The organism is Corynebacterium sp. HMSC065H09 (assembly GCF_001812845.1).
Taxonomy (GTDB): domain Bacteria; phylum Actinomycetota; class Actinomycetes; order Mycobacteriales; family Mycobacteriaceae; genus Corynebacterium; species Corynebacterium jeikeium_D.
This window is the reverse complement of the sequence record NZ_KV810581.1, coordinates 1-57671: the sequence shown is the minus strand read 5'-3', so window position 1 is coordinate 57671 and position 57671 is coordinate 1. Positions and strand designations below refer to the sequence as shown.

At 58.8% G+C, this 57671-nt stretch carries 46 protein-coding genes and 1 pseudogene (1 of these 47 running past the window's edge); 24 read left to right on the top strand and 23 right to left on the bottom strand.

The features are described 5' to 3' along the window. Nucleotides 1-27 carry the end of an SDR family NAD(P)-dependent oxidoreductase gene (locus tag HMPREF2878_RS03270; RefSeq protein ID WP_187401448.1) on the top strand. Its footprint begins 738 nt before the window's first position, so the window shows 27 of its 765 coding nt (coding positions 739-765); its start codon lies beyond the left edge, outside the window; its stop codon occupies nt 25-27. Between the two features lie 90 nt (nt 28-117). After that, nucleotides 118-561 carry a DUF2871 domain-containing protein gene (locus HMPREF2878_RS03265; protein WP_016421692.1) on the top strand — a complete coding sequence of 148 codons (444 nt, stop codon included), beginning with the start codon at nt 118-120 and terminating at the stop codon, nt 559-561. 112 nt (nt 562-673) lie between these two features. Here the strand turns inward: HMPREF2878_RS03265 and HMPREF2878_RS03260 are convergent, their stop codons facing one another. The 3 genes from HMPREF2878_RS03260 to HMPREF2878_RS03250 are packed head-to-tail and all read right to left on the bottom strand — an operon-like array spanning nt 674 to nt 5163. Continuing rightward, complete coding sequence (locus HMPREF2878_RS03260; protein WP_070652840.1) at nt 674-3298, bottom strand: ABC transporter permease; 2625 nt, start codon at nt 3296-3298, stop codon at nt 674-676. 21 nt (nt 3299-3319) lie between these two features. After that, nucleotides 3320-4114: an ABC transporter ATP-binding protein gene (locus HMPREF2878_RS03255; protein WP_172954627.1), complete on the bottom strand. Its 795-nt coding sequence runs from the start codon at nt 4112-4114 to the stop codon at nt 3320-3322. Between the two features lie 17 nt (nt 4115-4131). Further along, nucleotides 4132-5163: a pseudouridine synthase gene (locus tag HMPREF2878_RS03250; RefSeq protein ID WP_070652839.1), complete on the bottom strand. Its 1032-nt coding sequence runs from the start codon at nt 5161-5163 to the stop codon at nt 4132-4134. A 297-nt stretch (nt 5164-5460) separates the two neighbouring features. Here HMPREF2878_RS03250 and HMPREF2878_RS03245 point away from each other — a divergent pair, with 297 nt between their 5' ends. The 3 genes from HMPREF2878_RS03245 to HMPREF2878_RS03235 all read left to right on the top strand — a co-directional run bounded on the left by HMPREF2878_RS03245 (nt 5461) and on the right by HMPREF2878_RS03235 (nt 7994). Then, a complete protein-coding gene (locus HMPREF2878_RS03245) occupies nt 5461-6360 on the top strand; it encodes a universal stress protein (protein WP_005510554.1) in 900 nt (299 codons plus the stop codon). Nucleotides 6361-6704: 344 nt separating this feature from the next. After that, entirely contained in the window at nt 6705-6998 is a 294-nt protein-coding gene (locus HMPREF2878_RS03240) for a GlsB/YeaQ/YmgE family stress response membrane protein (RefSeq protein ID WP_070602291.1), read from the top strand. 375 nt (nt 6999-7373) lie between these two features. Next, a complete protein-coding gene (locus HMPREF2878_RS03235; RefSeq protein WP_048731284.1) occupies nt 7374-7994 on the top strand; it encodes a TetR/AcrR family transcriptional regulator in 621 nt (206 codons plus the stop codon). Nucleotides 7995-8047: 53 nt separating this feature from the next. Here HMPREF2878_RS03235 and yidC read toward each other — a convergent pair whose 3' ends face one another. The 4 genes from yidC to HMPREF2878_RS03215 form a co-directional block, all read right to left on the bottom strand. After that, nucleotides 8048-9406, bottom strand: coding sequence for a membrane protein insertase YidC (yidC, locus tag HMPREF2878_RS03230; protein WP_049171708.1), 1359 nt, complete (start codon nt 9404-9406; stop codon nt 8048-8050). 196 nt (nt 9407-9602) lie between these two features. Beyond that, a complete protein-coding gene (locus HMPREF2878_RS03225; RefSeq protein ID WP_069359719.1) occupies nt 9603-9956 on the bottom strand; it encodes a histone-like nucleoid-structuring protein Lsr2 in 354 nt (117 codons plus the stop codon). 348 nt (nt 9957-10304) lie between these two features. Continuing rightward, complete coding sequence (locus tag HMPREF2878_RS03220) at nt 10305-12062, bottom strand: alkaline phosphatase D family protein (protein WP_224433333.1); 1758 nt, start codon at nt 12060-12062, stop codon at nt 10305-10307. A gap of 160 nt (nt 12063-12222) precedes the next feature. After that, nucleotides 12223-13002, bottom strand: a complete 780-nt coding sequence (locus tag HMPREF2878_RS03215; protein WP_049190917.1) for a DUF6474 family protein — start codon at nt 13000-13002, stop codon at nt 12223-12225. Nucleotides 13003-13175: 173 nt separating this feature from the next. Here HMPREF2878_RS03215 and HMPREF2878_RS03210 point away from each other — a divergent pair, with 173 nt between their 5' ends. Continuing rightward, the gene (locus HMPREF2878_RS03210; RefSeq protein ID WP_070652838.1) at nt 13176-14996 is read left to right on the top strand and encodes a ribonuclease H-like domain-containing protein; all 1821 of its coding nucleotides are present in this window, start codon (nt 13176-13178) and stop codon (nt 14994-14996) included. Nucleotides 14997-15000: 4 nt separating this feature from the next. Here the strand turns inward: HMPREF2878_RS03210 and HMPREF2878_RS03205 are convergent, their stop codons facing one another. The 3 genes from HMPREF2878_RS03205 to HMPREF2878_RS03195 form a co-directional block, all read right to left on the bottom strand. Next, nucleotides 15001-15846: a crotonase/enoyl-CoA hydratase family protein gene (locus HMPREF2878_RS03205; RefSeq protein ID WP_069359720.1), complete on the bottom strand. Its 846-nt coding sequence runs from the start codon at nt 15844-15846 to the stop codon at nt 15001-15003. Nucleotides 15847-16016: 170 nt separating this feature from the next. After that, complete coding sequence (locus HMPREF2878_RS03200; protein ID WP_005510435.1) at nt 16017-16613, bottom strand: superoxide dismutase; 597 nt, start codon at nt 16611-16613, stop codon at nt 16017-16019. A 136-nt stretch (nt 16614-16749) separates the two neighbouring features. After that, nucleotides 16750-18756 (bottom strand): alpha/beta-hydrolase family protein, encoded by a 2007-nt coding sequence (locus tag HMPREF2878_RS03195; RefSeq protein WP_240593264.1) that lies wholly within the window; start codon nt 18754-18756, stop codon nt 16750-16752. A gap of 81 nt (nt 18757-18837) precedes the next feature. On the opposite strand from HMPREF2878_RS03195, the gene HMPREF2878_RS03190 reads away from it, so the two are divergent. From HMPREF2878_RS03190 to HMPREF2878_RS03175, 4 genes are all read left to right on the top strand, one after another. Beyond that, a complete protein-coding gene (locus HMPREF2878_RS03190) occupies nt 18838-19785 on the top strand; it encodes an L-lactate dehydrogenase (protein ID WP_048731269.1) in 948 nt (315 codons plus the stop codon). Between the two features lie 138 nt (nt 19786-19923). Further along, nucleotides 19924-21885 carry a pyruvate kinase gene (locus tag HMPREF2878_RS03185; protein WP_083310810.1) on the top strand — a complete coding sequence of 654 codons (1962 nt, stop codon included), beginning with the start codon at nt 19924-19926 and terminating at the stop codon, nt 21883-21885. Between the two features lie 127 nt (nt 21886-22012). After that, nucleotides 22013-22891 carry a hypothetical protein gene (locus tag HMPREF2878_RS03180; RefSeq protein WP_070546488.1) on the top strand — a complete coding sequence of 293 codons (879 nt, stop codon included), beginning with the start codon at nt 22013-22015 and terminating at the stop codon, nt 22889-22891. Between the two features lie 48 nt (nt 22892-22939). Then, the gene (locus tag HMPREF2878_RS03175; protein WP_048731261.1) at nt 22940-23857 is read left to right on the top strand and encodes a DUF5926 family protein; all 918 of its coding nucleotides are present in this window, start codon (nt 22940-22942) and stop codon (nt 23855-23857) included. A gap of 104 nt (nt 23858-23961) precedes the next feature. On the opposite strand, the gene HMPREF2878_RS03170 is transcribed toward HMPREF2878_RS03175, so the two are convergent. Continuing rightward, nucleotides 23962-25365 carry an LCP family protein gene (locus HMPREF2878_RS03170; protein ID WP_306295205.1) on the bottom strand — a complete coding sequence of 468 codons (1404 nt, stop codon included), beginning with the start codon at nt 25363-25365 and terminating at the stop codon, nt 23962-23964. A gap of 131 nt (nt 25366-25496) precedes the next feature. On the opposite strand from HMPREF2878_RS03170, the gene HMPREF2878_RS03165 reads away from it, so the two are divergent. Next, nucleotides 25497-26306, top strand: a complete 810-nt coding sequence (locus tag HMPREF2878_RS03165) for a fructosamine kinase family protein (RefSeq protein WP_070549934.1) — start codon at nt 25497-25499, stop codon at nt 26304-26306. Here HMPREF2878_RS03165 and HMPREF2878_RS03160 read toward each other — a convergent pair. Then, complete coding sequence (locus HMPREF2878_RS03160) at nt 26303-27691, bottom strand: amidase (RefSeq protein ID WP_070652837.1); 1389 nt, start codon at nt 27689-27691, stop codon at nt 26303-26305. The genes HMPREF2878_RS03165 and HMPREF2878_RS03160 overlap by 4 nt on opposite strands. A 33-nt stretch (nt 27692-27724) precedes the next feature. On the opposite strand from HMPREF2878_RS03160, the gene pheA reads away from it, so the two are divergent. Next, entirely contained in the window at nt 27725-28660 is a 936-nt protein-coding gene (gene pheA / locus HMPREF2878_RS03155) for a prephenate dehydratase (protein ID WP_070652836.1), read from the top strand. Between the two features lie 3 nt (nt 28661-28663). After that, on the top strand, nt 28664-29455 hold the full coding sequence (locus HMPREF2878_RS03150) for a histidine phosphatase family protein (RefSeq protein ID WP_070652835.1): 792 nt from the start codon (nt 28664-28666) through the stop codon (nt 29453-29455). A 35-nt stretch (nt 29456-29490) separates the two neighbouring features. Here the strand turns inward: HMPREF2878_RS03150 and HMPREF2878_RS03145 are convergent, their stop codons facing one another. The 3 genes from HMPREF2878_RS03145 to HMPREF2878_RS03135 form a co-directional block, all read right to left on the bottom strand. After that, nucleotides 29491-30036, bottom strand: coding sequence for a DUF1707 SHOCT-like domain-containing protein (locus tag HMPREF2878_RS03145; protein ID WP_069359729.1), 546 nt, complete (start codon nt 30034-30036; stop codon nt 29491-29493). A 75-nt stretch (nt 30037-30111) separates the two neighbouring features. After that, nucleotides 30112-30456 (bottom strand): metallopeptidase family protein, encoded by a 345-nt coding sequence (locus HMPREF2878_RS03140; protein ID WP_038626990.1) that lies wholly within the window; start codon nt 30454-30456, stop codon nt 30112-30114. 47 nt (nt 30457-30503) lie between these two features. Then, nucleotides 30504-31757 carry a septum formation family protein gene (locus HMPREF2878_RS03135; protein WP_240593260.1) on the bottom strand — a complete coding sequence of 418 codons (1254 nt, stop codon included), beginning with the start codon at nt 31755-31757 and terminating at the stop codon, nt 30504-30506. Nucleotides 31758-31951: 194 nt separating this feature from the next. Between HMPREF2878_RS03135 and HMPREF2878_RS03130 the strand changes: the two genes are divergently transcribed. Both HMPREF2878_RS03130 and serS read left to right on the top strand, forming a co-directional pair. Then, nucleotides 31952-32602 (top strand): LysE family translocator, encoded by a 651-nt coding sequence (locus HMPREF2878_RS03130; RefSeq protein WP_016421665.1) that lies wholly within the window; start codon nt 31952-31954, stop codon nt 32600-32602. A gap of 47 nt (nt 32603-32649) precedes the next feature. After that, nucleotides 32650-33921 carry a serine--tRNA ligase gene (serS, locus tag HMPREF2878_RS03125; RefSeq protein ID WP_048731242.1) on the top strand — a complete coding sequence of 424 codons (1272 nt, stop codon included), beginning with the start codon at nt 32650-32652 and terminating at the stop codon, nt 33919-33921. Between the two features lie 334 nt (nt 33922-34255). Here the strand turns inward: serS and HMPREF2878_RS03120 are convergent, their stop codons facing one another. From HMPREF2878_RS03120 to HMPREF2878_RS03095, 6 genes and pseudogenes are all read right to left on the bottom strand, one after another. Beyond that, nucleotides 34256-35098, bottom strand: a complete 843-nt coding sequence (locus HMPREF2878_RS03120) for a DUF5808 domain-containing protein (protein ID WP_070549939.1) — start codon at nt 35096-35098, stop codon at nt 34256-34258. After that, entirely contained in the window at nt 35095-35430 is a 336-nt protein-coding gene (locus tag HMPREF2878_RS03115) for a PadR family transcriptional regulator (RefSeq protein ID WP_049190945.1), read from the bottom strand. The genes HMPREF2878_RS03120 and HMPREF2878_RS03115 overlap by 4 nt, the downstream gene beginning before the upstream one ends. 256 nt (nt 35431-35686) lie before the next feature. Next, a complete protein-coding gene (locus HMPREF2878_RS03110; RefSeq protein WP_049171838.1) occupies nt 35687-36859 on the bottom strand; it encodes an alpha/beta hydrolase in 1173 nt (390 codons plus the stop codon). A gap of 142 nt (nt 36860-37001) precedes the next feature. After that, nucleotides 37002-38558, bottom strand: coding sequence for a glycerol kinase GlpK (glpK, locus tag HMPREF2878_RS03105; RefSeq protein WP_049171835.1), 1557 nt, complete (start codon nt 38556-38558; stop codon nt 37002-37004). A gap of 84 nt (nt 38559-38642) precedes the next feature. Further along, a pseudogene (locus HMPREF2878_RS03100) lies at nt 38643-39391 on the bottom strand (MIP/aquaporin family protein). A 248-nt stretch (nt 39392-39639) separates the two neighbouring features. After that, the gene (locus HMPREF2878_RS03095) at nt 39640-41376 is read right to left on the bottom strand and encodes a glycerol-3-phosphate dehydrogenase/oxidase (protein WP_070652834.1); all 1737 of its coding nucleotides are present in this window, start codon (nt 41374-41376) and stop codon (nt 39640-39642) included. A gap of 439 nt (nt 41377-41815) precedes the next feature. On the opposite strand from HMPREF2878_RS03095, the gene HMPREF2878_RS03090 reads away from it, so the two are divergent. After that, on the top strand, nt 41816-43465 hold the full coding sequence (locus HMPREF2878_RS03090) for a lysophospholipid acyltransferase family protein (protein ID WP_070652833.1): 1650 nt from the start codon (nt 41816-41818) through the stop codon (nt 43463-43465). Between the two features lie 6 nt (nt 43466-43471). Beyond that, nucleotides 43472-44305: a Cof-type HAD-IIB family hydrolase gene (locus HMPREF2878_RS03085; protein ID WP_070652832.1), complete on the top strand. Its 834-nt coding sequence runs from the start codon at nt 43472-43474 to the stop codon at nt 44303-44305. A 52-nt stretch (nt 44306-44357) separates the two neighbouring features. Here HMPREF2878_RS03085 and HMPREF2878_RS03080 read toward each other — a convergent pair whose 3' ends face one another. Continuing rightward, entirely contained in the window at nt 44358-46781 is a 2424-nt protein-coding gene (locus HMPREF2878_RS03080; protein ID WP_070652831.1) for an N-acetylmuramoyl-L-alanine amidase, read from the bottom strand. Nucleotides 46782-46865: 84 nt separating this feature from the next. Beyond that, nucleotides 46866-48371 carry an N-acetylmuramoyl-L-alanine amidase gene (locus tag HMPREF2878_RS03075; RefSeq protein ID WP_049190956.1) on the bottom strand — a complete coding sequence of 502 codons (1506 nt, stop codon included), beginning with the start codon at nt 48369-48371 and terminating at the stop codon, nt 46866-46868. A gap of 329 nt (nt 48372-48700) precedes the next feature. Between HMPREF2878_RS03075 and glf the strand changes: the two genes are divergently transcribed. The 7 genes from glf (at nt 48701) to HMPREF2878_RS03040 (ending at nt 57483) form a co-directional block, all read left to right on the top strand. Next, nucleotides 48701-49897, top strand: coding sequence for a UDP-galactopyranose mutase (gene glf, locus HMPREF2878_RS03070; RefSeq protein ID WP_049171857.1), 1197 nt, complete (start codon nt 48701-48703; stop codon nt 49895-49897). Between the two features lie 36 nt (nt 49898-49933). After that, a complete protein-coding gene (locus tag HMPREF2878_RS03065) occupies nt 49934-50887 on the top strand; it encodes an EamA family transporter (RefSeq protein ID WP_246818283.1) in 954 nt (317 codons plus the stop codon). A 182-nt stretch (nt 50888-51069) separates the two neighbouring features. Then, entirely contained in the window at nt 51070-52083 is a 1014-nt protein-coding gene (locus HMPREF2878_RS03060) for an alpha/beta hydrolase (RefSeq protein ID WP_049171829.1), read from the top strand. A gap of 200 nt (nt 52084-52283) precedes the next feature. Then, on the top strand, nt 52284-54344 hold the full coding sequence (locus tag HMPREF2878_RS03055; RefSeq protein ID WP_070652830.1) for a glycosyltransferase: 2061 nt from the start codon (nt 52284-52286) through the stop codon (nt 54342-54344). Then, a complete protein-coding gene (locus HMPREF2878_RS03050; protein ID WP_070652829.1) occupies nt 54328-54918 on the top strand; it encodes a phosphatase PAP2 family protein in 591 nt (196 codons plus the stop codon). The genes HMPREF2878_RS03055 and HMPREF2878_RS03050 overlap by 17 nt, the downstream gene beginning before the upstream one ends. Before the next feature lie 29 nt (nt 54919-54947). Then, nucleotides 54948-55967 carry a decaprenyl-phosphate phosphoribosyltransferase gene (locus tag HMPREF2878_RS03045; protein ID WP_049193199.1) on the top strand — a complete coding sequence of 340 codons (1020 nt, stop codon included), beginning with the start codon at nt 54948-54950 and terminating at the stop codon, nt 55965-55967. Between the two features lie 472 nt (nt 55968-56439). Beyond that, the gene (locus tag HMPREF2878_RS03040; protein ID WP_070652828.1) at nt 56440-57483 is read left to right on the top strand and encodes an alpha/beta hydrolase; all 1044 of its coding nucleotides are present in this window, start codon (nt 56440-56442) and stop codon (nt 57481-57483) included. Nucleotides 57484-57671: the final 188 nt, after the last annotated feature.

Sequence of the window (57671 nt, the reverse complement as noted above, 5' to 3'; positions counted from 1 at the left end):
GTGGCTCGATTCGCGCGGTTAGTTTGAGGCCGTCTAGATTCGCGGAATCAAACTTTCGTTTAACCCCCTGGGTTTGGTCCGTTTAGAAGCCAGCGTTATCTGAGTAGGCTACGAAGTATGCGTAAGTTATTCACAGCTGCTTCGGTGTATCTCGGTCTTGGTCTGTTTTCTGGCGTTTTCTATCGTGAATTTACCCGTGCGATGGATTTCGGGGATAAAACGCAGCTCAATACGCTGCACACGCATTTCCTTGTTCTTGGCACAATCTTTTTCTTGGTTGCGCTGGCATTGGATGGTCAATTCAATATTTCAGCTGTCAAGGGCTTTGATCGCTGGTTCATCGTTCAGAATGTCGGCATTGTTTGGACGATTGGCATGATGGTGGCTAACGGTATCGTGCACGTTGTTTCAGGCCCGGAGGCCTGGGGTGCGATGTACTCGGGAATTGCAGGACTCGGCCACATTATCCTGACGGTCGGCTTTGTGTGGTTCTTTATGCTTCTCAATAAGGCGCTGAAGAATCGTGAACGCGAGGTTCGCAAGGCCAACGCGGCCGTGTGAATTTCCAGTGGAAATGCGTGAGCTGGATTGCTGATTCGGCGTAGGCGATAAGGCGAAATAGAAACCCCGTGCAGAAACAATATCTGCACGGGGCGCTTTCATATAACGGCGACTATTCGTCTGCGATAGCGGCCAGGGGCGGTGTCTTCGCGGCTTTCTGACCAGGGCCGAGAGCAGCAATAATGCCCACAAGCGCAGACCCAAGCAGCATGAGAACGATCTGCAGCCACGGTACCGCGATAGTATTCAGGCCCTCATCCTTCAGCACGGTCAGAAGTGACCAGCCGAGGAACAAGCCGAGGACAATACCTACAACCGCGCCGAAAATGGAGATTTCCACAGATTCCAGGCGAATCATCCGGCGAATCCCCGAGCGTTGCAGGCCGACGGCCCGAAGCATGCCAATCTCCTGGCGGCGCTCGACAACTGAGAGTGCGACAGTATTGATAATTCCCAGAATCGAAATGATGACCGCCAGGGCCAGCAGAGCGTAGACGATTCCCAGCATGATATCGATAGAGGCATTAGCCAGACCCGCAAACTCCTTAGCAGTCATCACCTGTACTACGAGGTAGTCCGCAACTGCGTCGCTAAGCTTTTGCTTCATTTCATCCATGGAGCCGCTGTCTGCCGCGATGGAATCAGAAATATCGACGTAGGTCTGGAAAGGCAACAGGTGGCTGCTTTTGACATATTTATGGGCGGCTTCGTCGGAGACCATAATCGACTGGCCGGGATCACTTGTGTCAGCAAAAATGCCGGTGACGGGGAGCCGTGTTATGCCGCCTTTGGAAACAACTGCGAGTTCAGTGCCAACGTTCCAACTATTCTTTTTCGCTGTTGATTCGCTGATGACAATTCCCGCATCCGGCTTGGCCAGATCCAGGGAGCCCTGGATGGCGCGAGTGCCGTACCATTTGCCGACGTTGGAGTTGAAAACCGACGCATTACTAGATTCCGGTCCGACTTCAGTTTGTTCGCCGTCGGAAGCTATCATCGTGGCGGCTTCCTCAGGTGGGATTACCAGTAGCGCGCCAATCGACAAGGTTGCGGTGTCGTCGACACCATCGATATCCTTCACTGCGTCCTCGACCCCAAGCGGCAGGGCCGAATGCGCGGTCAGAGGTGGCGAGAGTACGAAGTCAGCCGTCAGATTGGTCTCTGACCACTCATTGACCGCCTCCTTCATGGATACGCCGAACATGCCGATCACAGTCACCAGCGCAAGCCCGAGCGTCAGTGCAAACGATGTGGTTCCCGTTCTGCGCGGATTGCGGTGGGAGTTCGTTGCCGCAAGCTTGCCGACGGTTCCAAAAGGCGCACCTACGACGCGCCCCAGTCCTCCGATCAGAGGCATGGACAGCGCGGGTCCGACAAGCCAGACGGAGGCTACGGCCATCACTGCACCGACACCAACGAAGATGGCACGAATCTTGGTTTCTGCGTCGTTCCACTGCAATGCCCAGGCAATGATGGCGATAGCGGCGGACGCCAGCACAGCACCGGCCCACGTCCGAGCACTGAGGCTATTGCTCGTTGTTTGATCCCCAGAGCGCATGGCTTCTACGGGAGGAACGGCACCAGCGCGGGCGGCCGGTGCCCAGGCGGCGATCATGGTGATGGCCACACCGACTACGAGGGGCACGATGACTGCCACCGGTTCGAATGTTAGGCCGTCGCCGGGCATGGAGATACTCATGGCATCGAGAAGCATGAATAGCCCCTGGCTCAGCCCAAATCCCGTGATGACACCTAGTGCGGAACCGATGAGGCCAACAATGAATGCCTCCAAGAGGACTGACCCAGTGAGCTGTCGTCGTGAAGCACCGAGGGCGCGTAGGAGAGCGAACTCCTTCATGCGCTGAGTGACCAGCATGGTGAAAGTATTGGAGATGATGAAGATGCCCACCAGCAGACCGATGAGCCCGAAAGCGATGAGGAAGTAGTTGACAAAGCTTAAGGCAGAGGAGACACGTTCGGAGGCCTCCTCGGCGAGCTTAGAGCCTGCCTCTACCTTGAGCTCGGGGAATGCTTCTGCGACATCACGGGTAAGCGTGGCAGCGTCAGTGGTGGAATCGGCGGCGAGGGTGAACATGTCCATATGGCTGTCCGCGCCGTAGAGCTTGCGCCACTGATTCTGGGTGAAAAAGACCGCGAGGTAGCCGGTTTCGTCGATGGAGGTATCAGCGATGCCGACAACCTTCACCGTCGCCCGATCGAGGCGGGTGGCTACTTTGATTTCAGTGCCGACGTGGAGGTTGCCGAGTTCGGCGGTGGTGGAGTTGACGACCACCTCACCTGGTGTTTCCGGCGCGTGCCCCTCGGTAACCGTGACCTTGTTGCCCACCGCTTCGGCCGCTGGATAGTAGGGAAGACCCATCGATGGCGAACCATTGGTTTGAATCGGCTTGCCGTCGGCTCCCGTGGCCGTAATGCTGTTGTTGGGATCGCCAATGTTGAGGGCTCGGACCCCGGGGAAGCTTTCGATTTTCTGCGCGGTTTCTTCGGTGAGAGCACCGGGATTGTCAGCTGGGGCCGTCACCACCACGTCGACACCGTCATAAGCGGTACTCATTGCGCCCTTAAAGGCCTTGTCCAGCGATGATGTGAACACAAATGCGCCGGTGATGAAGGCTGTGCCCAGCACGACCGAAATAATTGTGAGCACGAGGCGCAACTTGTGCGAGGTGATATTACGCCAGGCGACGCGGCTTAGCGTGGAAGACGATGATGCCATGGGGAGAGATGACCTGCCTTCCTAAAGATTCTCAATATCTGCCATGCGCGCCAAAATATCGGCGGGCGTGGGGTTGCGAAGCTCGTCAACCACACGGCCATCCGCGAGGAACACAACACGGTCTGCGTAGGATGCGGCGGTGGCATCATGCGTCACAATGACAACGGTCTGGCCGATGTCATCAACCGCATCGCGGAGAATCGTCAACACCTCACGGGATGAGTTCGAGTCCAAGTTGCCCGTCGGCTCATCGCCAAAGATGATCTCCGGCCGGCTGACAATGGCACGCGCACAGGCGACACGCTGCTGCTGGCCACCGGACAGTTCCGAGGGACGGTGCGTAAGCCGTTCCTTAAGCCCGAGGCGCGTAGTGATTTCCTCGAACCACTGCTTATCCACCTTCCGACCAGCGATATTGATAGGCAGGGTAATGTTCTCCGCCGCCGTCAACGTCGGCACCAAGTTGAAGGACTGGAACACAAAGCCCAGGCGGTCACGCCGCAGCGCCGTAATCTCCTTGTCCGACAGCTTCGACAGTTCCGTCGTGCCGATGTACGCGCTTCCCGACGTCGCGGAGTCCAAGCCGGCCATGCAGTGCATCAATGTCGACTTACCCGACCCGGACGGCCCCATAATCGCGGTGAACTCACCAGCGGCAAAAGAGATATCGACATGGTCCAGTGCAGTAACAGCGGCATTGCCGACACCGTACTTCTTGGTGAGCCCCTCAGCGTAGGCCGCCGCTGGTGGGGCGGAATGCTTCAAAGAAGACTCAGCGGATGATTTGGTGGGGCGTTTTGCATGCTTGGCAGACATGGGGGAGGGGCTCTCTTCTAATTAGATTTGATCAACGGCGAATTAATATCCGGCAGCGAAAGCGGATTGAAAACGCTGCGGCGGGAATGGAACGTTCGTTGTTCACCAGTCACGGGGTCAGCGAAACTCATTTCAACACAGACCAGGTGCAGGGGCTCCGAGGCATTCTCGGCCTCCAGCGGCAGAATCTCCGGGTAGTACTGGTCACCCAGGATGGGAAAGCCCAGTTCACTCAAGTGCAGCCGCAGCTGATGAGTGCGTCCGGTGATGGGCTTCAATTGCCACAGCGCAACGCGACCACTGTCGGTAGCGAGGCCGTCGGCGTCCGAAGGCACGTCGACAAGCGAAATGCGCTCGATGATGGTGTGGGCGTTTGGCTCGCCCTCGAGAGTATAAGCCTGCATCTGGCCAGCAATTTTGTGCTGTCGTGTGCGCAATTCCAGTGGGGTCTCGGGCAGGGCTTCGCTGGCCGCGCCAGCGATGGGTGTAGGCGACGTCAGTGCGTGGTAGCGCTTAGTGACTTCCCCCGATGCGAAAAGCCCCTGGTAGGCGCCGCGAACCTCGCGCCGGGCGGTAAAGATGAGCAACCCCGACGTCAGCCTGTCGAGGCGATGCGCGGGAACCAACTCCGGATTACCCAGCTCCCGCCGCAGGCGAACCACAGCAGTTTCCGTAATGTGTCGGCCGCGCGGCATCGTTGCCAAAAACGACGGCTTGTCGACGACCACAAGGTTGTCATCTTGAAAGACAATCGGCATCGGCCCCGCGATTGTGCGCTCCGGTGCCGGGGTGCGGTAAAACCACATTTCCGCGCCGGGCTTCACCATGTCATCTGGACTGTAGGGCACTGAGTTGGCGCGAACGACGAGCCCATCTGCAAAACGCTTGGCCACAGCCGCTTCATCATCGTCTGGGTGGCGGTAGGTTTGACCTGCGATAGCGCCTGCGAGCAGATCCCACGCACGGGTGGGGGCATCGCCACGACGCCCGGGAGCGGCGATGCGGGAGGGGTTGAGCCCATCGCGAATGGGCAGTGGCATGCGACGCATACGGCTGACTTTAACAGGTGCCCCGGATTCACCCGGCGGGCAAGCGGAGCTGCTGGCGCAGGGCTGTGTTGGTACCGCCCCTAATGGCGTAGGTGGACAACATTCTGCCCTGTCGGTCGCAACATAATGGGGGTAGGGTGGAGGTGAAAGTAATAAAAGGGTTGGCTCGGAAGAGTTGACTAAATAGCAAAGCTTGTCCATTAAAATGGCGTCCAAGCAGGTGCGATAGGTGTAGCTGTGTTGCGGTCGGGCCGCGGAGAGCCAATTTTTATGGATCGCATAATAAGGAGGCAATCAATGCCAAGGCAGAACATCATTGTGTGCGCGGTCGATGGCTCGGAGGCATCCAAGACCGCCGTCAAGTGGGCCGCTAACACCGCAGTGAAGCGCGGTGAGCCGCTCCGTCTGGTCAGCAGCTACTCCATGCCGCAGTTCCTCTACGCAGAGGGCATGGTTCCGCCGCAGGAGCTTTACGACGATCTTGAGGCCGAGACCCTGGAGAAGATTAACGAGGCCAAGAAGATTGCCCTCGACTTCGCACCGTCAGTAGATGTCAGCCACCAGATTGAAGAGGGCAGCCCGATTGACATGCTGCTCGACCTGTCTGAGCAGGCAACCATGGTGGTTATGGGCTCTCGCGGTCTGGGTGGGCTCTCTGGCATGGTCATGGGTTCGGTTTCCGCCGCTGTTGTTTCCCACGCATCGTGCCCGGTTGTTGTTGTCCGCGAGGACAACCTGGTCACCGATGAGACCAAGTACGGTCCTGTCGTTGTCGGTGTCGATGGCTCCGATATTTCCGAAAAGGCAACGGAGTACGCATTCCGTGAGGCCGATGCCCGTGGTGCCGAGCTGATTGCAGTTCATACCTGGATGGATATGCAGGTACAGGCTTCCCTGGCTGGCCTTTCTGCAGCTCAGAGCCAGTGGCAGGTTGTGGAAGAGGAGCAGAAGGCTCTGCTCGGCCACCGTCTGGAGAAGTACGCTAAGAAGTACCCGGAAGTGGCCATCAAGAAGGTTGTTACCCGCGACCGCCCGGTTCGTGCTCTGGCTGATGCCTCGGAAGGCTCGCAGCTGCTGGTCGTCGGCAGCCACGGCCGCGGAGGTTTCAAGGGCATGCTGCTCGGCTCCACTTCGCGTGCACTCCTGCAGGCGGCTGCTTGCCCGATGATGGTCGTCCGCCCGGAGACTGACGCCTAAAGCGCCCTTCGAGGGGGCTGAGAAAAGACGCCGGCGGCGGTCGTCGAGGCGCGGTTAGCGCCGAGAGTAGAAACCGTTACCGAATATTTATAAGTAGAACCTAGCCGGTTTCCGACAGGTGTCGGGGCCGGCTTCGGTTTATCCAAATGAGGCCTCTCGTCTGCATAAACCCTGTTTTCATGCAGAAAGTGCAGATTTTATAAGAGTTTTCCTGTGGCTATCCGACTGTTATCTCGCTAGTTTCTCAGTGGCCGAAATGGCCTGATAGTGCTTGCAGTGTATGCAAGAGTTTTCGGAAAGACTTATAGTTGAGTCAGAACGATTTCGGGAAAGGAATATCTATCATGAACGAGATTCTTCTTGCTGCCTCCTTTAGCCCTACTCTGGGCTTCGTTGGTTGGATTATCATCGGTGGTCTTGCCGGCTGGATTGGCTCTAAAATCATGAACACTGATGAGCAGATGGGCATCGTCCTGAATATCGTCGTTGGTATCGTCGGTGGTTTCTTGGGCGGTTGGCTGCTCACCCTGGTCGGCTTTGATGTCGCGAGCGGTGGAATGTTCTTCAGCTTCCTGACCTGTCTGATTGGTGCTGTGATCCTGCTGTGGATTGTCGGCATGATTCAGAAGCGCAAGTAAGCCAAGCAAAACAGCGCGACTATGCACGAAGCGTCGTAACGCGGCTATCTACTGGATAGTGAGCTAGAGCGCGGGGCATCTCATCAACATTGAGATGCCCTTTTTGTTGTGCGGTTGTCGTGACGTTGGCGTTCTGCGATTGTCGTGACATCTGTTGGGGGCGGCAATCATCGCACGCTAAAGTAGGACTAGAGGCTGAAAGACTGACTAGTTTGTTCTTTTACAAAAGCACAGTCGCAGATACGCCTACAATGGAATATCACAGACTATGAACGCCCTGTTCAGTGCTCTGAAAGCAATGGCGCTAACGCCGGTATTTGCGAGTAAGCAGCTGTTAGAACGAGGTGTGACTTTGGAAGGACGAGAGGTACTGCCGTGGCAGAAGCGACAACGGGCAAGGGCGCAAAAGGCGGCCGCGCTTCCTCTCGCCGTCGTAACCGCCCCAGTCCGCGGGAGCGCCTCCTGGCATCAGCGACAACTCTGTTTACAACGGAGGGCATCCGAGTCGTCGGCATTGACCGCATCCTGCGGGAAGCTGATGTGGCGAAAGCTAGCCTGTACTCGTTGTTTGGATCCAAGGACAAGCTAGTCATCGCATATCTGCAAGACCTTGACGCCAAATGGCGGGAGGCTTGGGAGCAGCGAGTGGCCTCTTTGGATACCCCGGCGGAGAAGATTCTCGCTTTCTTTGATCAGTGTATTGCGGAGCAGCCGGCAATCGACTTCCGTGGTTCACACTTCCAGAATGCGGCTAGTGAATATCCGCGGCCGGAAACGGAGTCGGAGCAGGACATCCGTCAGGCCGCAGCCGATCACCGTTCCTGGGTTTGGCAACAGCTACACACGCTGCTGACTGAAAATGAATCTAGTATGCCGTCCGCTCACGCAAATATGCTGTTGCTCTACCTCGACGGCGGCCTCGCGGGTGCCAAGATGTCCAAAGACCTGAACCCGCTGCAGATGGCGCGCGACCTGGCCCGTGACCTGGTCACGTAAATACTTAATTCCCTTTTTTAACGCGTCGTAGTTCTCGCCTTTTTACTCACGGGCTAATCTCGGAAGCGTTTCCAGTCCGACTCCTTTGAGCCGGTGGCTTTCTTAACCATATTCTTCGTATTCTGGCCGAGTAGCATTCCCAGGTTCTTTGCAATCAGAATTGGCTTCGGCCGTTTCTGTGCTTTTTGCGCTTTCTCGGCTTGTCGTTTCATGTCGTCCCGCACTTTAGCCAGGCCGGGAAGCGGCGGAACTATACCCGAGGAAATCTTCATATCCTGCGTCAGGGATGGCAAATTGTCCTGAGCACCAGGCCGCATCTGGGTCACCATGTAGCGAACCTTCGCAATTTTCAAAGCCTGGGCATATTCTTCTTCCTGCTTTGCTTTACGACGGTCCCGCGATTCCTTCTCAATAGCGGCATATTCGCTCTTATGCTGCTTTATCTTCCACGGAGCGAATGCGGATTTGATATAAAAGTGACGCTTGGCCTGCTTTAACTTCTTCTTTTCTTCCCGCTCCGATTCGTATTCACCCTTTTGGTGGTTTTGAAGAGTTCGGAAATCGTCCGTGAGCGGGTAGGTCTTTTCCACATAGCGGGTGAGAATGATATTTTGGGTCAGTGTCCAGAAGTTATTGGTGACCCAGTAGACAATTAGAGCCACAGGTGTTGGGCCAAAGAAACCCGCGAAGAGGATCATCAGCGGTGCGTAGATAAGCATTACGCGCATGAATTTGCTGAGGAATACACTGACGCTATTGGAATAGTCGAGAGTGCGCTGCAACCGGCGGTAGGAAACGACCAAGTTAAAACCGGTGAAAAAGGCCGCTGCCACGATGCCGATAATGCAGAAAGTTAACAGCGAATCATGATTGCCCCCGAGGATTTGCAGTTGCTCCGGGTCCATGCGCAGATATGCGGGTAGAGGCTGTCCCAAGAATGTCGCGCTCAGAAAGTCGGAGATCTCATCCTTAGAGATGAATCCGACATTATGAGACGCAGGCAGCCCAGGCCCCTCAGACGCCCGCAGCATGTGCCTCAGCATGCGAACAAGGCCCATAATCACGGGAATCTGGACGAAGAGGGGCGCCAGCATTACGGAGGTCTTAATCCCCTCTGCTTTGCGCATTTCCTTGCTGGCAAAGTTTACGTATTGTGGCGAGTTCGGCTCGATGCTCCTGCGGTAGCGCTCCTTGAGCATAAAAAGCTGCGGCCGTAGGTTGGCTGTCTTGCGCGCCGAGATAAATTGCTGGAACGCGAGAAACGCTAAAGCGCCACGCACCGTAAACACCAGCAGGAAGAGAGAAAGCGTCCAGGACAGAGAAGACGGCAGGTGAAACACTGAGGCCAGTAAAAGGTGCCACGCCTTAAGGACAAACGAGACCAGCCAAACGAATGGTTCCAAAATGACCACGGGCCGACTCCTCCATGTCAAGGATAAGAAAAGTAAGACAACCGGATGAGGCCGGTGTGCCAATTCCAGCCGCTATCCTAGCGACTCGAATTACCTGCCCCAACTTTAAAACAGGGCCCCGCTGTGGCGGGACCCTGTTTTAAAGATAGTAAAGCTGGGTGAAACCCAGTGGAAGGCAAACGGACCTGGGTGAGAACTAGTTAGCGCTCTCGTACTTTTCAATAATGTGCTTTGGCAGCGCACCACGGTCTGCAACATCCATGCCATTCTCTCGTGCCCACTGGCGAATCTTGCGATTGCGATCACGGGCCTCAGCGGCATTGGGATTAGCGGAAGAGCGCTTACGCGGAGCTACAACCGTGCTGTGATCAATGGAAGCTTTCGCAATATACGGTTCTAATACCTGCTCGAACTTCTCTGCATTTTCCTGAGAGAGGTCGAGAATGTAGTTCTTACCGCGGAAAGAGAAACGAACGACTTGGTGATCTGCGGAATCAAGCGGAGTCCCATCGAGGTCGTCGATGTACTGAATTAGTTCGCGGCGTGCCATAGAATCCCTGCCTAAGCTTGGTGCTGAACTTGTAATAATGAAGAAGGCTTACAGTGAAACTTCAATACGGTGAAATTCCAAATTAATATCGAGCCCTTTTTTCTTTCCCCCATAGTATAAGTGCAAAGAAATTTAATGTCTATTGACGATAATTGAGCTCGATTGTGCAACTTATATTGAATACATGGTCTGTTAATAATTCGATTAATTGTGCACAAGAACTTGGGGTATTAAAAAGACGGCCCTGCATGTTGTGCAGGGCCGTCGTGAACAGCAACTACGCCACTGAGGGCGCAATGCGGGGTGCGCTCTCGGTAGTCGTCGTAAAGCGAAAGGACGAGAAGGCGCTTAAGCCTGGGTCATGCCCTGACCCGGCTTGCCGCGGTAGGTAGCGGCGACGAAAAGCGGCTGGTCCGGTTCTTCCTTGACCTCGACAAGGCGGTACTCAGAGGTAACGTCCTCGCGGCCGAAGTAGACGGCAGTGTAGCCGTGGCGGTCGAACTCGAGGTAGTTGACGTACGGGTTCGCAGCCTTGAGTCCAGCGGTAGCAGCCAAGGAAATCGGGTTGTCCTGAGGCAGCTTCACAATGTCATCGATATTCGGGGCGCTGACGGAAGTACAGACAATCTCAATAGCGGCAATGCCGGCACTCGGGTACTCGCCCGGGACCTTCGGTACGTTGCAGTTCCAGGAGGAGTGAATATCGCCGGTGAGGAAGACAACGTTGTCGTAGCCTTCCTTATCCATGATGTTGATCAGCTTACGACGCTCAGCAGCGTAGCCATCCCACTGATCCAAGTTGTACGGCAGGCCGTCCTGAGGCAAGCTCAGCAGCTCGGTGACAGCGCGAGTGGCCTCTGGATCCAGCGGCGGAACCAGCACCGGAGTGAACATGACGGAGTTGCCCACGACACGCCACTTTGCGCTCGAGGAACGCCACTGGCCGAGCAGGTAATTGAACTGCTCAGAGCCGAGCATGGAGCGGTTCTCATCATCGGTCTCGCCAGCGCGGATGAACTTCAGCTGCTGGTCACGGTAGGTGCGCAGGTCCAGCATGGTCAGGTCGGCGAGATCGCCGAAACGGAAGCTGCGGTAGAGCTTTCCGCCCTGGGAGAACGGGACCGCGCGAACCGGCAGCCACTCCAGGTAAGCCTGGATAGCGGCGTCGCGGCGGGCAATGTAGTCGCCTTCGGTCTCCGGGTCGTGATTCTCAGCGCCACTGTGCCAATCATCGTTGGCGACCTCGTGGTCATCCCAGGTCACAATCCACGGCTTTGCGCGGTGAGCTTCCTGCAGGTCCGCATCGGTACGGTAGGTGGCGTAGCGCAGGCGGTAGTCAGCGAGAGAAATGATCTCGTGAGCCGGCTTGTGGTCACGAACCGGGCCCTTGCCGGAGTAGCCACCGGCCTCGTACTCGTAGATGTAGTCACCGACACACATAATGATGTCGATGCGGTCATTTTCCGCCATGTCGCGGTAAGCGGAGAAGAAGCCACTTTCCCAGTTAGCGCAGGAAGTCAGCGCGATGCCCAGGTGATCTGGCGAGGAGTTCACCGGCGGCGCAGTGCGAGTCTGGCCAATCGGGGAAACCTGGCCCGCGTGATCACCAGCGGTGACGGTAAAGCGGTAGAAGTAGTAGGAATCAGCGGAGAGACCCTTGACATCGATCTTGACAGTGTTGTCAGCATCCGGGTCGGTGTTCAGGGCACCAGAGGCAACGATGTTGCCGAAGCCCTCATCAGAAGCGACTTCCCACTTCAGTGCAACAGGACGGCCCTGGTTTGCACCTGCGGTATCGCCTGGGTGTGAGGTCACACGAGTCCAGATAAGAACCGAGTCCGGCAGTGGGTCGCCAGAGGCCACGCCGTGTTGGAATACCTGAAAACCACCGGAACCGCCAGCATTAGCTGGGGACTGTGACTCAGGATTTGCCCCCGCACTGGTAGCGGTTGCCAGGCCAATGGCTCCGGCAGCAGCACCGGTAGCGCCGGCACGCAGTACGGCACGACGAGAAGGGGTGAATGGCTTTTGGGCTGTTGCGTCGCTGTACGAGACCGCACCGTTCAGATTCGAGGCTGCAGTCTGAGATTTATCTGAAGATGGCATAGTCCTCATTACAGTAGTTCTCAGTCCGTAGCGCCATTGGTGGGAAAAAATAGCCCGATACGGGGGTAATAAGAGCAAAAGCGCGACTGTTGCTGTTCAACAACAGTCGCGCTCAATTCGATGAATCTCGGCGAGTGGCCTCAACCTGAAGCGGCCGGGTTTACGCGCCCAGCTCCGAAATAATCTGGCGGTCCAGCGAATCCAGCTCTGCGGTAATGGAGTGGTGCGCGCGACGACGCTGCTCCGGGGTCATCTTCTCGGCAGTATTAATAGCATCAGTCATGACATCCAGACGCGAGTTGGCGTCCTTGATAAAACCATCGGTGCCCTTGGCGCCCGACTTACGCAGCTCCGTCAGCGAACCGCGAGTAGCCTCAATGCGGGCCAGCAGCGGTGCACCGTGCCCCTGGTAACGAGCGGCATCATTAGCGGAAACACCGAACTTCTGCGCGGCCGACGAGTGTTCACGGCGCTGAATGGCAGTGATAGCGCGGTAGGCCAGCGGAACCAGCACCGGTACCAGCAGGCGCGCGCCACCGATCCACGACTTTGCCTTGTCCTTGTTGAAGCCCTGGCTGCGCTGCTGTGCCAGGATCTTCTCGGCCATCTTGGTCTGGTGACGCTGCTTGGCAGCCAGCGCCTTCTTCTCGTCCTTGGCACTTGCCTTGCGGATCTTCTCCGCGCGCTTCAGAGCACGGTTTTCCAGCTTGAGTTCCTTCTTACCGAGCTTTTCCTCAGAACGAACGCGGCCAGCGGCCTCCTTCAGCTCCAGCTTGTGCTGGTGCTTCTGGTCGCGCTTAGCGGCCTTGACCTCAGCCTTGTGTGCCTTGCGATTAAGTCGAGCTGCGTGGCGAGCCTCTTCCTTGGCCTTCGCCTTGGCAGCCTTCACCTGCTTGGCGGTTTCGCGCCGACGCTCACGGATGTCACCCAAGAAGCTCATTTTTTCCTTCGCCTAGTTGCTCGCAGATAGTCCCTCCGGAAAAGCGGGGCGGAAAACCCTTAAACCCCACCGCGCCGGAGTGCGCTTGCCAGATGCAGTGGCTGCATCACGATTCTTGCTATCCAAGCTTAACGTGAAACTTCCTACCGAGTGGCGATACGCTAATTCTCATTGTGACTGATTCATCCGTTTCGCGCCCGCTTCTCCACGCGAGCGACCTCATCGGCTGCCGCTACCGGCTGAGCCTCGACCTGCGCGAGGGGCGGCTAGTCGAACCTGCTTCTCACCACGAGCACCGCTTGCCGACGTCCATCGCGTCCATCCCCGGCCTGTACACAGTGACCTCGGGGCCGGACGCTCACCTGGATACCCTTGAGGCCATCGCCCGTGGAGAAAGCGTCATCGCCGGTGGCGTGCTCATGCATGAGCGCCCGATTCCCGGTGGGGTGTACTCGGGAATCGACGAGATTTGCCACCCCGATCTGCTGGTCAAGGTCGATGATTCACCGCAGACGACCTCTCCGACGTACATGCCGGTCCTGGTTGTCACACGGCACCTGCTCTCTGCGCGCAAACCGGGCCGGCGGCGTAAGCCGTCGTCAAGCAATGCGGCGCGTGCGGCGGCGATGAAGGTGCGACTGCTGGGCGTTGATCGGCTCGGGCGTGCTGGCGTGATGGGGCGGACCCTGCGTCAGGCGATGGTTGTCACGGACGAGTGGAAGCTACGGCATTACGGACCCGATGCTGTGAAGCTTGGGCAGGCAGCGGCGATACTGCACCGCCTGGGCGTGTCCTGTGGTCTGGTGGGGGCGATTAGTGCCACCGGGATGAACCTGGATACACGGCATATTGTCATTGCCGATGAAGGTTCGCGCGTGGCCTCGTACCGGATGGCGTTGCGGGATGCGCGTGATGCCGTCGCTGCCACTCAGGGGCGACCGTCACGGTTTACGCCAGGCACCTGGCCGCTGGCGCCACGGCGCATCCGGGAGTGCCGAACCTGCCGTCACCACGACCTTTGCTTGGATGAGCTGACCGCAAGTGACGATATTTCCCTCCTCCTACCTGGCGATAAGTCCATGCGGTTGCGCAGTGTGGGCATCGACACAGTCACGGCACTGGCGCAGGCCAGTACCAACACTCCGCACGTCAGCAAGGAGCAGGTGTGGATGGCGAGGGCGCGGCTTGCCGACGTCGACGCGCTCCGGGTAGCCGCTAAGACATCGGCCCCGCGTGGCGATATTGAGATGGATATCGATATGGAGGCGTACCCCAACGATGGCGCCTACCTGTGGGGAACGTGGGTGCCTGGGGAGGACTACCGCGGGTTTATCACCTGGGAGCCACCGGGGCCAGAAGGGCTCGGTGGCACGGCAGAGGCCAGGAACTTTGCGATTTTCTGGGATTACCTGATGCGTCGTCGAAATGCGGCGCATGAACAAGGCAAGACCTTCCGCGCCTATTGCTGGGCGGCAGAGGGTGAGAACTATTGGCTGCGTCAGAGCGCCACCCGGTTCGGCGGCCAGGAATTTGTGGTGCCCGCAGATTCGGCGGAGCTGGCTACAGGCGATGCGGCTGGTTCCAGTTCCGAGGCAGCTGGCCCGACAAAGATTGTGCGGGTGCCGACCCGCGAAGAAGTGGACAAGTTCATTGCCTCGGAGGACTGGGTGGACATGCTGAAGGTCGCCCGTCGCCAAATCCTCTCCACCGTCGGCATGGGGCTTAAAGTCGTGGCCCCGTGGTCGGGCTTCCACTGGCGCGACGCCGATGTTGACGGCGAGGCATCGCTGGATCTGTATCGCATTGCGACGGCCACTGACCTTGACTTTGTCTCGGAACAGTCCTTTGAAAAGCTCACGCAAGCCGAGGCTCGCGCCATGCTGCTGCGCTACAACGGCGATGACTGCCGATCGGTAGCCCACGTCCGCGACTGGCTGGATTCACAGCGCGCGGCCGCGGACCTGCCGCATGGGGATGACCTGCCGGTTCCTTAGCGCGCTAACCACGCGCCCACGTGCCGCGCCGGGCGAACTTAGGTGAGACCTTCTTCATCGCAGCATTGCGAATAATGGCCGTGTTCTTGCGGGCTAACAGCAGCAGCTGCTGTGTGCGCTCGGCACGGAATGTTGCGCGAGGAGAGCGGTGCACATCGCGGAAAAGCCGCTTCGTCGCCGCCAGCTGATCCGGCGAGCGTGTCGCCAGCTGTGCCAACTTCTCCTTGGACAGCTTGAGTGCAGCGTCCTCCGTGTCCACGGCCCACGTCGCCAGACCGATCTCAGTTGCTTCCTTGCCGTTGAGTTCTTCGCCAGACATGGTCAGCCAACGTGCAGTATCGGCGCTGACCTCATCGAGGATGGTTCGCATACCGGACATATCCGGAATCAGTCCCCACTTCGCTTCGAGGATTGACCACTTGGCATCGCTCGTAGTAATGCGGAAATCAGCACCTAGTGCAATCTGTAGACCACCGCCGTAGCAGTGCCCATGCACCGCCGCAATGACCGGCACCGGCAGGCCTCGCCAGTCCCAGCAGGCGCGCTGGAACAGGTTTGTGCCGTGGATATCGGGGACGAATGAGCGCAGGATGCGTGAGGGCTTCTTAAATGCCGAGGCGAAATCGAGTCCAGCGCAAAACGATTTGCCCTCGCCACGTAGGATTACGCCACGCAGATCACGGTCAGCTGCCAGTTTCCGGGCGACGGCGGACAGCTCGGTCAGCATCTCAAGTGTTAGACCGTTGAGTTTGTCTCCGCGGTCCAAACTGACGACAGCGATTTTCGCCGCCTCTGAATCAGCTACGGCGAGGTATTCATAGGCGACGTTGACATTGTTGCTGGTGTTCATGGGCACTAACGCTAAACGACGGCTACGTGTGCCGCCCGGGAAATACCAAAAGTGGTCTCAAACAAGACACAAAAAACCGACCCGCTGAGGGTAAGCCCCGTCAGCGAGCCGGTAAGCCATCTTTAGCGCGCGGCAGGGACGCGTAAAAAGCCGCGCGCTGTTAGCTGAAATTACTTGGCAGCTGCGAACAGCTCTGCAGCGTAATCCCAGTTGAAGACGTTCCAGACAGCCTTGACGTAGTCAGCCTTGACGTTCTTGTACTGCAGGTAGAAAGCGTGCTCCCACATATCCAGCAGCAGAACCGGCTTCAGGTTGATGGACAGGTTGCCCTGCTGATCCGTCATCTGCTCAATAACCAGGCGCTCTGCAATGGTGTCGTAACCCAGAACAGCCCAGCCGGAGCCCTGCAGGCCCAGAGCAGCAGCGTTGAAGTGAGCCTGGAACTTCTCGAAAGAGCCGAAGTCGCGCTCGATAGCCTCAGCCAGCTCACCGGTCGGCTGGCCGCCACCGTTCGGGGACAGCAGCTTCCAGAACAGGGAGTGGTTGGTGTGGCCACCCAGGTTAAAGGCCAGGTCCTTGGACAGGCCGGTAACAGCTGCGAAGTCGCCGGACTCGCGAGCAGCAGCGAGCTTCTCCAGAGCAGCGTTGGCGCCGTTGACGTAATTAGCGTGGTGCTTGCTGTGGTGCAGCTCCATAATCTCGCCGGAGATGTGCGGCTCCAGAGCGTCGTAAGCGTAATCCAGCTCAGGAAGTTCGTACTTAGTCATTAGGAAAATTCCTCCTCAACACGTTTTTAGGTTGTGCCGTCGATGGTACTCAAGATGAGTGGATGCGCAACCATTTAAGCAATACAATTAATGCGAAATTCATAAAAAATGCTGTTCAGGGATATCTGTCACAAGTTTATGAACGCGGTGGCTGAGTGCGGCGAATCCACTTACTCACGCGCTTGAAGCGCATTCCGGCTGCGCCACCCAGGTCGTCGTCAAGCGGAATGTCGAGGATGGAAGCCCACGTTGGCAACATTTCTTCCTCGTACCGGTGGCCGTGACCACCGGGGACGGTGACGGAGGCGAGGCCGTCGATAAGCACCTGCCAGAAGGTGACGAACGGATGCCAGCGCATGGAGGGGAGAACATCGCGGCCGACGCGCTCTGCAAGCCAGTCGGGGCGGCGCCAGGCCAGTGGGTAATCCCACCAAACGATGGGGTCAGAGGCATGCTGCAGGAATGCGACGCGCGGGAATTCCCACGGCCCGAACTTGGTGCCATAGAAGGAGTGGTACAGCTCGTCGGGGCGCGTAGCGAAGCGGATGTTTCGCCCCTCGTCGATGACTGGAGCGATTTCCGGAGACCCCTTTGTCCGACGGTGCGTCAGCTCTTTCCACATCGCGGAGAACTGTGGTGCGCCCGTCCAGACAGCACCGTCGACGCGTGCGAGCATGTCAGCGGAATTCTCGAATGCGCCGAGACCGCCAAACCCGCCGAGGGATTCACCGGCGACGTAGACCTTTGGCCGGTCGTTCTCCGGCATCTTGTCGACTTCCTGCAACACCCGATGGATAAGGGTGTGGCCAGCCGCGATTGGGGTTTCGTGGTCCGTTAGCCATGCCACTGGGGAGGGGAGGTCAGAGTACTGCAGAGCGACAGTGGCGCAGTTGCCAAGGGTCAAGAACTCTGCAGCCTGCGCCGACCACGGTGGCACCCAACCGGTGCCGGTGGTGGTGAAGACAACCAGATGATCGCGCCGAAACGCGCCGGTGCGGTGCATCTCGCGGATGATGAGCTCCGCCTGTTCCCGCAGAGAACGACCTGGCACCTTGCCCGCATAAATGCGGATGGGTTCCTGCAGTTCGGAGAGCGGCTTGCCAGTGACCACCGCCAAATCTCGGGCACGGGGGCCTTCGGCGACGAAGACGCGCCCCTCGGCGCCGAGTGCGTACCACGGCTCCAAAGACCATGGACTCCCGGAACGTTCCGGCTCCCAGGGCTGCATGCGGCCTGGAACTACCAGGGTATTCAGGTATCGGGACTTCTTGGCGATGGACTCCAAAGTCCGACGGATAAGCAGTCGATCAATGCTGGCGGCCACGGCACCACCGACGATGGCACCGCTGAGAACCGGGGCGAGACCGCGCGGCAGCCAGGGGCGGAGGTTGTCCCGCAGTAAGTCATAGCCGCGATTGGCCAGCGCGGAGAGCCCCCGAGTGGTCAGGTAGAGACCACTGGCAATCATTGTGGAGGCGAACTGGCTGCGTGCGGATTCCTGCTCATCCTTGCCCACCAGGCGGCCAATTTCGCGCTGCTGGGAAATGGAGCGCAGCCACAGCGCCGCGGTGGTGGCCGTGGTGGCAACATGCCAGGTCACGGCCAGTGCGCGCTCGTGTCGAGGTGCCGGCGCAAAGCGGCTGAGCGGAGTGCTGGCCAGACGCCGCATCGTCGTGTTGTAGCCATAGCCGATAGCCACCCCGGTGACATGGCCCGCCAGCTGTGCCAGGAAGGTCACAGTAACGGTGGCGATCCGAGTACGCGGCATCAGCGAGGGGCTAAAGGCAGCCCATGACGCAATTTCTGCACCAATTAGACCGGGGTTGGAGGGAATGCCCGCTCGCAGTGCGCTGCGGATAGTGCCAGGGCCGGTACCTAGGAGGCGTTCGCGAAAGACTTTGGTCGCCATCAGACTGCCGGTGCCGACTGCGCCCAGCGCTTTGGCCATGCCAGCTGTGCCAGCGACTCCTGTAATTCCCGTTCGCGCTGCTCGTGCAGCTCGCACTGTCCTGGTGGTTTCGATTGGCTGAGCTACAGGTGTGTTGCCCGTAGACGCAATCGAGGGCGCAATCGAAGTAAATGCGCGACGCAGGAATCCCATAACTCCCATCATGGCAAAATTTTTTCCACGGGGTTTATTCATCTCGCGCCAGTTTTCCGCACAAAGCGTAGCCTGTGGGGTGTCGCAACGTTTTCCGAATCGGTTGAGAAGGATCCGAGGGCTATGAAGCTATCCACAGGAAATAAGGTCGTGCTGATCGGCGCTGGCGACGTCGGCGTGGCATATGCGTACTCACTGGTCAACCAAGGCACTGTCGACCATTTGGCAATCATTGACATCGACGAAAAGAAGACGATGGGCAACGTCATGGACTTAAACCATGGCGTCGTGTGGGCGTCGTCGCGCACCAAAGTCACCCAGGGCACGTACGCCGACTGTGACGATGCCGCGCTGGTGGTTATCTGTGCAGGTGCGGCACAAAAGCCGGGCGAGACTCGCCTGCAGCTGGTGGACAAGAACATGAAAATCATGAAGTCCATCGTCGATTCCGTTATGGACAGCGGTTTTGATGGGCTCCTACTGATTGCTTCCAACCCCGTCGACGTACTCACATACGCTGCGTGGAAGTACTCCGGGCTGCCGCACAACCGTGTCTTCGGCTCCGGCACCATCCTGGACACCGCACGTTTCCGCTACATGCTGGGTGAATACTACGATGTTTCCCCGATGAGCGTGCACGCATACATCATCGGTGAACACGGCGACTCCGAGCTGCCGGTATTGTCCAGCGCCAACGTTGCAGGCGTCGGTCTGTCCAAGCGTCTCGCCGCTGACCCCACGCTTCACGACGAGCTGGAGGACATCTTCATCCGAACCCGTGATGCCGCCTACGAGATTATCGATGCCAAGGGCTCCACTTCCTACGGAATCGGTATGGGTTTGGCCCGCATCACGCGCGCCATTTTCCAAAACCAAGAGGTGGCTCTGCCGGTCTCCGCATACTTGCAAGGTGAATATGGCCATGAGGACGTGTTCATCGGAACACCAGCCATTGTGAACCGCCGAGGAATTCGCCGCGTTATCGAGCTTGAGTTGGACGAATACGAAAAGAAGCAGTTGGACAAGTCCGTTCAGACGCTCCGAGATGTGCAGGATCCATTCTGGAAGTAACTGCTGGTAGCGAAAGCGCATGTCTTCTCGACATGCGCTTTCGGCCGTCTCATTTGAGAATGAGAATGCCCACCTTCTATTGGCCCGCGTGGCCGACTCTGGCCAACGCTTCGTCTTCAACACAGGAGTGCCTTCTCTATGGCAGCGCAGAGCCCTCAAGACACAGCAACTGACAACACTGAAAGCGGCGCGGCCGTACCGCGTCTGGATGACCTCATCAGCAAGGTCACCGATTTGATTACAGAGTTGGACGACGTCTCGGTGGAGGCATCTGCACTGCTCGCAGAGGTGCCGGAAGAGCGCCGTCGGCACGCGGAAAACCTACTGCACTACGCACACCTGCGCACAATTGACATCCGTGAGCTGCAGAACAGCTTGCACGACCTCGGCGTGACCAGTCTGACCACGGTGGAGACTTTCACCCGGGGGCGCCTTGAGTTGGCCCTCAACGCGCTGTTGGCGCTGGCGGGGCGCACCTCAGATGTCGATGTCGCCCGCATTATTGCCGACGATGAGCGCGCGGATATTGCCCTGGATAACAACGCCACCGAGCTGTTCGGTCAGGAGCGCGCGGATGTCACTTCGCACATTATGGTGACCCTGCCCGCCGAGGCCGCCGACGACGCAGAGTTGGTGGAGAGCTTCGCTGCTGCCGGCATGGATCTCGCTCGCATCAACTGCGCCCACGACGGCCCTGAGCAGTGGAGCCGCATGATTGACAACGTCAATGCTGCAGCTGAGAAGGCCGGTCGCCGCATCTTCGTGTCCATGGATCTGGCTGGCCCGAAGCTGCGCACAGGCGATATCGAACCGGGACCGCGCGTGGGTCGCGCCCGCGTTGTGCGTGACGACGCCGGCACAGTCATCTCCAAGTCCAAGATTTGGCTGACTCCACGTCTGGATGGGCACCCCAAGCCAGCTCCGAACGATTTGCCGGGGCGTCCTGCTCTGCCGCTGGAAGCAGATCAGGGATGGTTGGAACAGCTGCAGCTTGACGATGTCATTACGCTGCATGACTCCCGCTCAGCGAAGCGTCACTTCACCGTTGTGCGCATCGACACCGACGTCGAGGGTGAGGTCGAGGCGGTGCTCGCCGAGGGTGAGAAGAACGCCTGGATCGCCGAGGGCACACACCTGCGCAGCAACTACGAGGTCACACGTGCTGGCGGCGTGCCACCGACCGTGCAAAAGCTGCGTTTCCACACTGGGGATGAGTTCATTCTCACCAGCCGCGAGGAAATCACCACCATTCCACGCACCGAGGATGAAATTCCACGAGTCTCCTGCTCGCTGCCGTCTGCCGTGGCGGCTCTGAAGCCGGGCGATCCGGTGCTTTTCGACGACGGTGCACTCGGCGCTGAGGTGGTTGAGGTCTCCGAGACGTCGTCAAGCGAAGATAGCCACGTCGATGCCCGCTTGCGTGTCCAGCGCACCAAGCCGAACGGACAGCCGTTGGCGGCGCATAAGGGCATCAACCTGCCGAACACCGACCTGCCGCTCAATTCGCTTACCGACGAAGACATTGAGCATCTGCGCTTTGTAGTGGAGCACGCGGATATTGCTGCGGTGAGCTTTATTCGCACGCAGGAGGATGCTGAGTACGTCTACAAGGTGCTCGATGAGATTGCGGCAGAACATGAGGCTGCGGGCCGCGAGGATCTCGCATCGAGGGCTCGGGGCCTGGGCGTTGTGCTGAAGATTGAGACTATTCCGGCATTCCAGAATCTGCCGGGAATCATCATCGCCAGCATGAAGCGCGCCAAGTCCGGTCTGATGATTGCTCGTGGTGACCTGGCTGTGGAACTGGGCTTCGACCGCATGGGTGAGGTCCCAGGCCAGATTCTGACGCTGGCGCAGGCAGCCGGAGTGCCGACCATTCTGGGTACTCAGGTGCTGGAGAATATGGCCAAGGCCGGCCTGCCTTCCCGCGCGGAGATTACCGATGCGGCTTTCGCCCTGCGTGCCGAGTGCGTGATGCTGAACAAGGGGCCGCACATCACCGAGGCCATCGCGATTTTGAACAACCTGGCTCGGAAGATGGGTCGTTCGCAGCGTAAGAGCCGCATCATGCTGCGGAAGATTCGCAGCTGGTCGGACTAGTGGCTGGGTTAGTGGCCGGGCTAGTTTAGGTAGGTTAGGGGAGCGCACCCAAAAAACGCCGTTGGAGAAAAGACTGCGGAAGAAGCCAGCCGCGCGAGAGAGACGCGAGAGAGGAGCCCTGCGGAAAATGTCTAATGAACAGGCAGAAAACGCGGGGTGGGCTGTGCCGCCGCAGTCTCCAAAGCAGCAGCCGCAGCAGTCCCCACCTCAGGTGGTGCTGCCATCGCAGCAGAACTGGCAGCCGACTGTCTCGGATTCGACTATCACGGGTGCGACGCCGCGCTGGAAGGCCGATGAGATTGTTCGCAAGCGCGCGGACAGCGTCTTTCGATGGGCGATGAGCGGCGCCGGAGTATTCGCCGCATTTACCGTTTTCGTCTGGATGAGCATCCTGAGCCCCGGTCAGGACCTAGTGGTTTCCCTCCTCGGTGAGTTTGGAGCATGGGCTTTCGGTCTTTGTGGAATGGTTTCCCTCATTGGGCTGGGTTTTTCGGTCTACAAGACCCTCCAGGTGCTGCGTGACCGCGCAACGTATGCCCGCCCACTACTGTCGCGCACGGCAACGGATGTGCGCACGATGCACATGTGGCCAGTGCGCAACATCACGGGGCCCGTGGTCGCGTTGGCTGAAACAGGAGTCACTGCCGTAATGGGGCCAGGTCGCTTTATCTGGTATCTGGCCTGCGTTTTGTGGCCACTTGCAGTGGGGTGGTTTATCGCTGCCGACGTATCCCGGACGTACTTCCAGGCCGGAATCATCACCGTTTTAGCTTGTGTGACGACTGCCCTCACAGCGCGGCTACTCGGCTACGTGTTGGCTCCCGAGGAAGTGCATCGCAACATTCCCGTTGGATCCGGTCGCGAACGCACCCAGCCCGGTTTCTGGTCCAAGGGCTTCATCCCCAGCGAAGCTACCGATGAACAAGGGGAGGCGGGCGCAATGGCCGTCGACAAGCAGCTTTTCGAAGGAACGGCGAGCGAATTCGTCGACGATTTTTATAAGTAGCCCAGGCAGTCGCGAATTACGGAGAGCGAATAGGTATTCTGTGGCCTTGTGGGAAAGAAATCTCGTAAGAAGAATAATCAGGCCCCGGAGGGCATGAGCCGTCGTCAGGCGAAGCTGGCAGCCCGCGCTGCTGAGCGTGCAGCGCTGCTGGGTAATCCGCGTCCGTTCAAGGACTTCGACGAAGAGGCTGACATCGTGGCTGTCCGCGAGTTCGCACCGGCTGTGGTCATTCCGGTCACGGTCGCTGACGCCGAGCGTGACATCAAGCTCTGCACCGTGCTGCCAGGCGGCGTTGCTGCCCTGACGCGTGCCGCTGACCAGGGCAATGAGGCTTTCGTCGCGCTGCAGACGCAGGCGCGCACCAATGACGGCGCTGCGGATCTCTCCCGTGCGCTGGCATGGGCCCGTGACGCAGAGCCGGGCCAGCAGCTCTCCTCCGCCACTGACGGCGAGGCCGCACCGCTTACCGACGTCCTGACCGCCGTGGATCTCGACAACCTGGAGGTCCACCAGGACTTCGAGTGGTGGATTCCCAAGGGCATTGAACGCACCCCGATGATCGAGCAGAACCTGGCCGTGGCTAACGACGCGATTCTCCCGTCGTACCGCCTGGATGCGAAGGTCGCTGGCGCTGTGTGGTGGATTGATCCGGGCGAGCGCGCTCACATCCGCTGGGTGCGCCGTGAAGATGAGAAGCCACTGCTGGACGCCTTGGCACGCGTGCACGCTGCGGACAACCTTTCGCTGGGAGAGGGCACTAAGTTCGCTGGTGTCTTCCGCACCGATGGCCTGCTGGTGCCGGTCTGGGACCTGGATAACACCAAGCCGCACGACCACTGGATTGCTGCCGTGGAAGAGGCCGACAAGCGTATCGCTGAGGCGCTGGCCAGCGAAGAGCCGCTGACCGCCGAGGAGCGTAAGTCCCGTGAGACCATCGTGTCCCGTCAGGTGACCATTCGGAACTAGGCGTAGCTGGTTTAAAAACTAACGCGTGTGGCTCAGCAAAAAGCTAAGTCACACGCGTTAGTTGTCTCGAAAGCTATCTGAAGCTGTTTTAGCTACCTTCTTGACTATCTCAGCTCCGCAAAAAGTGCTGGCGCTTCGACTTCGTCCCAGAGCAGCACATTGCCCGCATAACCGGTATCCATGGCGCCTGAGGTAGGCACGGTAAGGGAATCGGAACCGAAGAGCATGCGCAACATCAGCCAGGTCAGATGCCAGACATGGTCACCATCGCCGACGAACACGGCCTTAGTGCCAGCATTGGCCAGGCGAATCCAGCGGTAGGGGTTGAGCCATACCGCAGGTGATTTCAGCCGTCCCATCAGCGCACTCATGAATTCACGCTGCCGCTCTACGCGGTCCAAGTCTCCCTGGGCGGTAGCACGCGTGCGCACGTAACCCAGGGCGCCCGCGCCGTCGAATTTCTGGCAACCGGCCTGGATATTCAGGCCTGCCAGCGGATCGTCGATGGCTTCTTCAGGGCACATCTCGATACCACCGACAGCGTCGACGACACCGGCGAAACCGCCAAAGCCAATTTCGGCGTAGTGGTCGATGTGAATTCCAGTGTTTTTCTCTACAGTGTCGATGAGTAGCTGGGGGCCACCAAATGCGAATGCCGCATTGATCTTGTTCTTGTCATTGCCCGGGATATCCACGAAGGAGTCACGCGGGATACTGACCAACTTCGGCTTACCGAGCACCGGAATGTGGGCAATCATGATGGTGTCGGTGCGCTGGCCGAAATCACCACTGCCCGTCGACAGCTTGGCGGCATCTTCCTCTGACAAGCCCGTACGAGAGTCCGAACCGACAAGCAACCAGTTGGAGGACATCGTATTGGCAGGGCGATCTGCCAGACCGGAGAACGCATCGACCCTGGTCAGGCGGATGTCGACAAGTGCCATTGTGACGACAAGGAAGATGACGAGAAGCAGGATGATGGATTTAAAGCGCAAGCGTGGCAGTCGCAAGCGTGGCATGCGGAACCCAGACCTGACGCCGGCGCCGCCACGACTGCCACGGCGTCCACCACGGCCAGAACTCGCTGCTTGTGGGGCACTGTAGTAGTCCTGTGACGAGCCGTGCGAGGAAGATTGGAAATCCGCATCCGGGTTATATCCGGGCGGGGGAAACCGCGGATCGCTGCCAGCGCGTCCGCTACCGGCCCGGTTCACCGGTGGACGGGACTCAATGCGCGTTTCGTTCAGTGGCGCCTGCCGACGTTCCGGTTGCGGCCTAGACCTGCGCGGAGGCATAGGCGCTGGGCGGGCTGCCCCTGCCCTAGATGGGCGGTCGGAACGGGGCGGGATGGGGCGTCGTGAAGCGCCACGCGAATCGGCCTCACGGGGGCGGGCATGCTTCGGCGACGCCTCGTCCACACGGCGGTAGATGGGGCGGCCATAGCGATCTTTAAGCGGCCTACCGTATCGGTCGCGGGCAATGCGCGAGTCGTCGAAGTTGCCTTCCATACCAATAAAGAATAGGCAACGACAGCGGACTAAGAGAACCGAGACAGCAATACAAGTCTTGGTAGCGCTGGCGTTACCCTGCATGCGACGTGCTGAAAGGGGTTGGGAACGAAGAAGAATATGCTGGAAATATGTCCGCAATGAACCAGAACAACGAACGTGCAGTCAACGAGTCGGATGTTTATGTCAAGAGCCGACATGGTGTCCCGCGGGACTTCTTCGCCTGTGAGGCGGCGGGGCTGGGTTGGCTGCGCGAGGGTGAAGCTGACGGCGGTGCGCGCGTAGTGGAGGTGCTGGGCGTGAGCGGGCATGCGCTGAAATTGCGTCGAATTGAGTCGACGGTGCCGACTCCGCAGGCAGCGTACGAGTTCGGAAAATCGTTGGCCATTACCCACAATCTGGGCGCTGCTGGCTGGGGTGCCGGCCCCGATGGGTGGGAGGGGCACGGTTACTTCGGTCCACTGGATCAGCCACTGCAGATGGACCTGACTCCACGGGAGAGCTTCGGTGAATACTGGGCCAAAGGGCGTCTGCTGCCAGCGCTGGGAAAGTTGGAAAGCTCCTACAATAACCGTCAGCTAGACATCTTTGACCAGCTCATTGAGCGACTCTTGGCTGGAGATTTCGACAACGAGCCAGACGCTGCGCGTGTCCACGGTGACCTGTGGTGGGGAAACCTCATGTGGGATGCAGACGGCGCGATTTTGATCGACCCCGCAGCGCACGGCGGAGCCCGCGAGGAAGATCTGGCACTGCTGGCGCTATTCGGGGCAACGCACTTCAACGAGATCTTGCGTGGCTACGAATCCGTACATCCCCTGCCGGATTTCGCCGAGAGCTGCGAACTCCATCAGCTCTACGCCGTGCTCATGCACGCGGTGCTTTTTGGTGGCGGATACGCCGGACAGGCGGCGGCAATGGCGGCGAAGTACGTGCGCTAGTTGGCGTTAGCAGCCTCCAGCACGCTAGCCATCTCCAGTAGCTCTGCCTCGCCGCAGCGCACCGCACCGATATTGACGCTGGTGGCGGGGTGCACTGTGTTGGCGCTGGCACCGCTCGTACCCGGCACAGCAATCGGCACCGACACACTCGCCCACCCAGTCAGATTCCACAGCGACAACCACGGTGTCCACCGGGTTTGCTCGTCAAAGTCCTCCGACGGCGCCAACGCAGAGAAATGCCCAATACGCGGCGGATCAAACGCCAGCGTTGGCGTAATCACCGCATCGACTTCCCAACGCGACCGAATCGCGCCGGGCAGAGCCATCCGCTGCTGATGTGTCGCCGTCGCCTCCGCTGCGGAAATCTCCTGGCCACAGGCTCGAATCCACTGCACAATCTCGGAGTAGTCCGCGCGCGGCAATTTCGTGGCCATTCGCGTGATGGTCCGTCGAAAAATCTCGAACACGTCCGGACCTGCCGGATCGTAGGGGCTGGGCACTTCCACCACGTCGTACCCGGCGTCGGCAAGACGGTCAGCCGCCGCCCACGCACCGTTTGCCCAGCGCTTATCGACGTCCACCTCAGCATGAAAAGGGCTGACAGTGACACCGATGCGAAGGGGACGCTGGGAACGTCGGAAAACATGCGGGGTTGAGGAAAGTGGCACCCCGGCCAGCAGTGCTGCGTCATCGACTGTGCGAGTGAGGAAGGCAGGCGTGGAGAGATTTCCACCCGCAATATCATGTGCTGGCTTCAACCCAACGAGGCCACAGCAGGCGGCGGGCACACGGATAGAACCGCCGCCGTCAGAGCCCAGAGCTGCGGGAACGACACCAGTTGCGACAGCAACCGCGCTGCCGCCCGAGGAACCGCCGGGAGTGCGTGGCGTGGTATCCGGCTGATTGGACAGCTGATTGGGCGTGGCGAAGTAGGGGTTTTCCGGGGCCGTGTAACCAATCGGCTCGGTGTAGGCCGTCATCCCGACCTCGGAGGTGTGTGTCGTCGCCGTGAGGACCGCGCCACGAGCCAGCAGTTTCGCCACGGGGTCCGAAGTTTCGGTGGCGGTGAAAGCCAAGTTGGTCGAGCCCATCGTGCATTCGACCCCAGCGATGGTGAATAGGTCCTTGATTGCCACTGGCAGACCCAGGAGGTCACGCCGGAGACCGTGGCTAGCGCGCCGGGCGGGTTCGGATCCGGCAGTGAGGCTGCGCGCGCGGTCGACAGCGTGCTCGGCCAAGGACGTGGCAATACCGAAACGGGCGGGATAGGTCGCGGCGTCGTCGGCAAGCGTGGCGAATTCCGAAACGATTTCCGATACCGAGATTGCGCCACTGCGCACGGCTTCAGTGAGGGCGCGGGCGGGCATCTCGGAAGAAGAGGTCATGCAATAAGTGTAGAAGCCCTCTAATCTGAGCTTATGACGACGGTTACTTATTTGGGTCCTGCGGGCACATTCACCGAGCAGGCGCTGTGGGACATGGCGCGTGCCGGCGAGATTGATCCGGCAGGGGAATCCGCGGTCAATGCGGTGCCGGTGGATAGCCCCGCGGCTGCGCTTGGAGCCGTGCGACGAGGGGAAGCGGACTTTGCCTGCGTGGCTATCGAAAGCAGCGTGGACGGTCCCGTCACACCAACTTTTGATGCCCTCGCCGCTGGGCCAGAGCTGCAGGTTTTTCGCGAAACCGAGGTCGGGGTGGTGTTCTCTATCCTGGTCCGTCCCGGTACGACGGCGGAACAGGTGCGTACTTTTACGACACATCCCGTAGCGTATCCGCAGGTCAAACAGTGGGTGGACGCCAACCTTCCGGGCGTGGAAGTTCACCAGGCCAGCTCCAATGCGGCGGCGGCCCACCAGGTCGCCGAGGGCACGCACGACGCTTGCGCTGCCCCTGCCCGCGCGGGTGAACTGCTCGGACTTGATGCGCTGGCCACTGAAGTCGCCGACGTGCGCGGTGCCCGCACCCGTTTCCTGCTGGTGGGGCGCCCCGGCGTGCCGACGCCGCGCACCGGCGCCGACCGCACCTCGGTCTCCTTCACGCTGCCGAACCAGCCCGGCACACTAATGCGTGCCATGAATGAGTTCGCAGTGCGACAGGTCAACCTCACCCGCATCGAGTCACGGCCGACACGCGAGCTTTTCGGCCTCTACCGCTTCTACATCGACTGCAACGGCCACGTTGATGATGCACAGGTTGCCGCGGCTCTCGCGGCACTGCACGAATACGCCGAAGATTTGCGCTATCTGGGGTCTTGGCCAGTCGCTGAGGGCGGTCGGCGCAGCATTATGACCCCGCCACCGGATATTTCCCAGTCAATTGAGTGGGTCGACGCGCTTAAGGAAGGACGAAGGTAAAACATGACACCCGCCGCGCCCGAAAATCCAGTTGGACAGCTGCCTTTCCTCGATGACCGCCCAGACCGCCCTGAATCTGTCATGCCGGTTGATTCCCAGCGCATCATTTTCATCCGCCACGGGCAGACCACCGGCAACATCAACCGCCGTCTGGATACCGCATTGCCGGGCGCACCGCTCACCGACCTCGGTGTGAGGCAGGCGCGCAGTCTGGGACGTCTTTTGCTTCCCGACGTGCACAGAATCGGTGACATCGTCACATCCCATGCCCTGCGTGCCCGCCAGACTGGCGCAGGCGCGGTCGCAAGTCTGCACCACCTGGGAGAGACTTCTGTTCGCATCCGCCATGAGGGTGGCCTCCACGAGGTTCAGGCCGGTGACCTGGAGGGGCGCAATGATCGCGATGCGCACATGGAGTACATGCGCGCCTTCTACCAGTGGCTCAATGGGGAGCTGGAGTACCGCCTTCCCGGCGGTGAATCCGGTGCTGACGTGCTGAATCGCTACCTGCCGACGATACAGCAGCTGCTGGAGCAGACAGGAGCGACAGGTGGTGAATCCAAGGAGTCGAAGGAGGGCGGCAACAAGGATGTCGTCATTGTCAGCCACGGCGCGGCTATTCGTCTGATTGGGCAGTATCTGACCGGGGTGAATCCGGAATACGCACTGCGGCACCGCATTGCCAATACTGAGCGAATCGAGCTGGTTCCGAGCGCTGTGGACGTCGGCAAGCCTGCTGGCATTGAACCGGGCACGTGGGATGTGCGCCGCTGGGGCGACAGCGAGTTGCCTTAGACAGGCAGCTGGGCGGCGACCGTTACTGCTGGCCGTTATTGCTGGCCTTCCTGAATCTCGCGGCGCTTCTGAGCTGCCAGGCGTAGGCGTTCCGTGCGACGCTTGGATTCCGCTTCGTTGATTTCGTTGAGGAGTTTTTCTTCGTCATCATTGATGTTCAGTGCGGCGCGCCCGATGAGGGCAACGGCCGCAGCGACGATGAAGCCGAGCCATGCGTTGTCGATATTGGTTGCAAACATCAGAACGATAGAGACACATACGATGATGCCTGCAGCAGAGTCAACAATGTTGAGCTGGCGGCCCTTTTTCATCAGAGTCTGCAGCTCTTGATCGACACTTTGGTGCTGCGGTTTAGCCGGGGTGCCCTGTGAACTCTCGGGGGATGTCTCAGCGGGCAGGTCTGCGAAGAGTGTTTGTAGTTGGGAGCGGGTTTTAGCGACTGCGGCAGCTTCGGCGCGCTTGGAGAATTCATCGACATCCAAGTAGCCGTCAGCGAAATGATTGCCGAGACGCTCCATGGCAGCGTTGCGCTCCCTATCGCCGACCCTGATTTCTGGCTTCTCGCTCGAGTTGTCGCTCATGATTATTAAGGTTACAAGGAAGAAAGCTGCCGTGAAGAAGCCGAGAGGAACGAGACCGTGCACGGCGGGACAAACTTATCCGTAGCCGAGTCGGTCCAAATCCTCCTCTTCGAGGCCGAAATAATGCCCGATTTCATGCAGGAGAGTGACCCGAATCTGCTCCACCAGCTCCTCTTCGGTGCGGCTGATGCGGCAGAGCATGTCGCGATACAGGCTGATTTGGTCAGGCGGACCCCAGTGGTTGTTAGAACGCTCGGTCAGAGGTATGCCCTCGTAGAGGCCCAGCAGTGTGGGTTCGTCGAGGTTATACGGGTGGACCTGGATGATGACCTGATCGAGCTGGTCGAGAAACTGCGTGGGGATGCGGTCGATGGCCTCATCGACAAGTGCATCGAACCGCTCCGGGCTAACGTCAACCATTTATGGTGCTGCCTCGCAATGTCCTCTTGTTTTACTGGCCGATTGTTCTATTGTCCGGCGGGAGCGACTGCGTTATCCGCAGCGCCTGCTCCTGCGCCAGTACCGTCGGCACCGACCTCACCGACGTCACCTGTGCCAGCGCCAGCGCCAGCGTCACCCTGCTCCTCCCGCAGCGGATTGCGCGGTGGCGGAGCTACGGGCGGCTGGCCGTCGATAGTGAAGGACTCGTTAGCGTGGCCGTTGAGAGTGGAGAACCCGCCCTGGCCATTGTCCTTAATCAACCAGCAGTTCACACTGCGCGAGCCGGCATTGAGCGACTCCTGCGACAATGACGTCCAAAATGGCAGTAGCGTCGAGTTATACAGCGGGTCGTCACCGCCGAGGTAATTCTGCGCGAGAGTCACACACTGTTCCGCGAGCACATCATTTTGCTCCTGGTCAGTGGGGACGTTGTCACCGAAATGGTCGCGGAGATTGACAACTCCCGTCGACTCCATCAGGTGATCTTCCACGCACGGCACCTGGCGGATGGCGCCGTTTTCGTCCAATGTCACGCAGCGGCCGCCTTCGAACACGCGGGACTGGTCCTGCCCGGCCGCAGGACCGGACATGTGCGCCGTGTTGCCGTCTTCATCGACGACCTGGATACCGCACAGGAAGGTTCGGTCACCCTTTTCCCACTGGCTAGGTGAAGGAATGATCGGCGCCGTGATAAATCGACCGTCTGGATCGTACTGGCCGCCCAGGTATTCAGTCACAGTGTTGCGACACACGCCATTTTGCAGAGCCACCAAATTGTCCGCTGTCGGGTAGTTGGCAGTTTTGGCGTATTGCCCCGGATGTTCCTCGTAATCGGCGAGATTCAGTTTCTTGGCGACCTCATAAGCATGCGGCTGCTCACAGGGCACGACGCGGAAGTCAGAAACATTCAAATCTTCTGCCAGATTCCAGTCCAGACAGTTGCCCGCGGTTGCGCTGGTGAACGCCGTCGTCTCCTTGTCGACGATGGTCGTCGTTGTCGACGATGACGCGCTTGCCGACGAACCCTTGCCCCCAAGTGGCCCACTCGGTGGCTCGATGACTCCCGCTTGCAGCGCGAATGCCATTCCCGCGGCGCCAACCAGCATTGCCGTCGACAAAGCGCGCATTCCCCAGCTTCCACGGGAGTTATTCGAAGCGTTGGCATCGTTGCCGGCTGCGGAGGATGCACCAGCGCTGGCATCTGCGCCAGTACCTGCACCGGAGTCAGTGTCTGTGGCGGCAGCGTGCTCGCGATCCTGGTTCATATTGTCATCAGCCATAGTGACCCCATTGTGCACCGCCAATGAGCCTGTGGACAAGGTAACGCTAAAAGCGACAACGCTGCCATGAGCGTTGATGCCGTTGCAGGGAGCTCAGTCATCGACGCTCTGCCCGAGTTTGCGGTCCAAATTTGCTCAAGAGCTTTAAGCACTACAATAGTCCGGTATTCGTTCGCTACCCGAGGACACGAGTCTTGACCTGGACTGCACTACTCAGCCTGCTGGGCGTCCACATTATTGGTATGGCCTCACCAGGGCCTGACGTCTTCTTAATCCTGCGCCTTGCCACCAAATCCCGAAAGCACGCGATCGCAGCGGTTGCGGGTATCAGTACTGGCGCCACTATCTGGATGACCCTCACAGTTTTTGGGTTCGCAGCTGTCATCACCGCCAATCCTTTGCTGATGGGCGTAATCCAGCTTGTCGGTGGCTGTTATCTCATTTACATGGGTATCAGTATGGCCAAGGCAGGCATCAATACTCTCCGCGAACTGCGCGCCGGTGCCGCACCAGCCTTGGGAAGTGAGGCGCTCCGGTCACCGAAGGCGACGTTCCGCCAGGGTTTTTTCACCAACATGTCGAACCCGAAGATTGTTCTCTTCCTCGCGGCAGTGCTTTCACAGTTCATTCCCGCAGGCGCATCCGTGGGGACGCTTGTGCTTTGTACGTTGGTGCTAATCGTCTCCCAAATCGCTTTCTTCCTATTTATCGCAATCGTGGTGTCGACGGATGCCGTCGTCAAGCGAATGGTGCTGGCAGGGCCGTGGATTGACACTGTCGCCGGCGTGATCTTCCTCGTCCTCGGCGCGCTGCTGGTCGCCTCAGGAGCGGAAGCGGCACTCTAGCAAGCCTTGTGCCTGCTTGCCGACGTAAACCAGGTACTCTAGGGGACGTGATTGATCTCAAATTTCTCCGCGAAAACCCTGAAGTAGCCCGCGAGTCCCAGCGCACCCGTGGTGAGGACCCGGCATTGGTCGATCAGCTGCTGGAAGCTGACGCTAAGCGCCGTGAGGTTATTGCCTCCACCGACGCGCTGCGTTCAGAGCAGAAGGGCTTCGGTAAGAAGATTGGTCAGGCGTCGAAGGAAGAGCGCCCGGCCATGCTGGAGAAGGCCAAGGAGCTTTCCGACGCCGTGAAGGCAGCCGAAGCGGAGCAGAAGGAAGCCGAGGCTGAGGTCGAGCGCCTGCAGTACCTGATTGGCAACATCGTTACGGGTGCGCCCGCCGGCGGCGAAGATGACTTTGTCGTGCTGGAGGAAATCGGTGAGATTCCACAGTTCGACTTTGAGCCCAAAGATCACCTGGACCTCGGTGAGTCGCTGGGTCTTATTGATATGGAGCGTGGCGTCAAGGTCTCCGGTTCCCGCTTCTACTTCCTGACCGGTTACGGTGCCATGCTGCAGTTGGCCATGATGAACCTGGCTGCTCAGAAGGCAACTCAGAATGGCTTCCAGCTGATGGTGCCGCCGGTGCTGGTTCGTCCGGAGACCATGTCGGGTACTGGCTTCCTCGGTGCGCACTCCGATGAGATCTACTACCTGCAGGAAGATGACCTCTACCTGGTCGGTACCTCGGAAGTCGCGCTGGCCGGCTACCACTCCAACGAGATTATTGACCTGTCGGAGGGGCCGCGTCGCTACGCTGGTTGGTCTTCCTGTTTCCGTCGTGAAGCGGGCTCTTACGGCAAGGACACCCGCGGTATCCTGCGCGTACACCAGTTCGACAAGCTGGAGATGTTCTCCTACTGTCCGCCGGAGCAGGCGGAGGCAGAGCACCAGAAGCTGCTGAACATGGAGCGCGAGATGCTGGCCGCGGTCGATGTTCCGTACCGCATCATCGATGTTGCTGGTGGTGACCTGGGTGCATCGGCTGCCCGCAAGTTCGATACCGAGGCATGGGTGCCGACGCAGAACACCTACCGCGAGTTGACCTCGACTTCGAACTGCACGACTTTCCAGGCTCGTCGTTTGAAGACCCGCTACCGCGATGCCGATGGCAAGTCTCAGTACTGCGCCACCCTAAATGGCACGCTGGCCACGACGCGTTGGCTGGTCGCCATTCTGGAAAACCACCAGCAGGCCGATGGTTCTGTGGTGATTCCGGAGGCGCTGCGCCCGTTCATGATGGGCAAGGAAGTTCTCGAGCCGGTTAAGCGAGCCGGTTAAGCGAGCCGGTTAAGCAGGTGCGGCCCCGCCCCAGTTCATCCGCGACTTCACGACACCTATGTCACCTCATGCCACCTCCACAGCTGGCATGAGGTGACGCCTGTGTCGTGAAGTGGCTTTTTTCAGGCGTGACTTGTTTAGCTGCGCTAAAAAATTAATTGGGGGATTGAGAAGGTAAAAACACCAGGAAGGTTGAGAGTAGAAACACAACCGAAAACACAACTGAACCAGGGGGATAGCCTCACTCGAGGTGGTAGAGGTTGTGTACAACATTCGGGATTACAGCAATTTTGCTGATGTGTCTTTCACCTGCTGATGTATCCTGCACCGTGATTTAAGCTGCTCCAGCTTTCTTCCACGCAGCCTTCAGCCCAGCTCGGAGGGGCAGGACGAGGCAGGCAGACGAAGCCACGGCCGAAGTGAGGGCAACGCCAGCTCGCACAAATGCTGGATTGAGCTTGGAGTTTTCTTCCGTGAGAATGCCGATCAGCTGAGATGGCGCAATTGTGCTTGCGAGCGCGCCTAGGGACGCAACGCGCAGCGCGTCTTCACGGTCATCTGCCTTGAGCAGCGAAGCAGCTGAAAATCCAGCTCCGACCGTAGAAACCACGAAGGGAAGAAGCAGAGTTTCCTTCGGTGCTGTCTTCTGAACTGCCTCGCCGTTTAGCTTCCATTTGGTGTGGACTTCTGCAGGCAACTGCTTCCAGGACATAGCCAGTGCGACTCCGTGCGCAACCGTCACGGCCGCGGGGAGAAGAGCGGTCGCCTGCAGTGTGCGAGCTGGAATTTCAGAGATAACCTCACCGTCAATATCGTCCGGTCGGACAATCCCCAGCTTGGTCGCTACTGCGGCCCAGTTGATAGACCAGCCAAAACCCAACAGGTGAGGTTGGAGGATCCGCGGGTCGTCCATGTTCCACAGGGAAGCGCGACCGCTTTTGGTAAATACCCGAAGCGGTTTGGAGAGGTACCTGCGCAAGGTGTTTGGTTCGCCAACTTGTTCGGCTACGCAATTTGCGTAGTCGGTCGCCGTTCCCAGCTCTTCGGTCAGGTCCGCGTGGACGTCGTTAAGCTCTTGCAGAAGACTCTCCTGCTCGGCGATGATCGCCTTGCGTTGTGCGTGCGATATGCCGATTTCGCGCAGTTTGTGGTCAATGGCAGTGAGGTAGGTGTTCATTGGGGCTCCTCGGAAAATAGTGCGGTCATGTCGGCGGATAGGTCGATGAAGTCCTGATGCAGTTGCGTGAGTGTTTGCTTTCCTTTGGCTGTCAGTGAGTAGTACTTGCGCGGCGGCCCTTTGGGGGATTCCTCCCAGCGATTGCTAATCAAGCCGTTGGTGGTCAGCCGCGAGAGTAGGGGGTAGACGGTTCCTGCGGGCGCGCTGAGGTGGGGGTAGGCGTTGAGCTTTGCGACGAGTGCCGCGCCATAGAGCTCTTCGCGAGAAATCAGCTTGAGAATGGCGAGCTCGAGTACTCCCTTCTTCAGTTGTGTTTGTGGGCGTTTGGGCATGGCGTTGTGCTCTCTTTCCGGCGGTAGAAGGAAGCTGTTCGAGCAGAATCCTTTTCATACCTAGTACCTTGCAATACCAACTATACCCCCGGTAGTTTGTATTGCCAAGTACTGCACACTTATATAGCTGGCAGAGAACAGGGCAAAGAAAATGAGGGGCAATTGTCAGAAGACAATCGCCCCTCATTCCACCGGGTTAGCTCTATGAAGAACTCGTAACTGTTAGGAAGCAGCTCGGTTCCTATTTAGCGTTCAATTAGATGCGCGCATCAAGCCAGGCAATAGCCGTCGCAATGGCCTCATGCTGTGCCGGCTCATTGAAGGTCTCGTGGAACTGGCCTTCGAACTCGATCAGCTGCTTGTCGGTGGACGAGATACCGTTGTACCAGTCGCGCGAGAAGAACGGCGGCACAATCTCATCCTGGCCACCCATCATGACCAGGGTCGGCTCAACGAAGTCGACGGAGTTGGTGCCGTTGTAGGTAGCGGCAAACGCCATCTGCTGTCCCATGCCGAGCGAAAGCTTGGAGTTGTTGTACGGATCAGTGCCGTATTCATCACGCACTGCCTGCGAAGAAGAGGTTTTCGCACCCAGCGGGTTGCCAACCTGAATCAGGTCAGTGCCCGGCAGCGATGGGACGCGCATCTCGGTACGGTTCGGTACTTCCTTGAGCATGCGCGTGTTGAAAGTAGTCATGTCCTGGAACGGCAAACGCTGGTAAATCGTCGGCTGTGCTTCGCGCTGGACATCGGTCATGGCTTCTGGGGTGATGGTTTCGCCCTTGTCCGTGCCGCCGTAGGGGTTGAACAGAGCGCCACCGCCGTTGGCGACGATGCCGTCGACACTGCCCGGGTACTTGATGCCGTGGAAGTCCACAGCAAGACCGCCCATGGAGTGGCCGAGCAGGAAGGTCTTCGTGCTCGGGTTCTCCGCCTTGGCCTTCTCTACAAGCATGTGCAGGTCATCGACAAGCGAGTGGAAATCATCGATGTGGCCACGAGCAACTGGAGTGCCTTCAACCTGACCCGTGTGGCCGTGGCCGCGGTGGTCGAGGCGGTAGACGTTGTAGCCGGCGTTCAGAAGCTTGCCGGTTACCCACTCGTAGCGACCCAGGTGCTCTGCAGCGCCATGCACGACGACGACAGTGGCCTTGGCGTTCGGAATGGTGTTGGACTTCCAGTAAATCTGGGTGCCCTTGCCATCCTGTGAGGTCATGTAGCCGTCGGTGACCGTCACGTGGCGTCCGTCAACTGTAGTGGTCGGCGCCGGGGTAGTTGGCAGTTCGACCATTGCAGTGGACTGCGGGTCAGGGGTTGGCTCCAGCGGGTTCTTGATGAAGTCCGTTGGGGCTGCTGATGCTGCCGGGGTGGCCAGTGCCAAAGTCAGGGCGGTGGTCACACTCGCAGTGAAAATCGATGCGCGACGCATGATTGCTCTTTTCTATTTTCAATCGAGGAGTGGATGGTAGTGATAATAATTTTATTATAACAAACAAGCCCTGAATTTATAATAAAAATGGCTCGGAAAACCGAATCGGTTTTCCGAGCCATTTTTAGGCTCTTACGAGGGCTTATTCAGGCTTCGGTGCCTCCTCAGCATCGGTATCCTCGACCCAGCCGTAGGTGCGTTCAACGGCACGGTTCCACTGGTGGAACAGGCGATCGCGCTCTTCGGCCTCCATCTTCGGACGCCACTTCTTGTCAATCGTGATGTGAGCCTTGACCTCATCCAAGCTCGACCAGAAGCCAACGCCCAGACCTGCACCATATGCAGCGCCGAGAGCAGTGGTTTCAATGTTGTTCGGGCGCGTGACAGTGACATCTAGGATGTCGGACTGGAACTGCATGAGGAACTCGTTCATGGTCATGCCGCCATCAACGCTCAGCGTCGTGATGTCCGTACCGGATTCTGCGACCATGGCATCGAGAACCTCACGGGTCTGGTACGCAGCAGCCTCCAGCACAGCGCGGGAGATGTGGTTGCGGTTAACGAAGCGAGTCAGGCCGACGATGACGCCACGGGCGTCCGGCTGCCAACGAGGAGCGAAGAGACCGGAGAATGCCGGCACGATGTACACGCCACCGTTGTCCTTGACACTCTTTGCTTTGTTCTCGATGGAAGCGGCATTTGGAATCATTTGCAGCTCGTCACGCAGCCACTGAACAAGTGCGCCGCCCATGGAGACAGAGCCTTCGAGAGCGTAGACCGGCTTCTCACCCTCGACCTGGTAGCAGACGGTGGAGATGAGGCCGTGCTCGGACCACTTCGGGTTCTCGCCGGTATTCATCAGCATGAACAGGCCAGTGCCGTAGGTGTTCTTGGTGTCGCCCTCGCCGAAGCAGCCCTGGCCGAACATGGCGGCCTGCTGGTCGCCGAGAATACCTGTAATGGGCAGGCCGGCCAGCGCATCGCGGGCGCGAACGCGGCCGAAGTCGCCTACCGACGGGCGGATGTCCGGCAGCATCGACATTGGAATGCCAATCTCACGGCAAATGTCCTCATCCCACTCGAGGGTCTTGAGGTCCATCAGGAGAGTACGGGATGCGTTAGTGACGTCCGTTGCGTGGACTGCAGATTCGCCGTTGTCTCCCTCTGCGCCGCCGGTGAGGTTCCACAGCAGCCAGGTGTCGATGGTGCCGAAGAGCAGGTCGCCAGCCTCGGCCTTTTCGCGAGCGCCCTCGACGTTGTCGAGGATCCAGCGCACCTTCGGGCCTGCCGGGTAGGAGTTGATACGCAGGCCCGTGGTCTCACGCCAGCGGTCCGCGCCTTCATCCCCCATGAGCTCCTTACAGATGGCGTTCGTGCGGGTGTCCTGCCAGACGATGGCGTTGTAGACCGGTTCACCGGTGTTCTTGTCCCAGACGACAGTGGTTTCGCGCTGGTTGGTGATACCGATTGCCTCAATGTCCTGGGAGGAGATGTCGCCATCAGCGAGAGCTTCACTGACTACGCGACGGGTGTTGGTCCAAATCTCCTGGGCATCGTGCTCGACCCAGCCCTCTTCCGGGAAGATCTGCTTGTGCTCCATCTGGGCGATAGTGACGATCTCTGCGTCATGGTTGAAGATGATGCAGCGGGTGGAAGTAGTTCCCTGGTCAATGGCGAGGACATATTTGCTGTGCATCATGGGGGATACTCCTAGCGAAATTGTGTGTAAATGTGAGTTTTCGGACTTGCGCTATTTTATTGTGCGTTTACTCTCATATTCCCGTTATCCGATGGCAAAGGCAAGAGCGCCTGCAGCCACAGCTGCCAGCATCGGTGCGACAATCGGGACCCATGCATATGCCCAGTTCGCATCGCCCTTGCCCTTAATCGGGAGCACGAAAGCGTAGGCCAAACGGGGCCGAGGTCACGAACAGGGTTGATAGCGTATCCAGTCGGGGAACCAAGGGAAAGACCAATCGACACAATGATGAACGAGACACCGAAGTAGGTCAGCGGGCCAAGCTCGCCGCCGGCTGGGCCGAACAGGATGAATGCGAGCAGAACGAAGGTCGCGATGAACTCGGTGACGGCATTCCAGAAGTTATTTGGATGAACCGGCGCGGTGAAGAAGTTGCCACCGGTTTCGGCATTCGCATTGGTCGGATTGCCGTTGTCGTCAACGCCATTGGCATCGAACAGCTGCTTAAACGCGGCCCATGCCAGGATTGCACCTACGAATGCGCCCAACAGCTGGCCTGCGGCATAGTAGGGGACCAGGCTCCAAGCCAGGCTGCCTTTGACTGCCAGGGCGACGGTTACCGCTGGGTTCAAGTGCCCGCCGGATACGTCGGCAATAGATGCGCCAGCGAAAACAGCCATGCCCCAACCGAAGGCAATGCCCATCCAACCAGCATTTGCTGCGCGGGTAGTCCGGAGGTTGATAGAGGCGCAGACTCCGTTACCGAGCAGAATCAGAATGGCGGTTCCGAAAAACTCCCAGAGGAATGCCTGGGATCCTGTGATTGTCTCCATGAGATGTAGAAACTCTCTGTGAGTCGTGACCGGGCAAGGTCACGATGAATCTTGCAACGTAGAATTCTTTAGGTATAAGAAATGCCGGCGAGAAACTATTTTTCGCCGGCACTTTTATTTCGACCCCATCAGCCCTTTGAAGTGCGAAGCCGTTTTCCCGAGAAGGAAGCTATTTCGTTGTGGCTACAGCGCTGGTGGCCATTCAAGAGCTAACTCGTATGGCCACCTAGGGGAGGGTGGGAAATGAACTAGCGGTCGAGGCTGACGTCGACATCCGCGCGAGTCTCCACTGCGTGAGCAGCAATCTCGTTAGCGGCCTTGTCGGTCAGTTCATGCTCAGCTGCCAGGGTTGCTTCGACGCGTTCGATGAAGACCTTGATTTCCTTCTCCATCGTCTCCTTGTCCCAACCCAGAGCTGGGGCAACCAGTTCCGCGGTGGCCCGGGCACTGTCGACGCCACGGTGTGCGTACTCCATGGAGACACGCAGGCGGCGCTCCAGAATATCGTCGAGGTGCATTGCGCCCTCGTGGGTCACTGCGTAGAGGACCTCAGCGCGCATGTACTGCTCAGCGGCCTCCAGTGGCTCGAGCAGGGACTTGTCCTCAGCTGCCGGAGCCAGAACCTCGTAGATAAGGGAGCCGTAGCGGTTGAGCAGGTGCTCGACCTGCTTTTCGGTGATACCGAACTGCTTGGCCAGCTCTGCCTTCTGGTTGTTCAGTGCGTGGTAACCATCAGCACCGAGCAGCGGGACATCAGCGGTGACGGACTCCGGCACCTTACGTGGGACATCCTGGACTGCAGCGTCAATGGTATCGGCACCGATGACGCGGTAGGTGGTGTACTTACCGCCTGCGACGGAGACCATGCCCGGAGCAACGTGGGCAACAGCGTGGTTACGGGAGAGGTTGGTGGTGGAGTCAGAGTCGCCTTCCACCAGTGGACGCAGACCCGAGTAGACACCGACGATGTCGTCGTAAGTAATCGGACGACGAACCTTGGCGTTGACGTGATCGAGGATGTAGTCGATGTCAGCGCGGGTAGCTGCCGGGTTTGCCAGGTTCATGGTCCAGTCGGTGTCGGTGGTACCGATAATCCAGTACTCACCCCACGGGATAACGAACAGGACGGACTTCTCAGTCACGAAGGTCATTGCCACCGAGCCCTCAAGAGCGGACTTCGGAATAACAATGTGGACACCCTTGGAGGTGTGGACGCGGAACTTGCCGGTGACGCCAGCCAGCTTCTCAATCTCATCGGACCAAATGCCGGTGGCGTTGACGAAAACGTTGCCGCGGATAGTGGTGGTCGCGCCAGTGTCGGTGTCAAGGAGCTTCGCGCCGACGATGCGCTCGCCTTCCTTCACGAAGTCGACAACCTGGGTGGAGGTGCGGACGTCAGCGCCGAAGTGAGCAGCGGTGCGCAGGACAGTCATGGTGTGACGGGCATCGTCAACCAGAGTGTCGTAGTAGCGAACGCCGCCGACCACGGCATCTTCCTTCAGGCCCGGAGCCTGCTTCAGGGTTCCCTTGCGGGAGTAGTGCTTCTGCATCGGAACCTGCTTGGCGCCACCCATGACGTCGTAAAGGAAGAAGCCCGATGCCATGAACGGACGCTCCCATACGCGGTGAGTCAGAGGGAAGACGAAGCGCAGTGGCTTAACCAGGTGCGGTGCCAGATGCGACATGGACAGTTCGCGCTCGCGCAGGGATTCAGCTACCAGGCGGAAGTCCAACATCTGCAGGTAGCGCAGACCGCCGTGGAACATCTTTGAGGAGCGGCTAGAGGTACCGCCTGCGAAGTCACGAGTTTCAATGACCGCAGTCTTCAAACCACGGGTTGCGGCATCGAGCGCAGCGCCAGCGCCTACAGAACCGCCGCCGATAATGACGACGTCGTATTGCTCGGTACCGAATTTCTCCCAGGTCTTTTCATGCTGTTCCTTGTTTAGAACTGCAGATGGGGCGAGAGATGAAGAGGACGACATTTTCCAATCCTTCCCGGTGGGGGCGTTGATTTTTCGTCGAAGAGAATTTCTCGGCTCACGGCTCAGGTTACCAAAACTTGGCTTACTTGTAAGCGCTAACCTACGGTTACGTAGATATAAATAATGGGGCAAAAAGTCACGAAAATCGCGCCAGTAATGTTGTCCGATTTTCCGCAGGTAGATGGCTATGTTAATAGAGATTTACTGCTTTTAGACTGAAAGTCAGCTGGCAATGACCCCCCATAATGGGGGTATTAAAGATGGCTGATGGGTGGGCAATGGGTGCACGGCGGGCGTGTGGCGTATTTGAGAGGCGATGACTGGAACTGCGCTCGCATTTACACATGAATATGAGCCTGTAACGACATTTATTCACGAGTCTCAGATACCAGTACATATTGCCCCGCTAAGGGGTGCGAAAGATTGTAGAGTAAAGGCCATGTTCAAGGATCCTGTGTACTTAACGATTATCGGATTGGCGCGCACCGTCTTCTTTGCCCAAGGTTTGAAGTTCACCGTTAAGGGCTGGGAAAACGTGCCGAAAGACTCTGGGGCCGTTCTCGTTACTAACCACACCGGATACATGGACTTCACCTATGTCGGTCTTCCATTCCGCAAGCACCGCCGTTTTGTCCGTTTTATGGCGAAGAAAGAAGTGTTCGACCACTCGGTCGCCGGACCAATCATGCGTGCTTGTAAGCACATTCCGGTCGACCGCACTGACGGCTCCAAGTCTTTCGAAGAGGCCTGCGCGAAGCTGGAAAACGACGAGTTGGTAGGTATCTTCCCGGAGTCGACTATCTCGCGCAGTTTCGAGGTCAAGAATTTGAAGTCCGGCGCAGTGCGTATGGCGCAGCGCACCGGCAAGCCCATCATCCCCGTGCTGATTGTGGGATCCCAGCGCGTGTGGACGAAGGGGCACCCCAAGCATCTCGGCCGCAGCAATACTCCGATTCACATTACGGTTTTGCCACCGTGGACACCGGAGGGGGATCCGGCAGAAGCCACCGAGAAGCTGCACGAAATCATGGATCAGGGCGTTCGTCAGCTCTGGGACGAGTACGCAGCTGAAGAAGGTCCCCTGCCGAAGGGCGCCTACTGGGTGCCGGCTCGTCTTGGCGGTGGCGCACCGACTTTCGAAGAGGCACAGGCAGAGGACCTGAAAGTCGAAGAAGAGCGCCAGCGTATCCGTCATTTGCGCGGTGACCTGGCTGCATTCAAGGAAAAGCTAGCCGAGTCGGCGCGTGAATTCGGCGATAACGCGCGTGAATTCGGCGATCAGACCAGGCAGCAGTTCCTCGATGCCTCGCACACGATGAGCGCGGAGTCTGCTCGTCGAAGGGAACAGACGACCGCGCTGTTGGCGCAGTTCCGTCAGTCTGTGGAACAGATGGCTGATGATGTCGTCGCCGGCGCCAAGGAGAGCAAGGAGTCCGTGCGTACTGCCACGGATTCGATGCGCGTGACGTTCCGCGAAGCGTACGTGCAACTAGAGAAGGCCTCCGCCTCCGGTGTCGAACAGACGCAGCAGACCGTTTACCGTCTTATCGGCCAGTCGATGATGATCCGCGACAAGCTTCCACAGCGCTTGAACAGGCTCATCACCGCTCAGCCGGAGACGTTCATCTTCGATTACCCCGCATCGCTTGCCGACGACGCGGGCAATACCAGCGAAGAAAACATGAAGGCCTTGCAGCAGCTCGGCGATGCCGGAGCCACAATCGTTGTTCTGCACGAACCGGGAGATAAGCCGAATCTATCGGCTTTGGAGTCGGTTGACCTGCAGGTCGTGGAACTCCCGGAGGGCGCCAGCAAACTGGACGTCACAAATGCGGTGGTTAGCACGCTGCGCAAGCAGGCTCGCAAGGAAGAAACCGCGATTCTTTTTGCCGGTCGCTCGAACTTTGAGGAAGCCACACAGCGTGTCGGCATGCCGGTAGTTACGGCCGATGCGGACTGGTCCCTGCTGAAGAACGCGGATTGGGTAATCGACACTGTCGAGCATGGGGGAGTAGCCGCAACGCTGCAGTTGTTGCACGACCGGTTCTGCGATGACGGTGAAGATGACAACAGTGAGGACGGCAAGTAGTTCGAAGTGACCGAGAGACTACACCCACTACTCGTAGCTTCGGATATTGACGGGACGTTCATCGACTCGCGGGAGCGGGTAACTCCCCGCCTGCGACAGGCCGTCACGCGAATGCTACGCCGCGGAACCCCGTTGGTGCTGGCCACGGGAAGGCCGGCTCGGTGGTTGCAACCAGTGCTCGAGCAGCTGCCGGTTCAGCCGTTGTGCGTGTGTGCCAATGGCGCCGTGATTTACGACTCCGGCCGTGATGAAGTGGTTGCCGCCAACACACTGAAGCCGGAGACGCTGCGATACGTCGTCAAGCATGCGCGCGAAGCGGCGCGATCCATCGGTGGAATCGGCATTGCGGCAGAGCGCGCTGGGACGTCGGCGAATGATGCCATCGATGAGCTTTTTGTGGTGGCGCCGTCCTATGACCATGCGTGGGAATCGGATGAGCACGGTGAGCTTGCTGAAGAGGCCGTGTTGTCGGAACCCGCGACGAAACTCTTGCTGCGAAACTCAGATGTGGACAGTGCACAGCTATATGAGCTGGTCGCTCCCGCAATTGACGCGAGCTTGGCCCACGTGACCTACTCCATGCCCGACGGGCTTTTGGAAGTGTCCGCGCCGGGCGTGACTAAGCGCGCCGGGTTGGAATACGTATCTGAACTGGTCGGAGCGACCGCGAAAGATGTGGTCTGCTTCGGTGACATGCCGAACGATATCGAGATGCTGTCGTGGGCGGGCACGGGTGTGGCCATGGGCAATGCGGCTGACAACGTCAAGGAGATTGCAGACGAAATCACCGCCACCAATGATGATGACGGTGTTGCTCGTGTGCTGGAGCGCTGGTTCTAGCTAGCCTCGAGGTTTTCCCGCGCCAGCTAGCTCCCCCAGCGCTCGACAGCGCTTACTTCAGCTCGGTCTTGACTTCGCCGGTGGTGCGGTCGAAGGTGATTGAACCGTTCTGGAACTCAGCGCGCTCGATGTTTCCATCGACCACCTGGGTCTTCGTCGGGGCACCCAGCTTGCCGACCTCGAAGCCCTGGCGGGCCCACTCATCAGCAATCTTGCCCCAGATAGCGTGCGCGCCGGTGGTGTCGGAGTCGGTGATTACGCCGTTGGAGAACTTCACATAGCGCAGGGCATCGGCCTGGCCAGCATTGTTCGCCACGGTAGAACCGCTCTGGATACCGGACATTGCGTAACCGAGAACGGAGCCCATTTCCTCGGAAACTTGGCGCCATTCGGCAGCCAGGTCGTTCTGCTCATTGATAGTGATGATCTGGTCAATCAGGACCGGCAGGTCAGCGATCGACGGGCCGTTTTCAATCGAGCGTCCAACGGCACCCAGAATCGCATCGGCGGTCTGTCCGAGCCCCGGTGCGCCGAGCATGCCCAGCGCCGAGGCCAGCATCGAACGTGCACCCGAGACTGTCTCCAGAGCCTGTGCCTTCTGCTGCTCGTCGGATGCGCTCGGCGAGGAGGAGTTGCTCTGCTCGCTTGCCGACGGTGCGGAGGATTCAGCCGTAGCAGTGTCACCGGTGTTCGTGGCGTCGGTTGGCTCAGAGGTATTCGAAGTACCCGAGGTGGTCGAGTCGGAGCTCGACGTTGTCGAAGAAGTGGTGCTCGATGCGCTCGAGGACTTCTCGGAGGGCGAGGTCGTGGACGTACCCGTGGATGCCGAGGTGGTCGAGGTAGTAGAGGTCGACGTGCTCGACTCGGTCGATTCGCTCGACTGCGAGTCTGTGTCCTCGGCGGTCTTATCGTCCTTTTCATCCTGCGGAACGAGGAGATCAATCAAGCCGTCAGGCCCCTCATTATCAATCTTTCCGCTGGTGAGTGTGTTGTACTTCTTCTCGGCAATCGAGCGGATCTTGCTCATCTGGGCGTAGCCAGCATCACCTGGGCAGGTGGTGTTACCAACGTCGCGGTGCGCGAAGATTGTCGGCAGAGTGACCTGCTTACCGTATCCGTACTTGGAGTAGCTGGTGCCACCCGAAGTCATCTGGATCTGGCCGGTCGGCTTGATGCCGGCGACCTTCAGGCGCCAACCAATCATATTGCCCACCGAGTTCAGTGCGGCCTCGCTGGGAGCAACCGAAGAGTAGTTACCCATCATGGAGATGCCGAAAGTACCGGTGTTGAAGCCACCTGCGTGTGCGCCCTGGACATTCTTATCCAGCCCACCGTAGCGGCCCTCGTAGATGTTGCCGTACTTGTCGACAAGGGCGTTGTATCCGATGTCGCACCAGCCCAGAGTCTGTGCGTGGTACTGGTAAATGCCGCGGACGATACCAGCGGACTGGCTCTCGGTGTAGTTGTTTGAACCAGCGGTGTGGTGCACGGTGGCACCGACAAGCTTGCTGTCGTAGTCCGCGCCCTTACAGCGGTTGTTTTCGTTGGCGCCCCAGCCGGCACGGGTAATGACCTTCGGCATGCCCGTGACATTCTTGGCATCCACAATTGGGTCGATGCCGGATGCAGCAGCCTGGCCGTCGATTAGCACTGCGTCGACCTGGTCGATCGGCAGTTCATCGGCGACCGGTTCGATGTCCGTCCACTTCACCGGGAGGTTCGGCGAGTCCAGATTTGCAGCGTCGTTAGCGTTCGGAGCAGTCGGGTCATCGAGTGCGTCCCCAGGAGCTGCATCCGGAGTCTGCTGGTAGTCGGAAGCGGCCTCGGCGACATCCTTGGCCGCATCCGTAGCGGAATCCTTTGCATCCTCCACGGCCTTCTTGGCGCCCTCGGCATTAATCTCGTCGAGGTTGAGCTTGGACAAATCCAGCTTCTCAGCGCCCTTGATGTCCTTCAGATCCACGCCGGAACCCGGACCGAAGATGTTAAGTCCGTGGGTGGAAACCTGAACGCGCTTGGTTGGCTCGATGTAGATGAGCTCCGTTCCGTTCAGGCCGTTGCCATTGCCTTCAGCGGGGTAGTCCGGGTCAACGCTGAACCAGTCGGACCAGGAGCCGTCTGCTCGCTCGGCGCGGACGAAGCTGGCGATATCAGGGTCACCGGCCCACGTCAGCGCAAACTGGGAAAACTCAGTATCGGAGGTAATTTCCTTGACGACACCGCGGTTGGGATGAGCTTCGTCGGCAAGCGACTGCGTTGCGATTGCTGCATCTTCGACGAGAACGGAGACGCTGTCTGCAAGCGACTTGCTCTGGACAACCGGGTCGATGGGGCCGGCGCCGTTTTCCTCAATGAGGTCATAAGCGGCACCTGCGCCGACAACGGCAACGGGTGTCAGGGCAAGGGTCGCCACGGCAGCGAGTACCAAGGATTGCTTGGCACCTGCGCGGCGATTGATGCGGCGGCGACTAAACACGGTAATAACTCCTGGGTGATTGCGAAAATCTGGTGTTACACCACAAATGTGATGTGGTTATGCCTGGATTAGATAAGCGGGGGGTTAGTTCTGAGGTGCGAACCAGGTCTGCGTAGCTTCGGCAGGGTTGGTTGGCAGGGATTCAGTTAGAAACTCACCAACAACCTCGCCTGGCGTGGGCGTTTCCACGTTTCCGAGGGAACCGCCGTTGTCGCCCGACTCGCCGGTGCCCGGAATCGGCGGAATGCTGGCGGCCTCTCCGTCCTGGTTGTTCGGATCCGTCGAGCGGCCGGCGATATCCGCTCCACCGGCACCATCAAACTTGGCTTTGGCTGCAGCGCGGATGGCATCCATCTGCTGGTAGCCGAAGGTGCCCGGGCAGGAGGTGTAGCCGGTGTCGCGGTGACCGAAGATGGCCGGGAGGTTCACGGTCTGGCCGGAGCTGTAGCGTGCCTTCGAGTAGCCGGCGCTGGTCAGTGCGGCGGTGGACATCGGATCGACGCCACCGACCTTCATGCGCCAGCCGACCATCTCGCCGAGTGCGGTGACGGCCGCATCCGGAATCTCCAGCTGGTCGTGGTTGCCCATCACCGAGATACCGAAGGTGCCGTTGTTGAAGCCACCTGCGTGTGCGCCCTCGATGTTCTTGTCCAGGCCGCCGTAGCGGCCCTCGTAGATGTTGCCGTACTTATCGACCAGCGCGTTGTAGCCAATATCGCCCCAGCCCAGCGTATTTGCGTGGTAGGCATAAATGCCACGGACAATGGCTGGTCCCTGGGACTCTGAGTAGTTATTGGAACCCGCGGTGTGGTGGATGCACGCGCCCTTGAAAGTGCTGTAGGAGCTCGAACCGCTGCGGATGGACTCATCTGCGCCCCACGCTGCACGGCTGATTACATTTGGCGCGCCGGCAATCGACGACTCGTACGCAACTGGCTGAATAACCTCGCCGACCTGCTCTACGCCGTCGATGAAAACTGCCTGGACAGCGTTGAGGGACAATGCGGCCGTAGCGCTGACGAGGTCCTGCAGGGAATCGCCGATAGTGGCGGGGTCAAGGTTGTCGATACCAATGATGTTGCGGGGATCCAGGCCTTCGAGGAGGTTCAGGCCGACAGTCGACACCTGCACGCGACGGGTGGGCTCAACGAACAGCAGCTCGGTGCCGGACTGCCCGGAGTTATTCATCGGACCGTGTGAATCAGCGTGGAACCACGGGCCAAAGCTGCCGTCTTCGCGCTCGGCGCGAACGTAGAGCTGCAGATTGTCATCGCCCGGCCAGGTCAGGGCGAACTGGGAGAACGGTTCGTCGCGGGTGATGTCCTTCACGAATCCGCGAAGCGGGTGCAGGGCATCGGTAATGGCATGCGTGCCGACGGCTGCGTCGTCAATCATCATCGTGACAGCGTCAACCAGCGGCGATGTTGAGATCTTGGCCGCGATGGGGCCTACGCCTGGGCTTTCAACCAGAGTAGGGGCCTGGCGAATACCCCATGTTGCTAGCGGAGCTGCGGCAGTAGTAGCTGCCAGTCCATAGAGGAAGGTGCGACGGCCCATCGACGGGGCATTGATGCGACGGCGAGTTGGCACGGTAAAAGCTCCAAAAAAATGGGGTACAGGGTTATCGACCCGAGGTCTACCCGGGGTCGAAGGGAAGGAAAGTTGCAAAGCAACAGAAAATTCTGAGGAGGATGTTACCAGTGTGACTAAAAAAATCTAGTGAGACATCTGTGTTTCCTCGTTAATTTTGGGAAAATTATCAAATAATGTGACCAAACGAACGTTGGGCTGGGCTCACGTGGACGTCGTAAAGCCCGCGTGTACACCCGCAAACCGGATGGAAATGCAATAGGTTTTAAGGCGTGAGTAGCGAAAAGAACACCACTGCCAATGAATTTGCTCCGAAGTCCCTACAGGACATCAAGGACAACACCTACGACCTCATCGTGGTCGGTTCGGGTTTCTTCGGTTTGACCGTTGCTGAGCGGACCGCCACTGAGCTGGGTAAGCGCGTGCTCGTTGTCGAACGCCGCAACCACATCGGCGGCAACGCCTACTCGGAGGCAGAGCCGGAGACTGGCATCGAGGTGCACAAGTACGGTGCGCACCTGTTCCATACCTCTAATAAGAGGGTGTGGGACTACGTCAACCAGTTCACGGACTTCACCGACTACCAGCACCGCGTGTTCGCTATGTACAAGGGCACCGCATACCAGTTCCCGATGGGGCTGGGGCTGATCAACCAGTTCTTCGGCAAGTACTACAGCCCGGACGAGGCTCGTCAGCTGATTAAGGACCAGACCGATGGCCTGGATCCACGTGACGCGAAGAACCTTGAGGAAAAGGCCATCTCCCTGATTGGCCGCCCGCTGTACGAGGCCTTTGTCAAGCACTACACCGCCAAGCAGTGGCAGACCGACCCGAAGAACCTGCCGGCTGGCAACATCACCCGCCTGCCAGTTCGCTACACCTTTAATAACCGCTACTTCAACGACACCTACGAAGGTCTGCCTGTCGACGGCTACACCGCCTGGCTGGAAAACATGGTGACCTCCGACAAGATTGACGTCGTTGTCGATGCCGACTGGTTCGAGGTGCGCGACGAACTGCGCGCTGTATCCCCGGACGCCCCGGTCGTCTACACCGGCCCGCTGGACCGCTACTTCGACTACGCAGAGGGCAAGCTGGGTTGGCGCACGCTGGACTTCGAGATGGAGGTTGTCAACACCGGCGATTTCCAGGGCACTCCAGTGATGAATTACAACGACGCGGATGTGCCGTACACCCGAATCCACGAGTTCCGCCACTTCCACCCGGAGCGCGATTACGTCAAGGACAAGACGGTAATTGTTAAGGAATACTCCCGCTTCGCCGACGATGACGACGAGGTGTACTACCCGATCAACACCCCGGAAGACCGCGAGATGCTGGAGGCCTACCGCAAGCTCGCTGCAGCAGAAGCGCAGGAGAACAAGGTTCTCTTCGGTGGTCGTCTGGGCACCTACCAGTACCTGGATATGCACATGGCAATCGGTTCCGCACTGTCGATGTTCGACAACAAGATTGCGCCGTTCTTCAACGACGGCGAAGCAATCGAGCAGGAGCGCGGGCACTAATTTGCCGCTTGCGGCTCCCGCGCTAGTATTGCGCGAGTGTCGCGCGAGAAAATCCAAGCCGAAGTTCCCCAGCAGGGAGCTGGGCAGGTTCCCCAGCAGGGGCCATTGCTGCAGCGTGTGAACAAGTTTCTCACTCTGCCGGTGGCTCCCGTAATTCTGGTTCTCATCGGTTCTCTTGGCACACAGGCCGCGGCCGTGCTGGTCACTGGCATGCTTTCCACGGTCGGCGCGCCGGGCATATCGGGCCTGCGCATGACCGCCGCCGCCATCATTATGGTGGTTCTGTTCCGACCAAAACTGTCCGGAATGACCCGCGCCCGCGCCATCAACATCGTGGTCTACGGCATCGCCATGGGCATGATGAGCATGATGATTTACGCCGCCATCGCCCGCCTCCCACAGGGTGTCGCCGTCACCATCGACTTCCTCGGCCCCTGCGTCGTGTCTTTCCTGGGACTGAAAATGTGGCGTTCCCGCCTGTGGGCCATCGTCGCTTTCATCGGCGTTGCACTGATTGCCCAGCCCTCCAATGACCTGGACCCTATCGGCATTGGTTACGCCGCAATCGGCGCGATCTTCTTCGGCGCTTACACGCTCTTCTCCGCCCGAATGGGCAGCACCGAAGGCGGTGGCATGCCAGATTTGGCGCTGTCAGTGGTCGTCGCAGCAATCGTGCTCGCGCCGTTTTCTGTTTCCGCTGCACCGCTTGTCGACGGTTCGATGTGGGCCACCATCGTTATTTCCGGGTTTATTGGCGCTGTTATTCCCTACGTGATGGACACCATCGCTGCGGGGATTGTCTCAGCGGCGGTCGTCGGCACGCTCTTTGCACTGGACCCGGTCATCGGTGCAATCCTGGGCTGGGCGTTTTCCGGTGACCGAGTGACTTGGTCCATGGCGCTGGGCATCGTGCTAATCGCGGCGGCTGGCGCGATTATTACCTGGCGCGGGGCGCGGGAGTCGCGCGAGCTGCGGGGGCTTGCGCAGTAAAAATGCGGATACCAGAACCCGCCGAAAAGTGGGGTCTCGACGTGTTCTGCTGGAAAACGACAGTGAATGCGGGTAAGTTTGTCGAAGATTTATTGTTTCTTAAGGTAATTCCCTGAAGCGGAAACACGCCTGATAGTTCCCACCGGCCGTGGGGAATCGCACATTGTGAGGAGAATGCACACGTGAAAATCACCTCTACTTTCCGTGGTTGGCGTCGAAAGGTTGCAGCCGTTGCGTCCGCAGTAGCTGTGGCCGCGTCTGCATTGACCATGGCGCCGGCCGCGAGCGCGGCGGGTGACCGAGGCTCGCTGCGCCCGGGTTGTGAGTGGGATTCGTACCAGTACTTCACCCAGAAGTGCCAGGTTTATTCGCCGGCCATGGACCGTAATATTCCGGTTCAGATTGTGGCCTCTGCCAATGGTGGTAACAAGGCTCTCTACCTGCTAGATGGTCTGCGTAGCCCGGCTGATGCCTCTGACTGGGTGGAGCACGGTAACGCCCCACGTACTTTTGAAGGATCCAACGTCAACCTGGTTATTCCAGGTGGTGGCGGCGGTAGCTTCTACACCGACTGGAAGCGTCCGTCGGTTAGTGTGCACGGTCCGTTTGTAAACATGTGGGAGACCTTCTTAACTCAGGAACTGCCGGTTTACCTTGAGCGTGAGTTCGGCATTTCTCGCACTGGTAACTCCATTGCAGGTCTGTCCATGGGTGCATCTGCTGCACTGTCGCTGGCATACAACCACCGAGACCAGTTCGGTCAGGCTCTTGCCTTCTCCGGTTACCTGCACACCACTGCGCCGGGTATGACCACGGCAATTGAGGCTGCTCAGCTGTCGGCTGGCTACAGCTCCTTCGACATGTGGGGTGCGCCTATGTCAGCGGAGCGTGTCCGTAATGATCCGTACCTGAATGTCGAGAAGATGAAGGGGCTGGATCTGGTTATTACCTCGGCAAATGGTGTTCCGGATGAGGTTCGTGACCCGAAGAATCTCTACCGGGTCGTCCCGAAGGCCGGCGGCGTTGCGCTGGAGTCGCTGTCCCGCTTGTCCACCCGCGAGTTTGAGTTGCGTGCTCGTACCTCCGGTCTGGATGCCACGTTTGAATACGAGCAGACCGGTATCCACGATTGGCCGACCTGGGATCGTAACCTCCAGAACTCCAAGGCCCGCATCGAAGGTTTCCTCGGAGCTTAAAACTACAAACTGAACGAAAAAGCCCCTATGTGCAGCAGATAGTCCGCAGCGCGTAGGGGCTTTCACATTCTGGGCTGTCGCTAGCGTGGCAACAAGAGGCAATCCGCCACGGGCACTAGGATGCTATGAGATAGAAACGTCGGTAACTTATCGGCGGCAACACCCCCGGTAGACCTTTCGGAAAGTGGTTGATACGTCTCATGGCATCACAGCCTGAACAAAAGCGGACACATACCCCGACAACGTCGTCAAGCCTTGCCGTTGAACGCCTGCAGCGGATTTTGCTGCCAAAGTTGGGTGAGCCCCGTGATGTCCGCTCGCTCTACTTGGTTGAGCCGGAGACTAATGCCGGTCGTGTGCAAGCGCATTCGCGCACGTCAGCCACTGTTCCGGCGGGTGATGAAGTTAGTTTTGAAACCTACTTCAATGCTTTTCCGGCCAGCTACTGGCGCCGGTGGACGAATCTGGACAATGTTGTCCTGCGCCTGGAGCTGTCCGGTACTGCGCGCGTAGACATCTACCGTTCGAAGATTGACGGTGCGCGCATCGCCGTGACCGGCGAAGTTGTCGGTGATCTGGGTGCGGCGGCTGAAGGCGCGGAAGCCAAGGTGGACGGCAAGGATGTGCACGTCTGCGAAATCCCAGTACCGCTGACGCAGTTTGAAGACGGCGGCTGGATTTGGTTTGACCTCACCTGTGAGACGGACGTGGTAATCCACTCCGCAGGTTGGTACTCCGATATCGAGGCGCCGAGCCAGACGTACCCGGACGGCACGGAGCATCCGGCGCCGGAGGGGCGCGTCACTATCGGTATCCCGACGTTCAATCGCCCGACCGACGCAGTTGCTGCTCTTGAGGCGCTGTCCTCGGATCCTGAGGTCGATGCCATCATCGATGCTGTTTTGATGCCTGACCAGGGCACCAAGCACCCGGCAGACGAGCCGGGCTTTGATGCTGTCGCCGAGCACTTTGGTGACCGCCTGCGTATTTTCCCGCAGGGAAATCTCGGTGGTTCTGGCGGGTACTCCCGCATTATGTATGAGGCCCTGGGCGGTCCGGATTCGGATTCGAAGCGTGCGACCGATAGCCCGTTCATTCTCTACATGGATGACGACATCGCCATCGAACCGGATTCCATTCTGCGTGCGGTCGCTGTCGGCCGGTTCGCGAAGTCCCCGATGCTGGTCGGCGGTCAGATGCTGAACCTGCAGGAGCGCAGCCACTTGCACTCGATGGGTGAAGTCATCGGCCGCCATGACTTCATGTGGACTTCCGCTCCGCACGTCCACTATGACCACGACTTTTATGCGCACCCACTGCGCGATCGCGGGGAGCACGGCACTAACGCAACCGGTGAGGTTGTCGATTCGAAGGATCTTCACCGTCGCATCGATGTTGAGTTCAACGGCTGGTGGATGTGCCTGATTCCGCGCGTCGCCGCTGAGGCAATCGGTCAGCCGCTGCCACTGTTTATTAAGTGGGACGATGCCGAATACGGTTTGCGCGCAGGCAAGGCAGGCTTTCCGACGGCTACGTGGCCGGGCGTCGCAATTTGGCATATGGCCTGGTCGGACAAGGATGATGCGATTGATTGGCAGGCGTACTTCCACCTGCGCAACCGCTTGATTGTCGCGGCCCTTCAGCACGAGGGCGATGCTGCCGGTATCGTGCGTTCCATGCGCAAGGCCACTTTCAAGCACCTTCTGTGCCTGGAGTACTCCACTGTTGCCATCCAGAACGAAGCCATGAAGGACTTCCTGGCAGGTCCCGAGCGTTTATTCGACATTCTCGAGTCCTCGCTGCCGCGCATCAATGCCCTGCGCAAGAGCTTCCCCGACGCGGTTGTGCTGCCGAGTGCAGGCGATCTGCCAAAGCCCTCCGGTATTCCGGGGATTCCGACAAAGGATGTCGGTGGTCGTCTGGGCAAGCTGAAGAAGGTCGGTTGGCTGGCCAAGGGCTTGCTTCACAGCGTGCGCCCGGAAAACTCCGAGCACCATGCGGTGCCGCAGGCAAACCTGGCGCCGCTGGAGGCTCGTTGGTTCTCCCTGTCGCGTCTGGATGGCGCAACGGTCACCACCGCTGACGGCCGTGGCGTGGTGTATCGCCAACGTGACCGCGACAAGGCCAAGGCTCTGCTGGAAGAATCCTGGGAGCTGCAAAAGCAGGTTGAGGAGCGGTTCGAGCAAATGCAGGCACGCTACCGCGCAGCCTATGACGATTTGACCAGTAGGAAGGCCTGGGCGAATGTCTTCGAAAATTAAAGGCGATCCGTTCGGCGAGTCCGACGTTCTCGTTAATATTCAGCACACGCTTAACGACGTTCCGGGTGTGCTGCCCACCGCGCGTGCCATGAGCTATTTCGGTGAGCACGCCCTTGGGTGGATGGGGCTCGCTGCCCTCGGGGCGGCGGTGGATAAGGAGCGACGCATTAGCTGGGCAAAGGTCGGTGTGGCCGCCTTTACCTCGCATGCGGCATCGGTGGTGCTTAAGCGCATTGTCCGTCGCCCGCGTCCCCATGACCGTCGTATAGCAATCGGCGTTGGTACGCCAAGCAAGCTGAGTTTCCCGTCCTCGCACGCGACGTCGACGACGGCGGCGCTGGTGGGGATTGCAAAGTTGGGTTACCCGGCAGCACCGGCCGTGGGCGTGCCGGCGATTATGCTCTCCCGCCTGGTGCTGGGAGTTCATTACCCAACCGATGTCGCTCTCGGAGCAGCGCTGGGTACAGCCACTGCTCTTGCGGTGGACAAGATAGGTGATAAGGTCATCGAGCCGAAAAAGGCGCAGCATAACCAGGGTAGACAGCCCTCCATTGCGGAAAGGAATGCACAGTGACACAGGCGGAGAACGACAACTTGGCCAATGTGTCGGCCAACCAGCGGCAAGCTTCTCAATCAAGGATTGGGTCCGAGCCGCACACTTCCGGTATCGATGAGCCTGCGCACCCGCAGGGGCATCCGCCGAAGAATCTGTTGGACGGCATGATCAAGGCGCTTCGCCCGAAGCAGTGGGTGAAGAATGTCCTGGTCATTGCGGCTCCACTGGCAGCCGGCAACGAGATTATGGACTCGGGACGTTCGATCGGCACACTGACCGTCGACATCCTGGTGGCGTTTGTGGCCTTCTGTTTGGCAGCATCGTCGATTTACCTGATTAATGATGCTCGCGATGTCGAGGCTGACCGCGCGCACCCAACCAAGCGCTTCCGCCCAATTGCCGCTGGCGTACTACCGGTGAGCATGGCGTACATTATGGCAGTCGCACTGATTATTGGGTCGATTGCGGTGTCCTGGTTTGCCTCTGAGGGGCCGGGGCTAGCAATTGTTGTGGCTGTATACATTGCACTGCAGCTCGGTTACTGCTTTGGCCTGAAGCACCAGCCGGTGATTGATATTGCGCTGGTGTCCTCGGGTTTCATGCTGCGTGCAATGGCCGGCGGTGTTGCTGCCAACATCAACCTGTCCCAGTGGTTCTTGCTGGTTGCCGCCTTTGGTTCGCTGTTCATGGCAGCCGGTAAGCGTTACGCTGAGCTGCTGTTGGCAGAGCGCACGGGTAAGAAAATCCGTAAGTCGTTGCAGGGTTACACCGCGACTTACCTGCGCTTTGTGTGGACCCTCGCTGCGACCGCCGTGGTGCTGAGCTACGCGCTGTGGGGCTTTGAGATGGGCCGCGCGCCGGGCACTTCATCGACTTCGGCTATTTGGTACGAGATCTCGATGGTTCCATTCACTGTGGCCATCCTGCGCTTCGCAGCTGACGTTGACCGTGGTGATGCGGGAAGCCCGGATGAGATTGCGCTCAAGGACCGTCCGCTGCAGGCACTGGCCGTCCTGTGGCTGCTGTCCATTGCTATCGCTGTCTACGCTGTCCCGACTCTGGGGTAGTTCCCAGTTCTTTTCCCTGTAAGCGAACTGCGATTTCCGTCGGTTTTCTCGTCGGGTTCGGTCGGGTTCGATTGGTAGCTGAAAGCCCATGCGCCGAGGGGTGCATGGGCTTTTTCTGTATTTCGTTAGTACTTAGGTTGTGTTTGGGGTTCTTGTAGGCGTGTTTTAGGTTTCTCAGTTAGTCCTACGGATCAGCCGGGGGCAGAATTACAATTTTGTAATTCCATGCTGGTAAACATTGTTTCTCCTTGTGGTGGATAGTTTTGGGGAGAAATGTGAGAAATATTACGGAATGATTACGATTTAAACTTGGATGTAGGGAAACGATTGAGTATCGTTACATACTCGAGATTCTTTTGTGGGGTCTCCAGTTGTCGCGTCACAACTGGAAGCAGAAAAGCGAAAGCTCGCGTAAGCGACTGCCTCCGAAAAGTCTGGCGCGGAGGTAAGTCCGAAAGTAAAGAGGAGAACGATGAGCTTTACTGCAGTGAGTCGTAACTTCACGGTGAAGGTCGTAGCTGCCCTCGTAGCGGTTGCGATGGTCTTTGGCGGCATCATGCTCGCATCCGCGAAGGATGCGAGTGCTGATCCAAACCGCGAGCGACTGCGCCCAGGCTGTGAGTGGGATCCATACAACTGGTTCGTTCAGTACTGCCAGGTTTTCTCGCCGGCTATGGAACGCAATATTCCGGTTCAGATTAAGGCGGCTACTGGTGGCGGCGATGCGTCCCTGTACATGCTCGACGGTCTGTGGGGCTTTAATAAGGGCGCGTCCGGTTGGATTTGGTCGGGCCACATTGCTCAGACTTTCGCCAATGACAACATCACTCTGGTTGCGCCGGCTGCTGGCGATGGCTCCTTCTATGCCGACTGGAACGATCCGGCCGTGACTTCCGAAGGAGTCAAGACTCAGAAGTGGGAAACCTTCCTGACTCAGGAGCTGCCGGTCTATCTGCAGCGTGAGTTTGGTGTCAACCCGAACCGCAACGCAATCGCTGGTCTGTCCATGGGTGCGGCTGCGGCGGTTTCTCTGGCGGCCCGCCACCGTGATCAGTTCAAGCAGGTTACTTCGCTGTCCGGTTACTACCAGATGTCCAACCCAGTTGTTGCGACCGGCGCTACTGCAATGGTGGCTAGCACTGGTGTAGTGAATCCGACTGGCATGTGGGGCCTTCCGGTTCCTGCTTCGGAGCAGTGGCGTGCTCATGATCCATCGCTGCAGCTGGACCAGCTCCGGGGGCTGCCGATGTATATTTCCTCCGCCCAGGGTGTTCAGAGCCTGTGGAGTGATCCGGAGGTCTTGAGCCGTCCGGTGCCGCAGCTCCCTGACACTGTCTGGCGTGCCGTAATGGAGTCCGTCTCCCGCGCTTCGACGCAGCGCTTTGAGCAGGACGCTCGCGCTGCCGGCCTCAATGCGCAGTTTGTCTACAGCCCGAACGGTATCCACTCGTGGGAGCTGTGGGGCCGTGATGCCGCGCTTGCTCGCCCGCACATTCTTGGGGCGCTGGGGCTCTAGGTCGGTAGTTATTTCAGGGCGCTCTGGCGCGCTGACCTAGCTCTGGTGCTGGATGGCTTCTTAAAGGGGCTAGCTTCTTAAGAAGTCTCAATTTTGAAAAAGACCAATCCTTTTGTGGGGTTGGTCTTTTTTCTGTGTCGAGTCCGGGTTTGGAGGGTTAAGTAGCAAAAAGTGTGTCCGCTCGGCGT

Coding starts and splice junctions, on each gene's coding strand:
- HMPREF2878_RS03190 (WP_048731269.1), top strand. CDS start 18,838: ATGAAGCTATCCACAGGAAATAAGGTCGTGCTGATCGGCGCTGGCGAC.
- HMPREF2878_RS03215 (WP_049190917.1), bottom strand. CDS start 13,002: ATGAGCTTCTTGGGTGACATCCGTGAGCGTCGGCGCGAAACCGCCAAG.
- glpK (WP_049171835.1), bottom strand. CDS start 38,558: ATGATGCACAGCAAATATGTCCTCGCCATTGACCAGGGAACTACTTCC.
- HMPREF2878_RS03140 (WP_038626990.1), bottom strand. CDS start 30,456: ATGGTTGACGTTAGCCCGGAGCGGTTCGATGCACTTGTCGATGAGGCC.
- HMPREF2878_RS03185 (WP_083310810.1), top strand. CDS start 19,924: ATGGCAGCGCAGAGCCCTCAAGACACAGCAACTGACAACACTGAAAGC.
- HMPREF2878_RS03195 (WP_240593264.1), bottom strand. CDS start 18,756: ATGAATAAACCCCGTGGAAAAAATTTTGCCATGATGGGAGTTATGGGA.
- HMPREF2878_RS03055 (WP_070652830.1), top strand. CDS start 52,284: ATGGCATCACAGCCTGAACAAAAGCGGACACATACCCCGACAACGTCG.
- HMPREF2878_RS03250 (WP_070652839.1), bottom strand. CDS start 5,163: ATGCGTCGCATGCCACTGCCCATTCGCGATGGGCTCAACCCCTCCCGC.
- HMPREF2878_RS03240 (WP_070602291.1), top strand. CDS start 6,705: ATGAACGAGATTCTTCTTGCTGCCTCCTTTAGCCCTACTCTGGGCTTC.
- HMPREF2878_RS03265 (WP_016421692.1), top strand. CDS start 118: ATGCGTAAGTTATTCACAGCTGCTTCGGTGTATCTCGGTCTTGGTCTG.
- HMPREF2878_RS03170 (WP_306295205.1), bottom strand. CDS start 25,365: ATGGAAGGCAACTTCGACGACTCGCGCATTGCCCGCGACCGATACGGT.
- HMPREF2878_RS03040 (WP_070652828.1), top strand. CDS start 56,440: ATGAGCTTTACTGCAGTGAGTCGTAACTTCACGGTGAAGGTCGTAGCT.
- HMPREF2878_RS03145 (WP_069359729.1), bottom strand. CDS start 30,036: ATGAGCGACAACTCGAGCGAGAAGCCAGAAATCAGGGTCGGCGATAGG.
- HMPREF2878_RS03050 (WP_070652829.1), top strand. CDS start 54,328: ATGTCTTCGAAAATTAAAGGCGATCCGTTCGGCGAGTCCGACGTTCTC.
- HMPREF2878_RS03115 (WP_049190945.1), bottom strand. CDS start 35,430: ATGCCCAAACGCCCACAAACACAACTGAAGAAGGGAGTACTCGAGCTC.
- HMPREF2878_RS03095 (WP_070652834.1), bottom strand. CDS start 41,376: ATGTCGTCCTCTTCATCTCTCGCCCCATCTGCAGTTCTAAACAAGGAA.
- HMPREF2878_RS03150 (WP_070652835.1), top strand. CDS start 28,664: ATGACACCCGCCGCGCCCGAAAATCCAGTTGGACAGCTGCCTTTCCTC.
- HMPREF2878_RS03135 (WP_240593260.1), bottom strand. CDS start 31,757: ATGGCTGATGACAATATGAACCAGGATCGCGAGCACGCTGCCGCCACA.
- HMPREF2878_RS03200 (WP_005510435.1), bottom strand. CDS start 16,613: ATGACTAAGTACGAACTTCCTGAGCTGGATTACGCTTACGACGCTCTG.
- HMPREF2878_RS03220 (WP_224433333.1), bottom strand. CDS start 12,062: ATGCCATCTTCAGATAAATCTCAGACTGCAGCCTCGAATCTGAACGGT.
- HMPREF2878_RS03255 (WP_172954627.1), bottom strand. CDS start 4,114: ATGTCTGCCAAGCATGCAAAACGCCCCACCAAATCATCCGCTGAGTCT.
- HMPREF2878_RS03090 (WP_070652833.1), top strand. CDS start 41,816: ATGTTCAAGGATCCTGTGTACTTAACGATTATCGGATTGGCGCGCACC.
- HMPREF2878_RS03165 (WP_070549934.1), top strand. CDS start 25,497: ATGTCCGCAATGAACCAGAACAACGAACGTGCAGTCAACGAGTCGGAT.
- HMPREF2878_RS03120 (WP_070549939.1), bottom strand. CDS start 35,098: ATGAACACCTACCTCACTGCCATTGACCACAAACTGCGCGAAATCGGC.
- HMPREF2878_RS03205 (WP_069359720.1), bottom strand. CDS start 15,846: ATGAACACCAGCAACAATGTCAACGTCGCCTATGAATACCTCGCCGTA.
- HMPREF2878_RS03180 (WP_070546488.1), top strand. CDS start 22,013: ATGTCTAATGAACAGGCAGAAAACGCGGGGTGGGCTGTGCCGCCGCAG.
- HMPREF2878_RS03225 (WP_069359719.1), bottom strand. CDS start 9,956: ATGGCACGCCGCGAACTAATTCAGTACATCGACGACCTCGATGGGACT.
- HMPREF2878_RS03245 (WP_005510554.1), top strand. CDS start 5,461: ATGCCAAGGCAGAACATCATTGTGTGCGCGGTCGATGGCTCGGAGGCA.
- HMPREF2878_RS03110 (WP_049171838.1), bottom strand. CDS start 36,859: ATGCGTCGCGCATCGATTTTCACTGCGAGTGTGACCACCGCCCTGACT.
- pheA (WP_070652836.1), top strand. CDS start 27,725: ATGACGACGGTTACTTATTTGGGTCCTGCGGGCACATTCACCGAGCAG.
- HMPREF2878_RS03260 (WP_070652840.1), bottom strand. CDS start 3,298: ATGGCATCATCGTCTTCCACGCTAAGCCGCGTCGCCTGGCGTAATATC.
- HMPREF2878_RS03160 (WP_070652837.1), bottom strand. CDS start 27,691: ATGACCTCTTCTTCCGAGATGCCCGCCCGCGCCCTCACTGAAGCCGTG.